Origin of the sequence: Paludibaculum fermentans (genome assembly GCF_015277775.1) — a bacterium.
In the GTDB taxonomy this organism is placed as follows: domain Bacteria; phylum Acidobacteriota; class Terriglobia; order Bryobacterales; family Bryobacteraceae; genus Paludibaculum; species Paludibaculum fermentans.
Genome location: NZ_CP063849.1, coordinates 9184736 through 9240998 on the forward strand (window position 1 = coordinate 9184736; position 56263 = coordinate 9240998).

At 62.6% G+C, this 56263-nt stretch carries 56 protein-coding genes and 1 pseudogene (2 of these 57 cut by a window edge); 20 read left to right on the plus strand and 37 right to left on the minus strand.

Features of this window, described 5'->3' with window-relative positions; genetic code table 11:
• On the minus strand, positions 1–2169 hold the 5' portion of the coding sequence (locus tag IRI77_RS36385; RefSeq protein ID WP_194449820.1) for an SBBP repeat-containing protein. 888 nt of this gene lie to the left of the window's left edge; only the first 2169 of its 3057 coding nucleotides appear in the window; it begins with the start codon at positions 2167–2169; the stop codon falls past the left edge of the window.
• A 438-nt stretch (positions 2170–2607) separates the two neighbouring features.
• Here IRI77_RS36385 and IRI77_RS36390 point away from each other — a divergent pair, with 438 nt between their 5' ends.
• Complete coding sequence (locus IRI77_RS36390; protein WP_194449821.1) at positions 2608–4080, plus strand: SDR family oxidoreductase; 1473 nt, start codon at positions 2608–2610, stop codon at positions 4078–4080.
• A 15-nt stretch (positions 4081–4095) separates the two neighbouring features.
• Here IRI77_RS36390 and IRI77_RS36395 read toward each other — a convergent pair whose 3' ends face one another.
• Positions 4096–5280, minus strand: coding sequence for an RCC1 domain-containing protein (locus IRI77_RS36395; RefSeq protein ID WP_194449822.1), 1185 nt, complete (start codon positions 5278–5280; stop codon positions 4096–4098).
• Positions 5281–5428: 148 nt separating this feature from the next.
• Between IRI77_RS36395 and IRI77_RS36400 the strand changes: the two genes are divergently transcribed.
• The 12 genes and pseudogenes from IRI77_RS36400 to IRI77_RS38805 form a co-directional block, all read left to right on the plus strand.
• Positions 5429–6304, plus strand: a complete 876-nt coding sequence (locus IRI77_RS36400; protein WP_228486506.1) for a GNAT family N-acetyltransferase — start codon at positions 5429–5431, stop codon at positions 6302–6304.
• 248 nt (positions 6305–6552) lie between these two features.
• Positions 6553–7971, plus strand: a complete 1419-nt coding sequence (locus IRI77_RS36405) for a hypothetical protein (protein WP_194449824.1) — start codon at positions 6553–6555, stop codon at positions 7969–7971.
• Positions 7972–8327: 356 nt separating this feature from the next.
• Positions 8328–9017, plus strand: coding sequence for a hypothetical protein (locus IRI77_RS36410; protein ID WP_194449825.1), 690 nt, complete (start codon positions 8328–8330; stop codon positions 9015–9017).
• Positions 9014–9421, plus strand: a complete 408-nt coding sequence (locus IRI77_RS36415) for a hypothetical protein (protein WP_194449826.1) — start codon at positions 9014–9016, stop codon at positions 9419–9421. Before IRI77_RS36410 ends, IRI77_RS36415 begins: the two co-directional genes overlap by 4 nt.
• On the plus strand, positions 9402–10124 hold the full coding sequence (locus IRI77_RS36420; protein ID WP_194449827.1) for a hypothetical protein: 723 nt from the start codon (positions 9402–9404) through the stop codon (positions 10122–10124). The genes IRI77_RS36415 and IRI77_RS36420 overlap by 20 nt, the downstream gene beginning before the upstream one ends.
• Positions 10125–10139: 15 nt before the next feature.
• On the plus strand, positions 10140–11042 hold the full coding sequence (locus IRI77_RS36425) for a hypothetical protein (protein WP_194449828.1): 903 nt from the start codon (positions 10140–10142) through the stop codon (positions 11040–11042).
• Positions 11043–11078: 36 nt separating this feature from the next.
• On the plus strand, positions 11079–11801 hold the full coding sequence (locus IRI77_RS36430; protein WP_194449829.1) for a hypothetical protein: 723 nt from the start codon (positions 11079–11081) through the stop codon (positions 11799–11801).
• A 70-nt stretch (positions 11802–11871) separates the two neighbouring features.
• Positions 11872–12342, plus strand: a complete 471-nt coding sequence (locus IRI77_RS36435; protein ID WP_194449830.1) for a hypothetical protein — start codon at positions 11872–11874, stop codon at positions 12340–12342.
• Positions 12343–12358: 16 nt separating this feature from the next.
• Positions 12359–13837: a hypothetical protein gene (locus IRI77_RS36440; RefSeq protein ID WP_194449831.1), complete on the plus strand. Its 1479-nt coding sequence runs from the start codon at positions 12359–12361 to the stop codon at positions 13835–13837.
• 173 nt (positions 13838–14010) lie between these two features.
• Positions 14011–15003, plus strand: coding sequence for an ABC transporter substrate-binding protein (locus tag IRI77_RS36445; protein ID WP_194449832.1), 993 nt, complete (start codon positions 14011–14013; stop codon positions 15001–15003).
• A gap of 32 nt (positions 15004–15035) precedes the next feature.
• Positions 15036–15839, plus strand: a complete 804-nt coding sequence (locus tag IRI77_RS36450) for an ABC transporter permease (protein WP_194449833.1) — start codon at positions 15036–15038, stop codon at positions 15837–15839.
• A pseudogene (locus IRI77_RS38805) lies at positions 15836–16384 on the plus strand (ATP-binding cassette domain-containing protein); the annotation flags it as partial. The gene IRI77_RS36450 and the pseudogene IRI77_RS38805, both read left to right, overlap by 4 nt.
• A 120-nt stretch (positions 16385–16504) precedes the next feature.
• Here the strand turns inward: IRI77_RS38805 and IRI77_RS38455 are convergent.
• A complete protein-coding gene (locus IRI77_RS38455; protein WP_267239362.1) occupies positions 16505–16627 on the minus strand; it encodes a hypothetical protein in 123 nt (40 codons plus the stop codon).
• A 782-nt stretch (positions 16628–17409) separates the two neighbouring features.
• Here IRI77_RS38455 and IRI77_RS36460 point away from each other — a divergent pair.
• A complete protein-coding gene (locus tag IRI77_RS36460) occupies positions 17410–19929 on the plus strand; it encodes a methyltransferase domain-containing protein (RefSeq protein ID WP_194449835.1) in 2520 nt (839 codons plus the stop codon).
• Positions 19919–21217, plus strand: a complete 1299-nt coding sequence (locus IRI77_RS36465) for a hypothetical protein (RefSeq protein WP_194449836.1) — start codon at positions 19919–19921, stop codon at positions 21215–21217. Before IRI77_RS36460 ends, IRI77_RS36465 begins: the two co-directional genes overlap by 11 nt.
• Before the next feature lie 36 nt (positions 21218–21253).
• Here the strand turns inward: IRI77_RS36465 and IRI77_RS38810 are convergent, their stop codons facing one another.
• The 11 genes from IRI77_RS38810 to IRI77_RS36520 all read right to left on the minus strand — a co-directional run bounded on the left by IRI77_RS38810 (position 21254) and on the right by IRI77_RS36520 (position 35193).
• Positions 21254–21658 (minus strand): DUF5131 family protein, encoded by a 405-nt coding sequence (locus IRI77_RS38810; RefSeq protein WP_194453923.1) that lies wholly within the window; start codon positions 21656–21658, stop codon positions 21254–21256.
• A gap of 12 nt (positions 21659–21670) precedes the next feature.
• The gene (locus IRI77_RS36475) at positions 21671–23539 is read right to left on the minus strand and encodes a phage head spike fiber domain-containing protein (protein WP_194449837.1); all 1869 of its coding nucleotides are present in this window, start codon (positions 23537–23539) and stop codon (positions 21671–21673) included.
• Entirely contained in the window at positions 23532–27350 is a 3819-nt protein-coding gene (locus tag IRI77_RS36480) for a non-contractile tail sheath protein (RefSeq protein ID WP_194449838.1), read from the minus strand. The genes IRI77_RS36475 and IRI77_RS36480 overlap by 8 nt, the downstream gene beginning before the upstream one ends.
• Entirely contained in the window at positions 27351–31208 is a 3858-nt protein-coding gene (locus IRI77_RS36485) for a phage tail protein (protein WP_194449839.1), read from the minus strand.
• Positions 31205–31522 carry a hypothetical protein gene (locus IRI77_RS36490; RefSeq protein ID WP_194449840.1) on the minus strand — a complete coding sequence of 106 codons (318 nt, stop codon included), beginning with the start codon at positions 31520–31522 and terminating at the stop codon, positions 31205–31207. The genes IRI77_RS36485 and IRI77_RS36490 overlap by 4 nt, the downstream gene beginning before the upstream one ends.
• Entirely contained in the window at positions 31522–31785 is a 264-nt protein-coding gene (locus tag IRI77_RS36495) for a phage fiber-tail adaptor protein (RefSeq protein WP_194449841.1), read from the minus strand. The genes IRI77_RS36490 and IRI77_RS36495 overlap by 1 nt, the downstream gene beginning before the upstream one ends.
• Positions 31782–32204 (minus strand): hypothetical protein, encoded by a 423-nt coding sequence (locus IRI77_RS36500; protein WP_194449842.1) that lies wholly within the window; start codon positions 32202–32204, stop codon positions 31782–31784. Before IRI77_RS36500 ends, IRI77_RS36495 begins: the two co-directional genes overlap by 4 nt.
• 213 nt (positions 32205–32417) lie before the next feature.
• Complete coding sequence (locus IRI77_RS36505; protein WP_194449843.1) at positions 32418–33962, minus strand: hypothetical protein; 1545 nt, start codon at positions 33960–33962, stop codon at positions 32418–32420.
• Complete coding sequence (locus IRI77_RS36510) at positions 33962–34381, minus strand: hypothetical protein (protein WP_194449844.1); 420 nt, start codon at positions 34379–34381, stop codon at positions 33962–33964. Before IRI77_RS36510 ends, IRI77_RS36505 begins: the two co-directional genes overlap by 1 nt.
• A gap of 1 nt (position 34382) precedes the next feature.
• Positions 34383–34781, minus strand: a complete 399-nt coding sequence (locus tag IRI77_RS36515) for a phage tail fiber protein (protein WP_194449845.1) — start codon at positions 34779–34781, stop codon at positions 34383–34385.
• A gap of 10 nt (positions 34782–34791) precedes the next feature.
• The gene (locus IRI77_RS36520) at positions 34792–35193 is read right to left on the minus strand and encodes a hypothetical protein (RefSeq protein ID WP_194449846.1); all 402 of its coding nucleotides are present in this window, start codon (positions 35191–35193) and stop codon (positions 34792–34794) included.
• A 54-nt stretch (positions 35194–35247) separates the two neighbouring features.
• Between IRI77_RS36520 and IRI77_RS36525 the strand changes: the two genes are divergently transcribed.
• A complete protein-coding gene (locus IRI77_RS36525; protein ID WP_194449847.1) occupies positions 35248–36222 on the plus strand; it encodes a hypothetical protein in 975 nt (324 codons plus the stop codon).
• On the opposite strand, the gene IRI77_RS36530 is transcribed toward IRI77_RS36525, so the two are convergent.
• Positions 36208–39483 carry a hypothetical protein gene (locus IRI77_RS36530; RefSeq protein ID WP_194449848.1) on the minus strand — a complete coding sequence of 1092 codons (3276 nt, stop codon included), beginning with the start codon at positions 39481–39483 and terminating at the stop codon, positions 36208–36210. The two genes, IRI77_RS36525 and IRI77_RS36530, sit on opposite strands and share 15 nt — an antisense overlap.
• Between IRI77_RS36530 and IRI77_RS36535 the strand changes: the two genes are divergently transcribed.
• Entirely contained in the window at positions 39482–39625 is a 144-nt protein-coding gene (locus IRI77_RS36535; RefSeq protein ID WP_194449849.1) for a hypothetical protein, read from the plus strand. The two genes, IRI77_RS36530 and IRI77_RS36535, sit on opposite strands and share 2 nt — an antisense overlap.
• Positions 39626–39801: 176 nt before the next feature.
• Here IRI77_RS36535 and IRI77_RS36540 read toward each other — a convergent pair whose 3' ends face one another.
• Genes IRI77_RS36540 through IRI77_RS36590 form a run of 11 tightly spaced genes read right to left on the minus strand, consistent with a single transcriptional unit; the run spans position 39802 to position 47067 of the window.
• The gene (locus tag IRI77_RS36540) at positions 39802–40422 is read right to left on the minus strand and encodes a hypothetical protein (RefSeq protein ID WP_194449850.1); all 621 of its coding nucleotides are present in this window, start codon (positions 40420–40422) and stop codon (positions 39802–39804) included.
• Between the two features lie 11 nt (positions 40423–40433).
• Positions 40434–41474, minus strand: coding sequence for a hypothetical protein (locus tag IRI77_RS36545; protein WP_194449851.1), 1041 nt, complete (start codon positions 41472–41474; stop codon positions 40434–40436).
• Positions 41461–41622: a hypothetical protein gene (locus IRI77_RS36550; protein WP_194449852.1), complete on the minus strand. Its 162-nt coding sequence runs from the start codon at positions 41620–41622 to the stop codon at positions 41461–41463. Before IRI77_RS36550 ends, IRI77_RS36545 begins: the two co-directional genes overlap by 14 nt.
• Positions 41615–42088, minus strand: a complete 474-nt coding sequence (locus IRI77_RS36555) for a hypothetical protein (protein WP_194449853.1) — start codon at positions 42086–42088, stop codon at positions 41615–41617. Before IRI77_RS36555 ends, IRI77_RS36550 begins: the two co-directional genes overlap by 8 nt.
• A complete protein-coding gene (locus IRI77_RS36560; RefSeq protein WP_194449854.1) occupies positions 42085–42540 on the minus strand; it encodes a hypothetical protein in 456 nt (151 codons plus the stop codon). The genes IRI77_RS36555 and IRI77_RS36560 overlap by 4 nt, the downstream gene beginning before the upstream one ends.
• Positions 42541–42542: 2 nt before the next feature.
• The gene (locus IRI77_RS36565; protein ID WP_194449855.1) at positions 42543–42845 is read right to left on the minus strand and encodes a head-tail joining protein; all 303 of its coding nucleotides are present in this window, start codon (positions 42843–42845) and stop codon (positions 42543–42545) included.
• 3 nt (positions 42846–42848) lie between these two features.
• Entirely contained in the window at positions 42849–43853 is a 1005-nt protein-coding gene (locus IRI77_RS36570; protein ID WP_194453924.1) for a major capsid protein, read from the minus strand.
• A 6-nt stretch (positions 43854–43859) separates the two neighbouring features.
• On the minus strand, positions 43860–44234 hold the full coding sequence (locus IRI77_RS36575) for a head decoration protein (RefSeq protein WP_194449856.1): 375 nt from the start codon (positions 44232–44234) through the stop codon (positions 43860–43862).
• A gap of 1 nt (position 44235) precedes the next feature.
• Positions 44236–45444 (minus strand): S49 family peptidase, encoded by a 1209-nt coding sequence (locus tag IRI77_RS36580; protein ID WP_194449857.1) that lies wholly within the window; start codon positions 45442–45444, stop codon positions 44236–44238.
• Positions 45407–46828: a phage portal protein gene (locus IRI77_RS36585; protein WP_194449858.1), complete on the minus strand. Its 1422-nt coding sequence runs from the start codon at positions 46826–46828 to the stop codon at positions 45407–45409. The genes IRI77_RS36580 and IRI77_RS36585 overlap by 38 nt, the downstream gene beginning before the upstream one ends.
• Positions 46829–46863: 35 nt before the next feature.
• Positions 46864–47067, minus strand: coding sequence for a phage head-tail joining protein (locus IRI77_RS36590; protein ID WP_194449859.1), 204 nt, complete (start codon positions 47065–47067; stop codon positions 46864–46866).
• A gap of 76 nt (positions 47068–47143) precedes the next feature.
• Between IRI77_RS36590 and IRI77_RS36595 the strand changes: the two genes are divergently transcribed.
• The 3 genes from IRI77_RS36595 to IRI77_RS36605 are packed head-to-tail and all read left to right on the plus strand — an operon-like array spanning position 47144 to position 48219.
• Positions 47144–47398 carry a hypothetical protein gene (locus IRI77_RS36595; protein WP_194449860.1) on the plus strand — a complete coding sequence of 85 codons (255 nt, stop codon included), beginning with the start codon at positions 47144–47146 and terminating at the stop codon, positions 47396–47398.
• Between the two features lie 2 nt (positions 47399–47400).
• On the plus strand, positions 47401–47628 hold the full coding sequence (locus tag IRI77_RS36600; protein WP_194449861.1) for a hypothetical protein: 228 nt from the start codon (positions 47401–47403) through the stop codon (positions 47626–47628).
• Positions 47629–47643: 15 nt separating this feature from the next.
• Entirely contained in the window at positions 47644–48219 is a 576-nt protein-coding gene (locus IRI77_RS36605) for a DUF3489 domain-containing protein (protein ID WP_194449862.1), read from the plus strand.
• Between the two features lie 28 nt (positions 48220–48247).
• Here the strand turns inward: IRI77_RS36605 and IRI77_RS36610 are convergent, their stop codons facing one another.
• The 11 genes from IRI77_RS36610 to IRI77_RS36660 all read right to left on the minus strand — a co-directional run.
• A complete protein-coding gene (locus IRI77_RS36610) occupies positions 48248–48511 on the minus strand; it encodes a hypothetical protein (RefSeq protein ID WP_194449863.1) in 264 nt (87 codons plus the stop codon).
• 128 nt (positions 48512–48639) lie between these two features.
• Positions 48640–49896, minus strand: coding sequence for a site-specific DNA-methyltransferase (locus IRI77_RS36615; protein WP_194449864.1), 1257 nt, complete (start codon positions 49894–49896; stop codon positions 48640–48642).
• Positions 49893–50159 (minus strand): hypothetical protein, encoded by a 267-nt coding sequence (locus IRI77_RS36620; protein WP_194449865.1) that lies wholly within the window; start codon positions 50157–50159, stop codon positions 49893–49895. The genes IRI77_RS36615 and IRI77_RS36620 overlap by 4 nt, the downstream gene beginning before the upstream one ends.
• Before the next feature lie 81 nt (positions 50160–50240).
• Entirely contained in the window at positions 50241–50798 is a 558-nt protein-coding gene (locus IRI77_RS36625) for a hypothetical protein (RefSeq protein ID WP_194449866.1), read from the minus strand.
• A 44-nt stretch (positions 50799–50842) separates the two neighbouring features.
• The gene (locus IRI77_RS36630; RefSeq protein WP_194449867.1) at positions 50843–52348 is read right to left on the minus strand and encodes a site-specific DNA-methyltransferase; all 1506 of its coding nucleotides are present in this window, start codon (positions 52346–52348) and stop codon (positions 50843–50845) included.
• 16 nt (positions 52349–52364) lie between these two features.
• Entirely contained in the window at positions 52365–52724 is a 360-nt protein-coding gene (locus IRI77_RS36635) for a hypothetical protein (protein ID WP_194449868.1), read from the minus strand.
• A 13-nt stretch (positions 52725–52737) separates the two neighbouring features.
• The gene (locus IRI77_RS36640; RefSeq protein WP_194449869.1) at positions 52738–54495 is read right to left on the minus strand and encodes a phage terminase large subunit family protein; all 1758 of its coding nucleotides are present in this window, start codon (positions 54493–54495) and stop codon (positions 52738–52740) included.
• Positions 54496–54577: 82 nt separating this feature from the next.
• Positions 54578–55084 carry a hypothetical protein gene (locus IRI77_RS36645; protein ID WP_194449870.1) on the minus strand — a complete coding sequence of 169 codons (507 nt, stop codon included), beginning with the start codon at positions 55082–55084 and terminating at the stop codon, positions 54578–54580.
• Positions 55085–55216: 132 nt separating this feature from the next.
• On the minus strand, positions 55217–55492 hold the full coding sequence (locus IRI77_RS36650; protein ID WP_194449871.1) for a hypothetical protein: 276 nt from the start codon (positions 55490–55492) through the stop codon (positions 55217–55219).
• A gap of 172 nt (positions 55493–55664) precedes the next feature.
• Positions 55665–55919: a hypothetical protein gene (locus tag IRI77_RS36655; RefSeq protein ID WP_194449872.1), complete on the minus strand. Its 255-nt coding sequence runs from the start codon at positions 55917–55919 to the stop codon at positions 55665–55667.
• Positions 55920–56155: 236 nt separating this feature from the next.
• On the minus strand, positions 56156–56263 hold the end of the coding sequence (locus IRI77_RS36660) for a hypothetical protein (protein WP_194449873.1). 576 nt of this gene lie beyond the right edge of the window; the window shows 108 of its 684 coding nt (coding positions 577–684); its start codon lies off the right edge, out of view; the stop codon is at positions 56156–56158.

Consider the following 56263-nt stretch of genomic DNA (forward strand, 5'->3'; position numbering starts at 1 on the left):
ATCCATCGTGAAGCTGAGCGGATCTCCGGTGCTCTCCACCCGCAGCAGGGCCGAGCCGGCCGGCTGGGCGTCGCTCACCGGGATGGTCACTGCCTGCGGAGTCGTGAACAAACGCGGAATCTGCGCCGCCGCCTCGCCCACCCGGAAGTTCACCGTGAACGTCGCCTGGGCCGGAGCGTACGGCGAGTAGCTGGACCACCGCAACTCAAACGTCACGGTGCGCGTGCCGGGCGAAAGGCCGGCGCCATTTGCCGTAAATGTGATCTCCGTCGGGGTGGTGCCTGTGGTTGTGTTCATGGTGAGCCACGCCGGCATGTCGGTGGTCGGAGTCACCTTGAATTCCATCGGCGCCGTGACCAGGGTGGCGAATATATCGCCTTCCGCCATGCTGCTGATCCGGATGGTGCCGGTGACCGGCGGCGCATCTGGCCGATCCACCGCGAGCTGCACCACTCCGGGCCCGTTGTGGTAAGACTCGGGCTCAAAGACCACCTGAATTGGGCGTTGAATGATCCTCGATGGCAGGAGAGCCAGCCCATCCTGCGCGCCGGGTGCGAACACATACAGGCGGTTCGTCCAGCCCGACTGCTGGATGGCGAGCGCGGTATCGAAGGGCGTTGTGCCCTGGGCGGGCACCGTCTCCACATCCTTGAAGCTCAAGTGCGGGGTCACCCGGATCGGCAGCGTCTTGCTGCCAGTCTCCGCATGCAGGTTGACCGTCACGGGCGGCGTGCTGCCGTCCACTGCCTGATGGGCGCGCAGTTCCATCGCGCCCGCATTGAGTTCCAATTTTGGCGCGTCTGGCACATCGGCATCCATCGCCGCAAACCAGACGTCTCCGGTTCCGCCGGGCCCCAGCGGTGAGAGGTCAGGGCTGGCGGGCGAGTATTCCTGAACCGTGAACGCGAATCGTTCTCCGCTGTGTCCGCACAATGGGCCGTAGCCGACTCCTCCGATGGTCTTGCTTAATAGCGACCCGCCGCCTGGACTCATGCGCAGCAAACCTGTCGTGATGAGCTGCGGAGTGGCATCCCGCCGGTTCTGCGTCGTTAGCACATCAATGCCCGCGCTACCGATGTTCAGGCAGAGGCCATCATCCGAATCCGGCAGGAAGGTGCTGAACACAAGGGCGTCGCCCGCCGGTGCCAGTTTGGCCAGAAATCCGCGAGGGAATCCAGGCAGGCGATCGTATGCCTCCTCGGTGCTGGGAAAGACGGGCTGCGCAAGATTGCCAGTGGAGGTTTGGGCGGATCCGCTAATATAGATGAAACCTTCTCCGTCCACCCCGACGGCCGATCCGTGGTCATCGCCCAGTCCTCCAAACATCGTCGAGAGGAGGATCTGCGTGCCGTCCGGGCTCAACTTCAACAGAAGCACATCCCCTGTGGCAACCCCTCCATCCTCCGATCGCTCCCTCGTCAACGTGTCTACCGTCGGTTTGAAGCTTTTCCCCCAGGCGGAACCCGTCAAATAGGCATGCCCCTGCGCATCCGTGGTGATGGCGTAAATCTGAACCTGGGGCAGGTAGGTTGCATAAACGATTGTGGAACCTTGCGCGTTGATCTTCATCGCAAACGGCCAGGAGCCTTCCGCGTTGGGGCCTTCGACCGTTCTTGGCATGCCTGTGCCCCGCCCTGCGACAAAGGCGTTGCCGTCCGTATCTACCGTCAGCCCGCGTTGCGGGATCGTGCCGGTGCCGCCTAATTTGGTCGAGTACACCAGCGTTGAGCCGCTGGGATCCAACTTGAAAAGGAAACAGTTTCCCGTTGTCGAGGCGGCTCCGGGCGTCGTGGGGAGATCCGCATTGGCTCCCGCGCCGGCCACATAGACGCTGCTGTCCGCGCCGGCCACAATGGCGGAAGGAGTCCCTGGGCCGAGCAGGACACTGTAGAGAATGTTCGCGCCCGACGGATCAATCTTGGCGACGAACAGGTCCTGGTATTGATAGTCGGGTGAGGCCGGCCGGGGCGCCAGACGCTTCGCATTGGGGAAATCCGCCGAGGCCGTCGTGCCCGTGATGTAGACATTCCCGGCAAAGTCCGTGGTGATGGCCGTCGCTGAATCGAGAGCCGACCCGCCCAGCACGTTGGCGTACCGGATCACCGGACGCGCTGTCTGCGCGTAAGCCGCGCTCAAGCCCAGCAGGAGAACGGAAATAGCCCGAAACAATGACCGCCGACCAAATGAGGTCGATTTCGATTTTGTGAACATGCGTCATGGTCATATTAGCGCGAAGGAAATGTACTGTGCGCATTTTGGCGGTTTTCGTCCTAAATGAGAATTCCCGGTCTTCGGAAGAGCAGCGACTTGTGGCAGAAGCGCTGTCGCTGTTCGCGGGAAAAGGAATTAGGGGAGGCTGAAGTCGCCCGGTGAAAAGATCTCCATTTGAAAGGCCTCATATGAGGGCCGCTGACGCTCAACTCCACGCCAGGCGCACGAACGCACAACCCTCCGATCAGCACAATTCCCGCTGTTCCTGGAATGACCTCCGGTTCGGATATTCCTCCCGATCTGTCCTGCTCGCCAGGCACCACCCGCGATCGCCAGGGACTGAGCGACCCGTGAGTTCACACCCGTAACACGCTACACTCAGCCAGCAGCCAAGATATGCAGCGCATCGCCATCACGGGAGTTACCGGCTACATCGGCGGCAGATTGGCGCCCATGCTCCTGGAGTCCGGCTACTCCCTGCGCTGCCTCGTTCGGACGCCCAGGAAACTCGAAGGCCGCAAGTGGACGGAAGACGCCCGGGTGGAGATCCGGAAGACGGAGTTGGCGGATGCCGACGCTCTGACGCGAGAGCTTTCCGGCTGCTCCGCCGCGTACTATCTCGTGCATTCGATGATGTCCGCCGGCGGCGAATACGCACAGCTCGACCTGCAACTGGCCGGGGCATTTGCGAAAGCAGCGGCGGCGGCCGGCGTGACCCGTATCATCTATCTGGGCGGGCTCGGTGAAACCGGCCCGAACCTGAGCCAGCATCTGGCGTCGAGGCGCGATGTCGAATCCGCCCTGGCTTCCACCGGTGTGCCGGTGACGGTGCTGCGCGCGGCCATGATCGTCGGTTCCGGCTCCGCCTCGTTTGAAATCCTTCGCTATCTGGTGCAGCGCCTGCCGGTGATGATCACTCCGAAGTGGGTCAGCACGCGGTGCCAGCCCATCGCGGTGGAGAACGTGCTTGGGTATCTGGTGGGTGTCCTGTCCGTCCCCGAATGCGCCGGTGGGACGTTCGACATCGGCGGCTCCGAGATCCTCCCTTACAGCGAGATCATGCGGACCATGGCGGAAGAGTTGAAACTGCCCCGCCGCTGGATCATCCCTGTGCCGGTGCTGACGCCGCGCCTGAGCTCCTATTGGATTCATCTGGTGACGCCCTTGAGCAGCAGCATCGCGCGGCCCCTGGCCGAAGGGTTGAAGAACGAAGTTGTCTGCCGCGAGGACCGGATTACCCATCTCGTTCCTCAAAAACTGATGAATGTGCGCGAGGCCATCCGGGCGGCCCTCAGCCAGGTGGAGTCCCGCCTGGTGGAGACGAACTGGTCGATGGCCGGACCCATGCTGGGCGATCCCGACTGGTCGGGCGGCACCGTCTTCCGGGATGAGCGTTCGGTCTCCATGGAAGTGCCTGCCTGGGCCGCATTCCGTGCCGTGTGCCGGCTGGGCGGCGAGCACGGCTGGTATGCGGATTGGCTGTGGAAGATTCGCGGGGCGCTGGACCGGTTGGCCGGAGGTCCGGGACTACGCCGCGGACGGCGCGATCCCGACTCCCTGCGGTACGGCGACGCCTTGGATTTCTGGCGGGTCGTTGGAGTGGATCGCGATCAGTCGCTCTCCTTGCGGGCGGAAATGCGGCTGCCCGGCGAGGCACTGCTCGGCTTCCGGATCCAGGACAAGGGCGCCCATGAATGTACGCTGCGGCAAACAGCGCTGTTCCAGCCGCGCGGGCTGTTCGGCCTTCTTTACTGGTATTCCGTGCTCCCCTTCCACGGCCTGATTTTCCGAGGCATGCTGGCCGCGATCCAGGGTGATGCCTTGCGGATCGCGGCTGCCGAGGGAACCCGCCGGGCAGACGCCGGCTGATACCGGACCAGGCTGCTAGCGTGCCGGAAAGTTCAATGCAACCGGCAAAGGCGCGTTGTTGCTCAAGGGCCATTCGCGCCGGTCGCCGGATCCCCAGACCCACACAGATCCATCCTGCTTGACGGCGAACGACTGGTTGCCCCCGGCGAATACCGCTTTGACCCCGCTGATCTTCGCCGCTGCCGGAGTAGCCTGTTCCTGGCCGGTTAGCCCGTTGCCGGCCTGGCCCCAATCCGAGTTGCCCCAGCTTCTGACTGTGCCGTCTTTGAGCAGCGCCAGAAAATGCCGGCCGATCAATCCATTCGCCAGGGCCTTCGCATTCTGGACACCCGGCACCCTTACCGGTTTCCAGGTCCGCTCGTTGTCCTCCCTTTGGCCGTTGCCGAACTCGGCCTGCTGATTGGAGCCCCAGACCCAGACCGTCCCGTCCTTCTTGAGCGCCCCCGAGGCCACGGACGTTGCCGCTACCGAGGCGACGTTATCCAGGCCAGGGATCTCCTCCGGCAACGCTACACGTACACCTTCCGCCAGGGTCCGCCCCAGCCTGGCGCCGGCGCTGCCCCAGGAGAGGACCTTCCCGGTCGAAGTCAGGGCCAGCACGTGCGAACTGGACGCGCTGAGCTGCACTATGCCGGAGACGTTGGGAATGCGCACGGGAACTTGGGCCGCGGGCGTGGATTCGCCCATACGGTTGTTATACACGCCATCGGCCACCATTCCAGAGCCGCGGGAGCCCCAGGCGCTGACTGTTCCATCCTTGTGAATCGCGTACGCGGTCATCCCGGCGGCGGTGATCTGCGCCACCTCCGCCAGACCGTTGACCTCCAGGGGCACTTCCGATCCCGCCAAACCCTGTTCGCCGCGGCCCAGTTCTCCATTCATGCCAAACCCGAACGCCAGCACTTTGCCGTTCTCCAGCAGCACGTAGGATGTTCGGCTGCCCGCCGCGATGTCGATCGCTTTGCCGGGCAGCGCGATGGGCGCAAAGGCGGTCATGTGCCCGCGGTAGTTGGGCAGTGTGGCGCGCGGTCCCAACTGTCCGTCCCGCATGTCTCCCCAGCCGCCCACCGTGCCATCGGCGAAGAGCACCAGCTTGTGCAGTTCACCGGTGATCTTGATGACTGCTCGCGGCGCCTGTGCGCGCGCGAGGCCGGTTGCCAGGAGCAATTGTACGGCCAGGCAGGAGGCGATCCGTTTCATGGTCACAGCCTGCATTATCGCCCAGATCCACAGGGAGGCCCGACGTCCGTACAGTGCGAATCGTTCCAGTCACAGGGCGCTCGGGCAGCGGCCGGCGCGCACTCGGCCAGATGTTATACTTTTTCGGACAGAAAGCGAGGCATCGGATTTGTCCAACATTTCCAGTCAGGACGTAACGATCCGTTTAGCGGCGCGCGAGGATGCCCCGGCTTGTGGCGCCATCTGTTTCGAGGCGTTCGCGAAGATCAATGCGGCTCACGGTTTTCCGTGCGACTTCCCGAGTCCGGAAGTCCCAAAGGGTCTGCTGTCCGCCCTGTTCTCCAGTCCGGACTTCTACTGTGTCGTGGCCGAGGTGGAGGGCCGGCTCGTAGGCAGCAACTGTATGGACGAGCGTGCCGTCATCGCAGGCATCGGCCCCATCACGGTGGATCCGGGCGTACAGAACCTGGGCGTCGGAGGGAAGCTGATGCAGGCCGCGTTGGAGCGGGCGAGTGGCCGCGGGGCCGCCGGAGTGCGCCTGGTGCAGGCTGCGTTTCACAACCGGTCGTTCTCGCTGTACACTCGCCTCGGCTTCGACATCCAGGAGCCCCTGGCGTGTCTGCAGGGCCGTCCGGTGGAAAGGCACGTGCCTGGTTGCGAGGTCCGGCCCGCGCAAACGGCCGATTTGGATGCCTGCAATGAGCTATCGCGGCGTGTCCACGGCTTTGACCGGGGCCGGGACCTGGCGCAGGCGATCCGGGAGCAAACCGCCCTGGTGGTGGAGCGCGCGGGCCGCATCACGGGCTACGCGTCGAGCCTGGCGTTTTTCGGCCACACAACAGCGGAGACCAATGTGGACCTGCAGGCGCTGATCGCTTCAAAGGACTCGTTTGGAGGCCCCGGTTTGTTGGTGCCGACGCGGAACAGCGCGCTGTTGCGCTGGTGCCTCAACAACGGCCTGCGGGTCGTGCAGCCGATGAACCTGATGAGCCTCGGCCTGTACAATGAACCGGCCGGAGCCTGGTTGCCGTCGATCATGTACTAGGGCTGTGGCAGCCCTGCCGATCAATAGGCTTGTGCAAAAAAGGTGGGTTTTGGCCAGGAAAACGGCCGGAGTAGAATTTGGCTCCCCGAGAGGAACCCTGCTACGTAAAGCAGATGGAGAAATGGGCTAGTTGCCGGTGACGACGGTGACGATGGTGACGCAAATAGCGATGCCACGATCAGCATAGCTGTCAGGCGAATTCAGTTGACGCGGCGCCTCGCCGGCAATACTGGCGGCAGGAGGTGCCGATGTCGGAGACTCAACTCCTCATCGACCTGGCTGCACCGGCTGAGTTGTTCTCGACCAATGACGACGAGGCGTACGCCGTTCTGCCGATCAACGGCCACAAAGAGAACTGGCCGGTGCGGTCGAGCCAATTCCATCGGTGGCTACTTGGCCGTTACTTTCAGCAATACCGAAGCGCGCCTCGCGCCCAGGCCCGCCGCGAGGCGATCGATACCATTGAAGCGCGGGCAACCTACGAAGGCACGCCGACGGACGTCTTCACGCGCGTGGCCGTCTCGGACGGTCACATCTATATAGACCTGGGCAGGCCCGATTGGAAATGTGTAGAGATCACGCCGTCCGGCTGGAACGTGATTCAGGAGTCCCCGATCCGGTTTCGGCGAGCTGCAGGGTTGAGTGCACTTCCATGCCCCGTCCATGGCGGCCGCGTCGACGAACTGCGTCCCCTGGTCAACCTCGGCAAGGAAGAATCGAACTGGTACCTATTAATCGGTTGGCTGCTCGGCGCCCTCCGGCCCACTGGACCCTACCCGATTCTCATTTTTCACGCCGAGCAGGGAGCGGGGAAGTCTTTCGCCACTCGGCTGTGCCGGAACCTGGTGGACCCTTCCCAGGCCCCACTGAGAACCGCGCCGGGCGGCGTGCGCGACCTGTTGATCACCGCGCGGAACTCCTGGATCATCTGCGCCGACAACCTCTCAGATCTTTCGCAAGCCACGTCGGACGCGTTGTGCAGAATGGCGACCGGTGGCGGCTACAGTACGCGCAAGCTCTATACGGACCGCGAGGAGGTCATCTTCGATGCCATGCGGCCGATTATCCTCAACGGCATTCCCGATCTGGCGACGCGCCAGGATCTGGCCGACCGGTCCGTTATTCTGCACCTTCCACCGATCCCGGATACTTCGCGGAAGAGCGAGGCTGAGTTATGGCAGCAGGTGGAAATGGTGGGACCGCGTGTAACCGGCGCACTCTACGACGCCTTGAGCGGCGCACTCCGGGATCTGCCGAACGTCCATGTCTCGGGAAAGCCGCGAATGGCAGACTTCGCACTTTGGGTTACGGCGGCCTCGAAGACTCTGGGGTGGCCAGCAAACGCGTTCCTGGACGCATACGAAACCAATCGGCGCGAGGTGGCCGAGACGGCCATTGAATACGACCCAGTGGCCGCCGCGGTGCGGTCCATGATCGACCGCCACAAGAGGTGGTCGGGAACCGCCACCGAGCTTATTGGCGTCCTTGAGGCGTTCGTCCCGGAAAGAACAAGAAGCTCAAGCCTCTGGCCCCGCACTGCCCGCTCGCTGTCGGTAGCTCTCAAGCGCGCCTCGGCCTTCCTTCGCGCCGCTCGAATCGAGATCGAGTCGACACGAGAAGCCCATTCGGGACGACGTCTGACACACCTCCGTAGAATTCCTAAGTGAAGCACGTTTAACAGCAACTACGTAGGGTCTTTCGGTTTCCGGCGTCTCCAACCAGATTCCAGATTACGCTTCGTCCAGGCCGTGTCGCGGCGCTCAGGTACTGATGTCGACGCCGCCTCTAAGTGCGGAGCGCAATCTGCTTCGGACGTGTGCAAGCCCTGGAATATGTGGGCGCCTCACTTAGCGCGTCTATTTATTCCGTACATTCACCTATTTCCTGTCAGCGAATTTCAGTAGGTCACTGGAGTCTCATGCGAGGATCGAACAGCAGATAACACGATGAACTCCGAGAGGAACAGCAACGCGTCGCCCACGAAAGCGGGCAAGGAGTTCAACGTCGAGAGAGGAGTAAACAGATGAGCATTGTGTACCTGAACGCAGACCGTATTGGCAGCACGTTGTGCCTTGCCCTGCTCTGCTTGGCCATCGCCGGTACCGGAATGGCCCAATCAATCGAATTGCCTGGCCAGCAGCAATCCAGTCCGGCGTCGGTCCAGGCGGTGCCGGCCGACTCAGGCCAAACCGGTTTGGCGTACTTCCTGGGCCAGCAGGATGCGATCCAGGCTGACGTTGCCAGACTGCAGGCGGAACTGGACGACCTTCGGAGGAAATACTCCGCCGATCCGAATGCGGCACTGCGAGAAGAGATCCGCGCGCGCGAGGCGTTCGCGGCCAGACTCCAGATTGAGCGCGCCGAAGCCCGCAAGTTCGTCAGTCCGACGCTAGCGGTGACACTCGATTGGGTGGCCCGCGACGCGCAAGAAGGCGCGAACGCTGTCAAGGCCGACCTCAACGCTCGACTGCGCGTCCCTACCCCCGAGCGGGCCGCGCTAAAAGCGCAGATCGACAAGTTGCAGCAGGAGATCGATCGCAAGGTCAAGCTGGCAAAGGTGCTGGCGGACAAGATCAAGTCCCTCCACGACGACCGCCGGCGCGAAGAGGTGATATCCGAACTGGACGCGCTAGCGAAGACCACCAGTGGCAGTAGCCTTGCCGGGACAGCGGCAGCGACTGTCACGGTCCGGGATAGGGAGAAACACCAATGAATCGTCTCCTCTTCATCATTGCGATCGCTGTCGTCCTGTTCGCATCCGGCTGTGGCAGCGGCGACCAGCAAGCGGGCAAGACCGGCGTGACGCTGACGCCTGCGACGCCGACGCCGGCCGTGGAACAACCGAAGCCCAGCCCGACGGAGCCAGTCAAACCGCAGGCGGCACCAACGGCGCCACCGACACCAACTATTCCGGCGTCGAACAAGCGCAAGCCGGCGAGTGTACACCGGGCCCGCTCTGTGGCGCAAGCCTTGGCACAGGTTGCGCCTGCCGCTGTCGAAGATGGTCGCTCCGTCAAACTCGCCAACGAAATCCTCGACCTGCCGCTTCAGGATCGGCTGGAGTGGAGCAGGCAAGAGTTCGCAAAAAGGGGGATCAATGTTCGCGACGATCGATAGTCCATACCGGCCCTGGCCCACGTTGTGGGGGCTGTGCGTGGTCTCAGGCACCCTGGGGCTGGTGATCTTCTACCAAGGGGTCTGGCCGTTATTGCTGGACATCGAGCCGCCGGTTCCTCGCATCGCGGCGTTCCGGGTCACTCGCCTAGCTCCGGCGCCCACGTTCAAAGTGGTGCGCGCCGGTGGTGGAAGGCGGACCGCTCACGCCGCCGGATCCGCCGTGAAGCACGCCATGCGCTCGACGGCCTCCGTGATCCCCGGGACCGCGCAGTGGCGCGACTATGTCGAACGGGGCCAAGGCCTCGACTTCGCCATCGTAGCGGAACAGTCATTGCCGGTGCTGCGGGCCTACGGCGTACCTCTTGCCATGGCCAGCCAGCGCCCACGCGGGAAGGCATTGCTGTACGACCTCCAGACCGGTCACCTGAGCCCAGGGGTGGTGGCGCAAGGCGTGGTGGTCCGTGAGGTGGTAGGTCTGCCGGCGGAGTTCGACAAAGCCCTCCGGCAGGCCGAATTCGAACTCGGCTTCCGCCCGCGCGTTTGGGCCCTGTATCCGGGCGATCTATTCGCCGTGCTCCGCTCCTTGACGGAGGAGGCGCTGAAGCAGCAGGGCGTATCAGCGGACTCGGTGCAAGAAGCCCGCGTTCGGATGAGTCTCGCTGGAGGACGGGCATTTACCGTGACGTTGGTCGGGCACTCGTAGGGAGGACAAACAACCATGCCGAAGATCGGGATTTTTTTGACCTTGACTGCCGCGCTGTGGGCCCAGCAGTACGACAAGTCCGTGCGGGACCTCGCCGACCAGAGGGATGCCGCCTCCGCCGAACGGTCGGACAAGCTCAAAGTGATCGTCGGTGCGGAGAAGATCCTGCGTGAGAGGCTGGGCTCAGATTTGGGCTCCAAGCTCATCGCGGAAGCGCCATTCATCCATTTGCGATTAATGGCGTGCATGGTGAAGGGTGATTTCAGTCGCCAGGCTTCGAAGATCTACGCGGAAGCCGCGGAAAAAGCAGCGAAGGCGGCGGACGAGTACGAGGCTTCCACCGGCGCCGCGAGGGGGTCATCGCCCCAAGCCACGGAAGCGAGGCGAAGCCTGGAAGATGCGACCCGTCGCGAAGCGGAGCTGAGAGCAAAGCCGGCGTTGAACGGCGTGGAGAAGGCGGAGTTGGAAGGCCTGCCCACCTTCATGCAGCAACTGCGGGACACCATAGCTCTGTACGAGCGGATCGAGCAACCGGGTCCGGCAGCCGCCCGGGCGAAGGACATGGCCCGCCAAATGCGCGAGAAGGAAGCGTTGTTCCTGTGGATGGTCAAGCGGGAAGCCGGCAACACCAAGTTCTACAACGCGCAGTGCATGAATGAGTTTGGCCAGTTGGAATGGATCGACCAGGCCGAGCACGACAACCAGACGATCCGGGAATATGACCGACTTGGTGAAGGGCGGAACGCTCCCAGCGGGGCGGTCAGGCCCAGCGAGCGCGCCACAGCGACGGCAGGCACTCCAGGTCTGGACGACAAGGACAAGCTCAAAGAGGCCGATCGCATTCTGAGCGACCCTGACGAACTGGTGCGGCGTTTCGAGCAGTTGAAGCAACTCAGTGGGCAAGGTAAGTCGAAGTAATGAGATGTGGATTCGCGAGAACAAAGGAGCATGGAAATGATAGGCAAATGTGAGACGTTCATCCGGATGGCCCTCGTGCTGTCCGTTCTGGCTGGCCTGGCTATGGCTCAGTCGACAATCAACGGAGCGGTGACCGACATCACGACGGTCACCGGGTCCCCGCTGTCCATTACGGGAAATAACTCCACCGCCCGTCTGGGCTCGACCACCATCGTGCGTTCCACGATCAACGGGGCGCTCACCGACATCACTACGGCGACCGCGTCGCCAATGACAATTGTCGGGAATGGATCGAACGCACGCATCGGTTCGATCGATGTTGAGAACTCCACCGTGAACGGCGCGATCACCAACATCACGACGGCCACGGCGTCACCGATCTCCATAGTCGGAAATAGCTCGACCGGCTATATCGGCGGCGCCAGCGTCCTCAACTCGACGTTGAATGGCGCCATCACCAGCATCACCACCGCCTCGGAGTCGCCCATCAGCATCGTGGGCAACAATTCGAGCGGATCCATTGGCGGGGTCACGGTTCAAAACGCCCGGATCAACGGCGCGGTAACGGACATCACCACCGCAACTGCGTCTCCGATCAGCATCGTTGGGAACGGATCTTCGGCGTCGGTTGGCGGAACAGCGGTAACCGGCTCCACGGTTAACGGCGCGCTGACGAACATCACGACCGTGACGGGCTCCCCCGTGACTATCCTGGGCAACCGTTCTGTCGGCGTGATTGGGGGCATCATCGCCAAATAGCCAAGCGGCCGCGGTGGCTCAAGGTGCACGGTCACCGCGGCCCTTTCAGAGTCAGCAAAAGGAACACTTCATGAGGAACTCTATTCTGCGTCTCGTCTTGGCAATTGCGATTCTTGGCGGGGCGATGCTGCGGGGGCAGCACACCACCAAGGTTCTAGGCGCCGTCGTGGCAAAACCGGTGGCGACAACGGCCCTGCCTGTAACTATCGCCGGAACACTGACGATGGTGGTGAATCGTTCTCGCGTTCTCGGGGAGAAGGTCGACGGCTCCGGAACACGCTATTTTTCGGTGAGAGATTCGGACCTTGTGGGTAAGACACCCGCTCAAGTCGCTCAACGGCTCGCGCCTGCCGTGGTGACGCCTAAGGAGAATGTGAGGACGTTGGAGATCGTTGTCGACCTCGAACGTCCGCTCTTCGTGACGACGACCGGCAAGGCGCCCTTCGCCATCGGGACGGCGATCCTCGACGGCAAGTTGAACAACCTCCAGGTGAACACCAATATCACCCTCGGGGAGGTCAAGATCACAAGGAAGGAATAGAGGAACCGATATGATCATGCAGCAGCGTTTCATCGGCATCATGATGCTGGTCGTGGCCGTCACAGGCAAAACGCCAGCGTGGGCGGGCGACAAGGGGCTGGAGAAAGCGTTACGCCAGACGTCCCCGCTGCCGCGCCCGATCGAGGTGCGCCGCCCGGTAGACGTCACGCTCGATCAGTTCCGCCAGCTTGTACTCGCTTATGGAATCCCCATGGGCTATGGACCGATCGTCATTGAGATCGACTACCTCGGGAATATCTCCATGAACGACAAGTACCCGAACGACATCGGTCAATACGCCCGCGACGTCCTGGCCAAGATCGGCGTGTTTCGCACCTTCCGCACCCTGCCGCAAGCCGCGGCTTCGACTGGTTCATCGGGGTTCGTACTGCCACAACTGCTGCGGGAGCGCGGGACGCCGCCGAAGCCAAACTTCCGTCTGGTGGGCTCAATCGTGGGCGCAGAACAGGTGGTGGTGAAGGGGCGTAACGGGCGTCTGGACGGTCAAGGGGGCGGCGGCCAGACCGCGACGAACGGCGGCGCTAGCTTCGATCGAGGCAGCACCGTGACTGCAATTACCATCGCGCTGACGCTAGAGACTTGGGATTCTCTGGACGTAGAGGGCGCGAGCGCTCGGTACCGCATCTTCGTCGAACAAACAGAGAGCAACCGGGGCGTGGATTTGTATGTGGGCGGGAACGGTTTCGGGTTGGGCTCCCGGTTGCGGATTACTCAAGACTCTTCAGACGCGATTTATGACTCGATGGCCGTGAATCTAATCCAAATCCTCGGTGCAGCCTTGAAACTCCCGGTCCATCGTATCGATTCGCAGTTCCGGCGCGATGCGGCTCTTGAGCAGCGTGTGCGGCAGGAGTTCGGCGGACTGACGGATCTGGAATTGGAGGACGAACTTCGTCGATTCATGCTGGTGGATGGGTTCAAGATTGGCAGGCAACCGGGACCCCTCCCTCCCGCTGACAAGGCCATGTTGATGCTGGAGATGCAGCACCGGGGCCTGCGCGTGGAGCGAGCCGGCATGATGGAGATGACGATGCAGTTCTGGCGGGGCCTCAATTATCAGGAGGCCGCAAACCGTGTGGCGGAAATACGCGTGGAGAATAACCTGAAAGCCCGTCAGAATCGGGAACAGGAGGCGATTCAACAGGCTGCGCTCAGGGTTGATCCACGCGAGTTCGGGTTCACTCCGGGATCACGCATTATCGTCGTCGATCTGTCCCGGATTGGCCGCCCGGACCTGCTGCAGCGGATCAGCGCAACGCTGCAGCGGTGTTCCATTTGCGGCGAGGTGCGCTGGCATCCGCAGAAGCCGCTGATTGGGTTGAACACGGCCATGAAGGAATCGGATGTCCAGTATCTGATGAACAGCACCCGTCTCCCGCTCGAGTTTGTCTGGTCGCACGTCGATTCGCCTCGGCTGCTGGTTGTTCCAGCGTCCGGAACTCCACAGCAGGGTGTATCAGCAGCGGCGAAGTAGCCGCGCCTGCGGCTGCTTCTCCTTGAGGCAAGGGCAGCGGCCTGATCCACAACCACATAACCTGTTTCACCTCTGATACTTGCGATGGCTTCAGCGCAATTCAGCGATCGATGGGCAGCCCTTGTTACGCTAGGCTAGTGTCGCTCAAACCAGACGTCGGCCCCGGAGGTCTCATGCAGAACAAGCGCAGAAGGCGTGTCGTGGTCTCGATTCTCACCTTCGCCGCCATCTTGGCGTTGGACGGATGTCAGAAGCCGGGCCCGCCCTCGGCTGCTTCAGCCCCGCTGGAATTGACAGTCAACTCGTGGGTAGGATGGGGACCCCTGTTCATAGCACAGGAGAAGGGCTTCTTCGATGGGCTGAACGTCGGGATCGCGTTCACTGAGGATGCCGGTGCCAGACGGTCTGCCATGTTGGCCGGCCAAGTGGACGGGTACGCGAGCAGCGTCGACAACCTCGCGATCGACGCGACCTTCGGGGTGACAGGCAAGACTGTGATGTGCTTCGATGAATCCGCCGGCGCAGATGGTATAGTCGCGCGGCAGAACATAACTTGGGCAAACCTAAAAGGACATAAAGTTGCGGTACAGAAAGGTCTCCCCGGACACTTCCTGCTCTTGACTGCACTCGCGAAGCATGGACTCAAACCAGACGAAGTAGCGATCCTGGACCTGGACGCCGACAAGGCGGGGAGCGGGTTCGTGTCTGGAACCCTAGATGTCGCGGTAACTTGGGAGCCGTGGATTTCCAAAGCTGCCGGAATGACAGGCGGGAAAAAACTCCTAACAACCGCTGAAATGCCGGGGACGATCGTCGACACGCTTGTAATGAGGGACGAAGTCCTGTTATCTCGAAGGGCCGACGTTAAGAAGGTTATTGATGGGTGGTTTAAGGCGTTGGAATGGTACAAGACGCAACCTGACGAAGGCAATCGCATCATCGGAGCCGCGTACAAACTTAAGCCGGAAGAGGTAAAGGACATTGTCGCCGGAATCCGCTTTTACGACCTTGCCAAGAACCGGGAATACATGGTTGGTTCGCCTGCGGGCACAGCTCCGATCTTCAAGGTATTCGATCAGGCCTCCTCACTTTGGAAGGAGGCGGGTGTCACGAGCACCACGGTCCCTGCGCAGCGTTACATCGACTCATCCCTGATAGTGCCTTGAGCTAATCTTCCAATCCAAAGAGGTCTTGGTTTATGCGCTCTTCACGTTGGGTCATCGGTTTCGCTGGGCTTCTCTTCATTTGGTGGGTTGGTGCTGAGTGGGTGTCGAAGGCTAGACAGCACGATCTGCCCAAGACCACCATCACCCGCCTTTACCCGCGTCCCGCTCAAGTAGCTGCGGCTGCGTTGGAATTGCCATTCTCAGACGTGCTTCATAACATCACTGTCAGTAGCTTCCGCGTGCTGGCCGGGTTCCTGCTGGCCGCGGTTGTCGCTGTGCCGTTAGGTTTTATCTTTGGCAGGCTCAGGACGGTCGCAGGCGCTTTTGAGCCGGTGAACGACTTCATTCGGTACCTGCCTGTAGCAGGCTTCAGCACCCTCGCCATTTTCTTGCTCGGTACTGGAGACGCCAGCGCTGTACTGGTCGTGTTCCTAGGTACAGCGTTTCATCTCGTTGTTGCTAACACCGACGCCGTTAGGCGCGTGCCGACGGTGTACTTCGATCTCGGCCGCACAAAGGGCCTTAGCCGGTCGCAGTTGATACGGCGCATCCTCATTCCAGCCGCAGCACCCGCTATATGGGACAATCTGCGGATTTCGGTCGGATGGGCGTGGAGCTACGTAACCCTTGCCGAAATCATGGGTAGCGAAGGCGGCCTTGGCCACGCGATCGAGGTGTCCCGAAGGTATATACGCACGGATCAAGTTCTCGTTTGGATTACAATTGTCGGGCTGCTGGGCGTACTGTCCGATGTGGTGATGCGGTTTGCTGGTCACAGGATGTTCGGCTGGGCGTATGCTCTGTCGGCTATCGACCAGAAGGCGAGGAGAACATGAGCAGTCACTGGCTGGCTGGCGGAAGTCCTTCACGCCGAAAAGGAACGGCTATTTCTCTCTCTGGGGTCTCTAAACAGTACCCCTTGCCTGGTGGCGGCAATTTGGTCGTCTTCTCGAAGCTGGACCTTCGCATTGATGCCGGTAGTTTCACTGCGTTCCTCGGGCCGTCGGGTTGTGGGAAGTCCACGCTACTAAGACTGATTTCTGGGCTTGAACTGCCCGATAGCGGAACCATCAGTGTGGAGACTGCTAGCGATGGAGTCGGACGGCGAGCCGGCCTCATGCACCAAAGGTTTCCAACGTTGCCGTGGCTGACGGTGGCGGAAAACGTAGGACTCGGAATGAATCCCGAGAACAACAATATCGCTCAGGGCATACGTACTGCGGCGCCGATCGCGCAAGAGAGGGCCAACTACTATCTAGGGCGCGTCGGCTTGTTCGGCTGGCAGGACGCTCGCCCGCCAGAACTGGATCTAAGCGGCGGGATGCTGCAGAGGCTCGCGTTGGCCAGCACCCTTGCTATGGACCCTGATCCGGTACTACTCGACGAACCGCTGGGAGCGCTGGACGCGCTCACACGAAGAGAACTCCAGTCGCTTATCCGTGAGCTCCATGAGACTGAGGGTGGAACGTATCTCATTGTCACCCATGATGTCGACGAGGCCCTAGCCGTTGCGGATCGTGTTGTTGTACTCGGGCCAGCTGGGATTGGTGTGCTCTACGACAGTCAGACTGCCAGCCGACCGCTTGACCGAGAGAGTCTCGTCCGACTCCTCCGCAGCACCCATTTGACGTTTGCTGCGGGCACGTGGAGCGGCTATGTGCCCGTTCAAAAGACATCGATGCGTCAGGGCACCAAGGCCTACGAGTTCTGGCCCGGGTTAAGCGACGAAGACCGGCTCACCGCACTTCGATCAGGCCGCGCTCACGGAGCATTCTTAACCATTCAAGCGCTCGCAACGCTAGAACACCGGCTGCAAGACCTTGACCTCAAAGTCGTTCACGCATTCTCTCGACCGACGACGTCGGCGATCTGCGAGCACGTGCTTTTGCACCCGCGGGCCCGATCTAGGTCAAGTTTACAGTGGTTGCTTCCTGGCGATGGATTGGAGGCGGCAATTGTAAGAAGGTTGGATCCAACGGCCTTCCCGTCTCGCGTTGCCATGAAGGACAGTCGCTCTGCGTGTATCGCGGCAGTCGCCGACGGGGAAGCAGACGCATGTATCGCCGACTTGGGATTCGCGCGCCGCCTGCTTAGCATGTGGCAATGGTTTCGCCTCGAGAGGCGCCCCCTGCCTGCCACGATCTGGCAGGATCTGTGGACACTCCTCGTCATACCGCAAGCACAGATCGAGATACTTGGAGACGCTGTGGGACGGACCGTTCGGCGGCTTGCGCGAGATGCCGCTGCGGTTCCTGCCGTAGCTGCTGCGAAAGTGCACTATCCGAGCTTTGAAGAGAGCCAGCGCCTTCTTCGAGACGGAGTCCTCCACGAGGCATTTCGTAACTGGAATGGCCGTTGCTTTCCAGCCGTACAAGATGGCGATTCCCTGGGTGAGATAAGAGCGAAATGACAATTCAGCCAAAACAGAAGCCTTCACCGGTCGCGTTGCACGATGGAACAAGCGCACGCGCTGCCAAGGCAGCGATAGACGCCGTGCGCATAGAACGCCCAGATGAGTTTCGACGAGTATTCCTGAATGAACACGGTAACTCCATTGAAGCTTGGGACAAGCAGGACGGGAACGTAAAAACCCTGGTCGATATTGGGTTGCTGGAACAACTACCAGATGGGAAGTGGCGGTGCCCCTTTCTGCTCACAACATGGGAGGATCACTACTACCTAAGCGACTGGCCCGGCGGAGAGCAGGACTTCGATGAGTTCGAAGTGTTCTGTCCTCACGTCGAAACTCGATTCTTCAGCAACCTTTGCCAGGCGCGCCCCGGGGATTACGTCCTGGATCTTGGGACTGGCAGCGGAATCCTGCTGATTGAAGCAGCTAGGCGCGGTGCTCGAGGACTTGGCATCGACATCTCCTTGCGCGCATTGGATTTCGCCCGAGCGAACGCACAACTAAATGGTCTTGCTGATCGTGTGAGGTTTGATCGCGGAGACATTACCGACCCGGCTCAGTACCAATCGTGGGGGTCTCCCAATCTCGTTATCTGCAATCCTCCTTTCGAGCCTGTACCTGACGATCTCGGCTTCCCTCGCCGTCCGCTCCACTCGGCGGCAGGACCGACCGGGGACGGCCCGACGCGAGCCATACTCGCTGCTCTTCGCTCGTGGTCGCACCGCCCAGATCTCTTTCAGTTCGTGCTGTTTTCACTGGGATCCGCCCCGGAAGCGGAGAACGAGCCAGACCATATCTTCTTGACGGAACCGTTGCGACGAGCCGCCGGAGATCTAGGCTGCATGCTGGAACTGCGGGAACTGCTGCGACCACTGAAGATCGATGATTACTTGGTGTTGAACTTCCGTCGCGGTACAAATGACGCTGAAGCGTGGCGGAAGCGTATGTCATCTGCAGGACTTGGGACATTGCATCTTCTCTTTGCGAATCTGTATGCCTGCCCTGGCTCGTCGAGAGGGGGGGTGCCAACGACGCGCTGGACACGACACCGCAATACCTTCCCGGAAGACGTGTGTTTCGTTTGGCCCCTTGGTGTCACGAGTCGAAGTCGTGGGTCCGACGGCGCCGCTGAAGGGGACTTCATTCGGGAGCACCTGAATTCACTAATTGTGGCGAAGGAAAAGTCGATGGAGGGGCAGACTATTGATCTTCGACTTGACGACGTTAGGATTCAATCGTACCTCCGTGACATCATCTCCGACGGCACCCTTTACGGGAGGCTCCGGCCGTTAGTAATCCTGGATATTCCGAAGCCGGCTGCGGGTGACAACGGCTCGGAGGTCGGCCTCCTTACGATCGCGGGCGACGATGTAGTCCGGTTTGAAAAATGTGATGATCGGAAGTTGGAGGAGACACTCGGGACAATTGTTAGCGGCCGAGTGTTCACGATGAGTGCAGACGTGAGGGTGCCCGACGCCACAAGCCCAGACTTTATCCGCACATGCATCGATTCCATGGATGTCAGCAAACTAGCTTCCCTCAGACACTGGTCGGGATCGACCTTTCAGCGCTTTGTTGTGATTAGCTCAGCATTCCAACCGTTGACCCCCCTGCAACAATTGTTCTTTGCCCACTTTCTGTCGGAGCTTGCGGCCGCAGCGATTCGGGAACGGGCACGAACCAAGGAAGTGCTCGCTGATGCGTCTTTTATGCTTGGACACGATCTCAAGAACCGCCTTGGAACCCTTCCGATGCAGGCTCTGATCGATAGCCTCTGGGCAGGGGATACGGCCGGCGCTCGTTCGCAGGCCCTTCGGTTGGATCGAGAAGTTGATTCGCTTTATTGCATCGGCTCTCTATTCTCGGTCCTGGCTAAATCGACTGAAGGTTGCTTACCCCTGGAGTGGCTCGCACCTAAGTTTCGGTCTGGTTGGCCGCGCTCGTTCAGCCAATCTGATCTGAGGGAACTCGGCGCAGCATTCGGACAGCTTGCTGCCGAGGCGATATTAGCTGTGGATCGTGATAACGAACTTGCGATCACCATGATCGACGCTGATGGTCCGCATGTCATCCGTGCGGAACATAGGAATCCCATTTCTCGCTTTTCGCCATTCAACGCCGAGGCCGAGCAGGAAATCCCGGCCGCCGCGTTCTTAGCTGGTTTGGCTGAACTCTGCCGAAATGCCGCGCGCGCGGTACTGAACCCGTCAAAGCGTGAATTCTTTATGCGCGCCCATGGCGGCCTGAAGATTGAATACGAAGTGTCTACGGACAGTGCCAGTAGGTCAGTGACAGTCACAGTGTGGAATCCGTTCGTTGGGAAACTACAGAAGGTTACCTCTCTGGATCGGATTCAGAACGTTTATCGCGAGTTTGGCGATGCCATTCGGCTGGAGGCGCCCGTAATCGTCGACGCGAATCCCCACAGGCCCGGACCAGGGCAGTATGCAATGTCCTCGTGCACATTCTATCCGGCACGCTTGAACTTCAGGAGGAAAACGGCACATGAAGGGTAGACGCTTGAAGCTCTTTGTTATCAATGACGAGTGGGACTTCGCCAAACCTGATTCTGACTTGATCGAGGTTGTCACCTTAGACGAAGGCCTTGTCGGCAAGAAGACTGACTGCCTACAGTCTTGGCACCAACATATGAGATTGTGGGGAACCGGCACGCCGCCGGAGTTTGATGTGCTGCTGATAGACATCAAATTTGAGATCGATGACACGGACCCGGAGTACCATGCTGAGTCGCAGACGAACATTAATCCTTATGGCCTCCTGCACGCGCTGCCGTTCGTGGCGCGTCAGGGTCTTACGCGGTGGCCCTTTGTCTGGTCGCTACATAGTGGCGATCCAGGATCCGTAGCCAATGATCCTGTGGCGATATTCGCCTTCGGGCTGCTGTGCGCAATGGAGCGTAGGTCTGAGATTGTGTGGAATGAGCGCACGCAAGAGGAGGAGACTTGGCGATGGGACGGCTATGAACTCGCAGCGATCCCGGAGTACTTCTCGCGGTGGATCCCGAGTGCTCCGAAGGGGAATCCGAAGGCCGTTTGGCCCCAGTTGGTTGACAGATATCGCAGTAAGCTTATTGAGAGCGTCGCATGTGGAGACATCCGAATTGCTACTCGGGAACTTGACCGGCTGTTGGCTGCCGCCCAGTCGAAGCAGGCGGCTGAGATTCGATTGTTGGACGAAGGTTCATTGTCGTTGAAGCGGGGGTATCGCGAAGATTCCATCGCATTACCCTCGCTATTCGCAGATGTTTTGCAGCCAAAAGGTGTTCGGTGGAGCAACGGGGGCGACACCTCCATTGTTGCGAAGTACCTCGCCGACCTAAAAGGGGCGTCAACCGTGGACGACGCCACGTTTCTATATAGCAAGGTGTGTGAGATTCGACAAGCGCTGGGTCCTGCCTTCGAGAAGTTTGATGAGGTAGTAACGGACAACAGTTCAGCTGGGCTCAGCTACACTCGCCTGCTCGGCCAGCGATCGCCGGAGAAGGTCGCGGTGGCATTGTTCTTGTGTTGGTGGCTTGATCTCGATTACTACACCCGCCCGAAGCGAACGGCAGATCTAATCAAGTACTGCGGACTCAGGAAAGACTACAACTCTCTAATCGGTCCCTTGGATAAAGCTGGCTTCGGCCGGAGGCCGCAGGTATTCCTCGATTCCCTGGGAACCGTGCCGCTGGAAGATCCGCTCTACAGAGAGGTCGGCGAACTTCATCAGCGAGAAGTGATGAAAACAGGCCTCCGAACGGAGGAGTGGTGTCCGTCGTGCCTGCTGGTTGAAGAGGAGTAGGAGTTACTGTAGTCCTCCGGAGGAGTGTGGCTATCTTCAATCCAGAACTGGCAGTTCTGTGCCCGGCGGATCAACTTCGATCGGGGGCAGAAGCCGTCCAGGCGTTGGTTGCCATGTCCAGCAGGACCCATTGTCTTCGACCAAATAGGGCCGAGTTCCGGCGCGCCTGGCCGCAGTCTGTTTGAAGAAGAAGGCGATGCTTTGCGAGACGCATGAATCGCGGATCTGCCGACCCCACGCGTCGTCGCACGCCCGGAATCCCCTCCCGGACTCACCGCCGACAATCACCTGATCAGTGCCCGTCAGATCGAGAAACCCCAGGGGGCCGAGGAGAGGCCCCGCGCTAACAAAGGCTAAGCTAGGGTTATCTCCTGGGCCAGAATAGGGCGAACACGAGTAGGGTGACTGAAAACCGCTGACGAGTGGATGGGAGTTGGTCAGTCAATCGTCGTGTCAAGGGCTAGAGTACAGGAGGATATACCCCAAAGTGACGCCGGCGCTATTCTTCACCTTGATCACGCCTGACCAGCCAGTTGGGTTGGAAGCCTCCATAAGTTCGGCGAAACGGTAGCCGTTGCCGGAGCCGCCAGCAAGGATTAGTTCGCCGTTGGCGGTGAGTTCAAGGAGGGTGCTGTCGGCGAGGTTGGAGCCGGGGCCAGTGACCTTGATGGGAGAGGTTGTGTTGTCCGAGGCGGCGATGACGATCGGGCCGACGGCGACGCCGGAGGCCATGTGCGGCGTTTGGGAGGTCCAAGTACGAGCGTAGGCTTTCTGCGCGTCGGCCCCTTGCTGGAGGCATGCGCCCCAAAGGTTGATGTCGCCCGTGGTCCAGTCGTCGCCATTGCCGGCGAACTGGCGGGCGACGATCCACAGGCCGGTCTGGCCGCTCGCCAGCGTGCCGGTGACATTGAAGCGCTGCCAGGAGGTCGTCAGGGTCACCTGTGTGGGACCGGCGAGGTAGGCCGCATAGGCGTTGTTGACGATGGCCAGTGAGATCTTGCGCGTGCCGGAGAGGACGCGGGCCCAGATGTAGAAGGTGTAGGTTCCGCCGTCTGTGAGGCCTGCGACCTGCTGCTGGATGACGGGCGTCGTCGTGACGGCGATAACCGCATCCGCAGTGTGGTTGCCGTCCGGCGCGATGATGGCGCTCGAGGTGACGGAGCACGAGCCGCCGTTCTTGTCCCACGCGGCTGCGGCGAAGTTCTCAGAGTGCTTCGCCATGTTCTCCAGCGGGCCGCCGATCGTTTGGTGTGGACCGCAGTCGACGGGCCCGGTGAAGTGGTCACCGGCGCGGTCGGCGGGGACGTAGCCGAGGGCATTCGTGATTTCTCCCGCGACGGGCGGCGCCGCGTTCACGATGACACTAACGCGGTCGTTGGTCGGATCGTCGGCCGCGCTTATCGTAACGCGCGTGCCTTCGACCAGATTGATGGCGCGGCGCGTGCCGATATCGGTCCCGTCCTTCTGGACCTTCACTGGTAACTCGCCGCTCACGATGTCGCTGGCGGTGTGGGTGTGCTCCGGTAGATCGGCCGCCGCGATGCTTGCTCCTGCGGTCACCCGGCCCTTGGCATCGACTGTTACCTTCGGATACGCGCCCGGCGAGGCACCGGAGGGCGGCAACGAGAGCACACCCGACTCGACAGCGAGGCCGCCGGCTGGATCAACCTGCACGATCCCCTTGCTCGCGTAGCCGGCGTCCGGATAGGAGAAAGCGCCGAACGTCTGCCCGGGCGCGAAATCGACGATGGCGTCCATGGCGAGATGATTCTGCGCGTTCAGAGCCATGCCGAGGTCGCCCGAGTCATCGGCCCGCCGCCATTTCACGCCGCCGGTGTTCGGCAGACGGACGAGGCCGGTGCCGGACTTCGCCCCGGATCCAAATTGAGCGCCATCCTGAAAGGTCTTGTTGCCGGTCACGACCTGGTCGCCGGCTGAGCGGACGTAGTTGCGCGCGGAAACCGCGCCGAGCTCGTTCTCGATGGCCAGAACCGCGGACTGGAGCGCCGTCAAGAAGCCGGAAACCATGTTGGCCCGGACGGTGGAACCGTTCTGGTGCACGGCGGCGGCGGTTCCGAAGGCGCCGCGGATGCAGCCGGTGAACTGATTCGCGGTCTTTGCCGCGTAGATGATGAGCTCGTCGTCGATTGAGAGAATGCCGTAGGTGTCGGCGAAGCCCATAGAGGTGGATGCCACGCTGATCGTCGAGTCGCCGGCACCGATCGCGTTGGTGGCCGTGGTTTCCAGCGGCTTCGATTGGAAGGCGTCCACCGGCGTGAACAGGCTCGAGGCGTCGTCGATCGCGGTCGGGAACTTAGGCATTGAGGCCCCTCTTGTTGCAGGCGAATCGGTTGAGTGCACCGTCAGCCGAGGGCGCGAAAGGCACTGCCAGGATGAGGGGCTCGGCGCGCACCGCCCGCGGCTTGTGGTAGATCGCGCTCTGCGGCGTCCGGCCAGTGAGTGCTGTCAGTGGCACCGGCCTGCTGTTCAGGGCGAACTGGTCAAACGCCCAGAAACACAGCGACCCGATCTCGGTCTGGGTCCACATGGAGTACGCATGCAGGAGCGGCGGATCCGGCACCCCGTAGATTCCAGCCAGGTACATGCACTCGCCGCCTGGGCGGCCCAGTTCCAGTGGGAATCGCATCGTCTGCTTCATCAACGACGTGTTCTTCTGCCAGACGTCGTAATCGAAGCCCTCGCAGCGGAAGTACTTGACGCCGTACCCGGAGTTCTTCCACTGCTCCGGCAGATTGACGTGCATGTTGAGGCGGCGGAAGCCGGGGTCGGGTGCAGGCTTGCCTTGGTTGGCATCGAGCGGCCACAGGCACTCGAAGACGGCGGTCGGATGATAGAGGCGCACGTAGGCGATGACCTCGGCGCAGTATTCCCAAATCCGGTCGCGCAGGAAGTCGGCGGCCTGCCTGTCGTCTTCCGGATTGTCCGTGTTTGCCGCAAAGTGATGGAGCGAGCGCCCGAATTGGGCGAGGAAGTCTGCTTTGGTCCCCTCGTCGTAGAAAGGCATCCCGGTGGAGTTCGGGAAGTACCACCATTGCGTCTCGCCGAATTGCAGGACGATCGGCAGCCCGGCAGCCGCGAGTTGGTCCGCGCACTCCTTGTACATCTGCTTCAAGTACGCCCGGACGCGCGAGCCGAAATGCATCTGCGTGGACGGTACCGGAAGATCGACGGGGGCGCCGTCCCAGTAGCGCGCCGCCATTGCCGCGGGCGGGCGGTAGCACTCCATGGAAAAGGCGAAGCTCGCTGGGATGCCGGCCTGACAGAACTGCGTTGCCAGGTCGCGAATCCAGTTGCGCACGCCCTGCGTCATGACAGGCGAGATTGTGTCGATCATCTCCCAATCGCCCTCGGCCCCAGGCGTGGACAGGCTCGGCGCGCCCTGAAGAACGGTGAGGTTTGCGCTGGTGTCGATGGTGAAGACGTAGCCGGGCGCGCGCGAGCAGATGCTGATCGTGCCGCCGCTGCTAGTGCACCACACGCCGGGGAAAGTCACGTTCAGCATGGCGCGAAGCTGCGCCGCGACGTCGCCGTCTCCAAGCCCGGCGCCCGGCGCGAAGTAGAGAGTCGTACCGGAGACGTTGATCCAGAACGGATCATCAGGGGCCCACGAGCCGACCTGCAGCGTGCAATTCGGGTAGGTCGCCTCGACACGCCGGCGTTTGTTGTTCCAGAAGACGCCCATGTAGACGTCGGCATGGCCGCGGAAACCGAGTTTATCGAGGTGCCACACGTGCCAGGCGGGCGGCTTCTTGTACCCGTGGTCCGTGTCGAAATCAATTGCCAGCGAGACGTTTTCGTATGTCTGCGGTGCCTCCGGCACGTCTTGAGGAATCAACGGCCAGAGGTAGTCGTAGTAGAAGTAATAGCCGGAGCTGCTCGGGTTCTTGTCGAACAGCGCCGTAATCTGGACCGTGTGGGAGCCGGGCGAGATGCCACCGCCGATCTTCTTCATCGCGGCGAGCCCGTTGTAGTCGTTGAGGCAGAGATCGAAGACCTGCGGCGCACCGCCATCGATGACGACCTGGATCTTGCCGGCGCTCGTTCCGAGCCACGTCCCCACATAGAGGTCATGGATGGCGTCGCGCTGATAGGTGACGGTGACGCTGCGGAGATCATCGGCGGCGGACGGCGCACAGCGCCTCGCGTGGCCGCCGCTCCACCAGCCCGCGCCATACGGCGCCTCCTCCCAATACCCGGCGTAGGTCGCGTACTTCGACTCCTCCATCCGGTCGTTTTCGCTGGGACCTCCGACCTGCAACGCGGTGGGCCCGGACAGAGTGATGTTCGAGATCGAGACCTGCCACTCCACATCCGATCGCGTGCCGGTGATGGTTGAGATCCACTGGACCGGTGTGCCTGCCGCCCACGCCTGCGAAATGGAGGAGTCCTCGCCGCGGCGCACCAGGATGCGGTAGTACCAGGAACCTGGCTCCTCGGGATCGGGCTTCACCAAGCCGAAGTTGGCCAGGCACGTGATGCGCTCTTCCGAAGCCGCACTGCCGACGTAGTATTTGGTGCCTCCTGACATCGCGGCGGCCTCGGCGAGTTGCCATTCCTCCTGAGTTCCTGCCAGAGATGCAGCCACGGCCTGAAGCAGAAGCCCTCCGTTCGCCAGGCCATACTCCACATCCTCGAAACGCGGCGCGAACGTCATGTGGATCTTCACGATGTCCGTCGCCGGCACGGCCACCAGCGACTGCCGGTCGCCGTTCTTGAAGCCAGTCAGTGTGCCGAAGGGGAATTGAAAACGGTACGTCCTGTCGCTGCGCGCGCCCTGAATCATGCTGGCTGACGACGATGCCCCGTCTGGGAGACTGACGATGACGTTGTCCCCGTTCACTGACTGCCGAACCGGAATCCCGTTTGCCTCGCGGCCGGACTGCCCAAGTGCTCCAGCAAGCACCGCCGTCATCGTGAATCCGGTCTTCGTGGTGCCGAACGCACCGCCGAGAAGGGTCAGTGCGTTGGGCTGCTCGCCGTAGTCCGGCAATGAACTGTCGATCATGCGTTGTTTCAGAACGCGCCCGAAGTGCCGAGATCGCGGAAGAACGCGGCACGTGATCGGGAACTTCGTGCCGAGATGCATCTGTTTGAAATTGGCTGTGAAAGTACCTTGGCCCACCGAGAGCACCTTCACCACCTCGTCGCGATCAGTGCCGATGTCGATGCCGACGTAGTCACCCGGCATGATCTCTGCCGAAGAATTCACCTTGGCGGTCACGATGCCGGGCTCGCGAAGGGCCACGAGGACGGCTGGCCCGGAACCGTCCGAACTGCTCACTCTGACTGGGCCGACGACGCCGGCTTCAAGCGCCACCGTGATGACGTTGCCGCTGGCCGAGGCGGTCACATCCCAACTGGAGATATCCAGCATCGAGGCCAGGCGCGAGGCGATGTCCGCCGAGTCGGTGGCGCCGCTCTCCTTGATGCCAAAGCCGTAGCCGTTCGCATACAGCCAATGCCAATATTCGGAATCGTCCTGCCACCAGATCGTCTGCTCACACGACGTCAGGTAGGGCTGCCCGATGTCGCTTTTGAGTTGCGTCTCCAGGCCACAGTAGTCGATGGCTTCGACCGAGTTGCAGGACCACCGTGTCCCCATGAAGTAGACATAGGCGGCGTCGGTGAGGCCCGGCGTGGGCCCGCCGATGAGCGCATCCAAATCCTCAGCCTCCTTATCCTCAAGGCCGATCTGGAATGAGCCGGGCGTGAAGCCGCCGGAGAGGACCGTGCAGTGGGCCATCAGCGGGACTTCGTAGATGTCGCCGTTGCCGGTGGTGACCGTCAACTTGTCCCACCCGACCGATGGGTACTTCACGCAGTCCGGCCGGACGTTGCCTTCCTCCCCATTCACCGGCAGCACTTGCATGTCGAACTGCAAGGTGACGCCGGAGACGTCGGTGACCGGCAGCGGCTTCAGACGAAGGTGATTGTAGTAGTCGTAGGCGCTGAAAAATTGGACGTTGGCGAAGTCCTCGGCCGCCTGAAAGATGCCGGAGATCTGGAAGCCAGTCTCGGTAGCGTCATGGATAGTGGTGGTGGCGGCCTTCCCGCTGAAGCCCTGCAGTTGGACAGTCCTGCGGGGATCGAACATGTGGATCGGCTCGGGCATCTACGTTTGAATCACCACGGTCAGATCGGATCCGGGATTGGGGGAGGCCACTGGCCGGATGTCGAAGGAGAGGTTGTAGCCTTCACGCAACACCGGCGTGGGCCAGACCGCCGGACTGAGCTTGGTTCCTGCCGGGTGGTCCTTCCTCACCACGGCAGTGAAGGTCTGGTTCGGCGGATCGAGGCTCTGGATGTAGACGTACTCCTCGTTGGGCCCGCCGAAGTCGAAGAACACGAAGTCGAACTCGACCAGGCCGGTGGTGGTGCCATCGTAGGACGCGGTGGAAATCACCTGCGCGTCGGGGCTGGCCACGATGTCCTGGGTGTTGATGAGCCCGTAGTCGCGGTATGGCAGCCGGCGAGACTCCGGTGGCCCGAAGCCTCCGGCCAGCAGGTGATCATAGGTCGTCTTGAAGGGAGTGCCCACGTTCTGCGCGATTCCCATCTTCTCGAGGGTCAGCCACGTGTCGCCGCCATCGGCTGAATACTTTACGCGCAGCCCGCATGAACCGTCGCTGGTGCCGGTCTGCAAGTAGGCAAAGATGCAGCGGATCGACGCCGGGTCGTGCACGCGCATCGGGATCGGCACATCATCCTGAGCCGCAAGCGCACTGGGCATCTGGAAGGTGTAGGCGCCGCCCGAGCAGGTTCGCTCACCCGGCATCAGGGGTTCGTTGTGGTGCGATAGCGGAATGACCGTGAACGGCCCGTAGCCGAAGTGGTTCGCGACGCTCACAACGGCGGCCACGATGCACGCCGAGGGCAGCTTCGCCTCAATGCGCGCGGGCAGTCCAGGCGTGCGGAAGAAGCCCTTCTTCACGCTGTAAGTGAAGGTCTTCAGGTCGAGCTTGTAGAACTTGACGCCAGCCTGGTGTGCGCAACGCAGAGTGCCGAAGGTCGCCTGGCCATCGGGCACTCCGGGATAGGCCCGCTGGAATTGGAACTCACCCGTAGGGACGACATCGCCCACGTCGCCCGGGCCGACGATTTGGGCGCACTCGTAAGACCGGCGGCCGCTGTGGTCCGGGTCGGTCGCCTCATCGTTGATGATGACGAAATCCCCGACACGGAACGCACGGGCCGTGTTCTGATTGACCGTGCAGTCGACTGTGAGCGGATCGGTTGCGGCGTTCACATCCCCGTCGAACATCGCCCAGAGGTCCGTGGTCAGCTCATCCACGTAGTAGAGGGAAAGCGCAACTTCCTCCGCGCTGACGATGTTCGCGTTGCCGGAGGCGTCCGGTTGCACCTCGATGTTTTCGAGGGCAAACGACCCGTAGTCGCTGAGCATGGGCGTCGCCGTCACCAAGCCGGGCACACCGGTGTCGATCAGAACCTCCTGCGGCACGGGAGACGCAACGACGTCGGCGGGTTTCGGCCCAGCAACCAGGTCGTACATGGAATCCGTGGTCGTCCGACCCTGGATGTCGATCGAGTAATCCTTGTTAAGGCGCCACGAGGTGACGCGAAACTCCCCGGAGCTACCGGGCATGTCCGGATGCGTCATCGAGCAGACCGTCCCCGGCTCGGTGTTGAGGGCCAGCACGGTGGTCCGGAATGACAACTGGCGCGCGGCCTTCCATTCCGCCGGCGACGTGCCGCCCAACTCCTCTCGCAGACGCACGCTGATGATTCGCGCCGCCTGCGACTTGGACGCCGTCCCGGAGAGGTTCACGTTGGACTTCAGGAACAATGGGCCTGCGGCGCCGCCAATCTGCGAAGCGTAGTCAATGTCGTAGACCGTGACCGAGTTGTTGACGAACTGGTAATCCTGGTCGGCGAAGTTGGCGGTGAGGTGGTTGAAGCTCGGCTTCAGCGGCGCCAGCTGCAGCGAGTTGAATAGGATATTGCCGACTGTGAATGCCTCGGCGGCCGACGAGTTCTCGCGGATGCCGAGCTTCAGCTTGCCGAAGGCAAAAGTGTAGTAGCCGAGGCCGTTCATCAACGCTTCCTGCAGCCAGTCGCGCAGGGGCTTCTCCTCCTGCAGCACGCCTCGGAACTTGAACTGCGTCTCGCTCCCCGGTCCGACTAGCGCGGTGACCGACTTGTCGCAAATGGCGGCGGCGTCAATGGCGGCCTGCACATCGAACAGGCTCTCCGCCAGGTCGAGTTGCTGCGTGGTGGCACCCGCGCCCAGGCGTAGGCCGCGCGCACGGAAGAGCATGTTGATGGCGATCCAGACGGGATTGGTCAGAGGCGGGCCGTACACGCGGACGCCGAGTGAGGTCCACACCCAGCCGCTCATGCCTGATTGCACGTTGGCGATCATGGCGTGGTCGCCGGGCTTCGACAGTTGCAGGCCCTTGGCGTCGCTACGCCGGATTACGACGAACGCGGTCCCGGCGGCGAAGCTGTCCTTGTAGGTGGAGTTGCCGGAGAAGACCTTGCGCCAGTCGCCGCCGGTGGTGTTGCCGGATTGATCCAACGAGAAGAAGTCCGTGGCGCCGGCGGGATCGGCGCCGAGGCACTGGCGCAGGCCATAGTTGTTCGTCGGATAGCCGTGGTGTGCCTGACCGTCAAGCGTACTTCCGACGAACGTCTCAGCGGTGCCGTCGTTGTCGAGATCCTCGTAGTGCGCTGGCGTGAACGCACCGAGCGGCCCCTCGCCGACGATTCCCATGGCTTCATAGAAGTCGCTCTCATCCCGACCTGCCGCCACTTTGCAGTTCACCGGCATCTCGCCGTCGGTGTAGATCTCGGGCACGACCTGGTCGTAGATCGAATCCGCAATGAGAGAAACGCTGGTGAGGCTGGACCGCCCGAACCCCCAGACGCCTGTGGAGTTGTCCTTGATCCGAACGCCTTGCGGCTCGGCGATGAGCCCGCCGTAGTAGCGCTTCATGCCGTGGGCGAGGCAGCCGTTGTCGGTCTCGTAGCCTTTGTCGCATTTCGCCGCGTCGGAAGTCGGGAAGTGAACCAGGTCCAGCGCTCCCGCTGACGCGTAAGGGCAGGCCTGCGAGTTGAAGGGCTTCCAGCAGGTGCGGGAGATCTTCCGCGTCGGATAGGGCAGATTCAGTTCATAGAGGCCATCGGCCGCCGTGACTTTGAATTCCGGACCGGCGTCGAGCGACCAGTTGACGATGTCGCCCCTCCAGAGATCGAGCTTGATCCCAGCGCCGACGTGGTAAAGCGAGAACTCAATGGACGCGCGGAACAGGTCGACGTCATTCGCGAGATCCCGCATAACGCGATCAGCGTTGCCGAAGGTGAAGGCGGCATCGTCGGCCTCGTTGCCCATCGCCTGGGAGATACCGTCGAAGTCGACCAGCCGCGGCAGGTACAATTGCGAGCCGATGGTGCAGCGCCGATCAGAGACATAGATGGCGGGATAGCCACTCTGCAGAGGCTGGATCCTGATGAGCGGGATGACCTGCTGGACTTGAGAGAGCAGCGCATCTTGCAGTGCCTGGGGTGGGAACCGGGTGACGGTCGAGCTGAGCGGATACGTCGGATTGGACGCGGGGATCTCGACAAGGGTCACGCCGACCGTGCAGGCCCAATCGGCGACCATCTCCCAGGAGAGCGGCTCGTTAGCGAACCGGCAGGTGCACGCAGTCGTGCCGGTTCCGTCATCGTGCGGCGCGTTGTAGGTGAACGCCCCGTAAGGCCCGTACTTCGACTCCCAGAAGTTGCGCAACGCCAGTCTGTCGGAATCCCGCAGCCATGCCCGCCGCACGATGAAACTCCGGGCGCCGGCGCCGAGCAGGAAGCGTTGCTCGATCTTGGCATTCCCGGTGCCGAACTGATGCACCACGACCTGCCGCCGCTGAGCGCGGCCATGCGGGAGGTCCGACACGATGGGGAAGACGCCGGATGGCGCGATTTCCGGAACCGCAATGCTGCCGATGAAGTCGCTCATGCGGTGAGAGGCTGCTTGGGTTGAAATTCGAGATGCAGGTGATCCGCCTCGAGGACGACGTCGAAATCGCCGCCAAGCGCGGCGCGGATCTTCGCGACCAGTGCCTGGAGTTTCTCCGCGGGGACATTGTTGGTGCGGAGGTCCGCCGCAGAGCCCGCGTAGTGGAATGAACCGACCGAATGCTTGCCTTCGATGCAGGACGTGACCATCAGTTCGCAGCCGGCTTCTGCGTAGGCGCGTTCTGCCGCAAGGATGGCGAGCAGAATTTCCGGCCGCACGCCAGTGATGCGGACTCCTGGTTTCAGCGACAACATTAGCGTTCCTCCACTCGAATCGTCATCGTGCGGTCCTCGGTGCGGCCACCGGTCGTTGTGATCCGGTTCGTTACCGCGTAGTTCTGGCCCGCCGCCCCGCCTGAGAGCCATACCGTTGCCTTGGTCGTCGTGTTGGTATTGTTCGCCTTCGCCAATCCAACCGGTACGATCCACTCACTGGTCGCGATCTCGTCGCCGGCGAGCCACCGGGACCAGTCCACCGAGTAGTCGAGGATGGCACTTGGGTCTTTCGCGAATGTCATGCGTCGATGCTCCTGGTCTCCGCCGGCACCGCAACGGTCCGGTCCTCTGCGGCTGGCACCAGCGCGCGATCCTCGTGACGCGCAAAGAGGGTGCGAACCTCGGCCCCTAAAACCAGAGTCCGGGGCTCTCGACGGATGGAGAGGATCCGGTTCGCCGGCGTCACGTACGCGGACAGTAGGGCGCCAACGATCTCCGACCAACCCGCAGCGACGCCAGACAGCCCGCGCCGGCCAACCAGCCGCCCTAACAGGATTGCCGTACCAGTCGCCTGTGCCGCCAGCGGTTGCACACGGGCGAACCGTGCGCCAAGGGTGGCCAACCCTGCGACGGTCCCATGGAACCCGCGGATTGCAGCCAAGCGGGCGGACGTCTGGGCGAACGCCGCCGCCATTGCCGTCAGGGCACGAACTGCCCCCATCGAACCGGCAGTGTTTCCCTGGCCGCCCGCTGTCCCGGCCAAGGCCAAGAGTCGCGCGAGCCTGCCACTGGCCTCCCCCGACCCACTCGCCGGTCCGGCCATGAACCTCACGACCGCGAGGCGGCCATCACCCGTGGACTGGCCGATTACCGTTCCAACCAGAGGGTTGACCCGCGCCCCACGGCGAAGCAGCAACAGGAGCGACATGAAGCCCTACTTCTGGACGGCCATCTCGAAAACCTCCGCGCCGCCCATGCGTTGGAGCAGGATGAACACGAGCTTCGTCGCACCGTCAACGAACATCGCCGTCGCCATGCGCTGCCCCACCGCTGCGGTCCCTTGTGGGTATCGCACGTAGAAGGCAGGACTGAGGACCCGGTTCTTCACGTCGAACTTCAGGCAGCGTTGACCGCCGTTGTAATTGATGAAGGCGAAGCGCCCATTGCCGGTGTAGGGATCGGGCGTGATCGTGCATCCTGTCGTGAACAAGACGCCACCGGAACCCCCATAGGCGACCGCTCCAGTCCACAAGCCATTGGCACCGCCCGCGATATCGAACAGGTCCAGGGTTGCCACGTTGCCGCCACGGAAGCTGAAGATATAGCTGTGACGCGCCTGCTTTGCCGCATCCGGTCGCATGAAGAACGACGGGCAGGACACGCAGCCGGCGCCCATCGCGGCAGGGCGTACACCGAACGTCGTCGTGTCCCACGTGTTCGCCGTGATGTTGTAGGTGAACGTGCTGGTGCTTGCGGAAGACCACAGCAGGATCCTGTCGCCGTTGTTCTCGATGACGAACTTCGCGTTCGCCGACGGCGTCACCGTCCAGGCCGAAACCGTGTAAACCGGCGACGCGCCCGCCGTGTGGGACGTGATGTTTCTGCGCTGTCCGACAGCGGTTGGATTTACGGTGTCCTCCACGATGCGGATTTGGAAGTTGCGGTACTCGTTCGCCAGCACGGCCGCGTCACCGCTGGCAGCCTGTCCCGTGATGGTGCTCGCCGTGGCAGCCGTCGCCGTCAACTGGCCGAAGTAGCCGTCACCGGGATTAGCGTCGAAGGGAAGGTAGGACTCGTCCAGCCCGACGAAGCTGGAGTCGGTGTTGATGGTGGCTGGCAGGCTCGCTGTCGCGAGGTTGCCGGAGAACGAGTTCGTGGCGAGGTCGTAGTACTTCCAGACGCCCGCCGCCAGAGTGCCAGCCCCCAGCAGGTACAGGCGTCCAGAGAGGATCTCGTAGGCGTCGCCGGCGGCAGGGGCGAACGACAGTGGCGAGTCCAGATAGAGCGTCGGCGTGGTCCCGCCTGTGTTGCCGACGATGTACCGCTCCTCCGCCTTGCCTGATCCGCCCGCGCTATTGCCGATGATCCGGATCTTGTGGCCGTTGCTGTTCCCCTTGTTTGCGAGCTGGTTCGGCGCAACGGCAGCGGGAAGTGCAGTGCTGAGAACGACGCTCGAGGTGGTTGCTCCGCCGGCGAGCGTTCCGCGGGGGCCCTGCGACGGCATCATCACCGCTCCCGCGCCCGCGCCAAACGTGCCGGCCAACCCGGGGGAAGCCAACGAAAACCAGTCGTCATCTTCCACGTCGTAGGCGTGCAGGCCGGTGTTGCTCGCCAGCAGAAACACATAGGCGCCGCGGTCGCTGTTGTTGCGAAGCCCGGCCACCAGTTGAGTGCCCGCACCAGAAACGACCGGAGCGTTGGCAATCGGCCGCCACTCGGGGAGATCCACAAGCGGCTTGAAAGCGAGAGTTGTGGGCATTAGCTGATCCTCTGGCGCACGGAGTTGTTCCACAGATTGCGGTCGGTGGGTTTGAGAAGCACATCCAAGATAGGAAATCCTCCCATCTGGGTCTGGTTCGTCACTGTGCTCACCGTCGTGACGGTAGAGACAGTGGCGAGCGTAAGACTCGCGGTGACCGCGTCGAGGAGAACGCGCAGGCGCCCCGTTCCGGGATCCTGCGAGATCGGTCGGGTAATGGCCTCCAGGATCGCGTACAGCGCAGCGTTGAGGTCAGCGAGGCTCACTTCCTGCGTGCCGTCGGCACGGACGCTGGCGTGGTTTTCCGATCCCTCTGCCCCATCCGTGAGTTTGAACCTCTGGTAGTGGCGACCGGCGGCGACTTGGTCGGTGGCGACGGTTGCACCAGAGCCGGGCGAGATGTCGATGTTGTCCGCCATGTCAGTCCTCTTTCACGACCAGCGATCCCGGCGCGAACTGCCCGTAGTCATCCTGTTCCACGGTTTTCGGCGTCGGGAGCACGTCCCAGTACAGGAGCGCCCCGCTCGTTTCCGCGTCGAAGATCCCGAATGCAACTGCCTGGAGCCAAGCTGAACTTGATGGCCCGAAGGAGATGTTGCTGGTGTTCGAGATCTTCCGAACGTTGCCCGTATCAGTTGCGGGCGCACCAAACGTGGCCGCCTGGCGTTGGTAGCCGTTGCCGGCGAGTTCCGTGCCTGCGCCGGCGTCGTTGGCGGGCGCCGCCGAAAAGAGACCGACGAAGGGCGAAATGCCATTCACGGTCGTGCCGCGCAGCAGGTTCAAGACCGCGTCGGTGTGTGTTTGCGATTTGCCCGGCATGCTGAATCCTTCAGGCCAACTCGATCAGTTCGAGGGAGACATCGGCGCGACCGAGTCCAACCGACTGGCTCCACTCGCTGTCAAAACGCACTGTGTACCTGCCCGCCGTCGCCTGGCCGGTCGGGTCATGCGAGAACTTCGGGCTCGTCTCATAGGGGTCATAGAAGTAGAACGGCTCGGTAGCGCCTCTTCGGGCGTCATAGAAATCACGCAACGCCTCGAGCGCTGTGGGCGATAGCCGTTTTGCCAGCCGCCAACGCTTCCGGCTTGTCGTCGACTGCACGGACCGCTGGGATTCGCCGTTCCGGTATTCGTTCTCAATGATCGGGTATTCCTGCAACCGCGCAAACGCGCGGCACATGGATTGCGGAAGCACCGTGGCGGGTGCGGCGTTCTGGACGGAACCTGGCATGTTCGATTGGCGATGCCTCCTCCGGATGTGCGGCAATGCTGTGATAATCGCTGTGTGAGTTTCGATCTCTATTTCTGCCGGTGCGTTGGCGATGATGTGGATCGCACTCGCATGCTTGCGGAGCTTCGGGCGCTGGAACATGCAGCCGAATCAACGTCCGATGATGGTTCGCTTACGCAATTCGACTACGATCACCCTGTTACGGGCGTGTATTGCTTGTTTGACCTCTGCGCGGAAGTCGCGACCGGCACGGACGGGCTTCAACTACCCGATGGCTTCGCTGAAGCAGGCCTCTCTGTTTCGGTGAACTTCCTGCGTCCAAGCTTCTTTGCCCACGAAGTAATGCCAATCATCACAGAGATCGCCGCCAGGTCGTTGCTCTGGCTCTATGACGCTCAAGCGGACACAATGCACGCGCCTGGGACTGCCGCGAGTGTTCTCATCGATAGCTGGGTCAAGCACAACGAGAAGGTTACTCACGGCGTGGCGAGGGACAAGGAGCCCATTCGCAAGCCATACCTTCCACCCGCGCGGTCTTTCTACTGGTGGCAGTACACCAAGAAGAGGGAGGACCTGCAGGCAAGACTTGGCGACAACATCTTCGTACCTTCAATTCTCCTCACCTCCGATCCAGGAGACCGCGTGAGGCTGACGGTGGTGTGGTCAGCAGAAGTGCGATCAACGGCATTGTCCCGCAAACAGACCATCCCCCTCGCTCAGGTGTTTCCGGAATGTGATTACTTGATGCTCGCCTGGGGTAGCGAAGGCGACCAGAAGTTGAAGACTCGATATGTCTCATTCGACGATGCGATGGCTCGACTTGCGCAGTTCCTCGATCCGCTGGAGGGTCCCGTGCCTTCGCTCATGGTGTTGCCTCCGGAGCGGCAAGTGCAGGCAACCGCGACGTTCGAGTCGATCCCTTCACTCCAGATCGGCCAGCTGACGCGCATCGCTCCCGACGCTTTTGTCGATGTTCATCCTGACGAAGACAACCATCCTTCGGCTCTCCGAGACTCACGCGGTGAGTAGTCCGGGGCTCAGTTGCAGGCTGGTCAACTCTCTGCGCCCGGCGTTGGACTTCGTTGCCGTCATAGTCGCCGTCTGCACCACGCGCGGGTTATCAACGATTGCCTGGACCGCTTCACCGCGGAGCAACGCGGTCGTTGCCGGGCCATCCAGTTGGATGACCACCTGCCCAGATCCGGAGGGCGTGCGGCCTCCGATGCGGTCGAGCGACAGTGGACCGCCCAGTCCCAGAAGCGGGCTGCCGTTACTGAAGGACGGTGCCTGGAAGAGCGACCCGCCACTCTCCACCACTGACAGCGGTGTCACGCTACCGGGCATGCCAGTCGGCTTCTGGCCGGTGCTCATCGCGTACAACTGGATCAGATCGCGGACCTGCTGAGACCGGATGGCCAGATCCAGGTTGCCGCCGAAGCCGGATTTCGCGGTGTCGACGATCTGCTTCAGGATGCCCTTATCGCTGATGTCCACACCGTAGGTCGCCTTGATCTTCTCCCGCGCCTTCTCCTGCGCGCCCTTGATGAACAGGCGCACGATCCCGGCAGCGAACCCGATTCCCGCACCGATCGCCGCACCCAACGGGCCGCCGAACTTCGCGCCGATGAGCGCGCCGCCCGCGGTGGTCTCTCCGACGCCGAGCCACCCGCCGCGCCGCAGGCCGTCCATCGCGAGCATCGCACCACCCGCCAGCATCGCGCCGCCCTTCATGCCGCCGACACCGCGCGCGCCGGAGAGCTTCGTCATGTTGCCCAACTCATCCATGCGCCAGCGTTCCGGACGGAAGCCGATGTTGCCAAGGTTCGTCAGCCAGTCCTTGTACCCTGAGGCCATCGCTCCCCAGCCCCCGAAGCGGCCGCCAGCACCGGACGCGCCCGGAGCAGCCCCGCCGGGGACAAACGGGGGCGTGCCCCATCCGCCCGCCGCACCGCCAGGTATTGGCCCACCACCGCCGCTGAACACCGGGACCGCGCCGACGCCCAGCATCCCGCCGATGCCGCCAAGCACCCCACTGCCGCCCGACCCTCCGGACGCGAAGGACACCTTCTGGCCGGTGAACAACTGCATCAGCATCGCCGCGACGCGGGAGGTGACGACATCCTTGATAGCGGTGAGCAGCGCCGTCTTGAGCGAATTGCCGATGGCGGACCAGATGGACTGCGACTTCGTGAGCAGCGCGTCGAATACGCCTTCGGCTTGGCGCTTGAATGTGTCAAAAAGTTGCCGATTATGGTCGCGCACCATCGCCGCCGTGCGGTTCGCGGCGTTCTGGCGCGCAGCATCGACGGCGGCATCGGTGGCTTCCTGGTTCACCTGCCGGATCTCATCACGCTGCTGAGCGAGTTCCGCGATGCGAGCCTTGATTTCGTCAGCACGGTACCCGAGGCGGTTCATGTTCGCCTCTTCCTCCAGCACCATCCGGGAGGTTTCGAGGTCGAACAGGCGCATCTTCACTTCCTGGACGCGCCCCAGGTAGTCCACCTCGATCTGCGCTTTCTGCTGTTCCACCCAGATCTTCTGCTTGAGCGTCTGGGCGTCAGCGGCCTCGACGACCCGCAACCGGGAATCCCTGTCGATGCCGGCGCGCTGTTCTTCCGCGCCCAGCATGCGCGCACTCTGGTCGAGGTTCCGCCGCGCAATATCCTCGTTGTACTGCAGGCGGCGCTGATACGCTTCGGCCTCGAATTCCATGCGCCTGCGGGCGGCTTCTTCCTCGCCCTTCAGATACTCGGCCAACTGCTCGCGGTTGTCCTTTTGGAACTTCTCCTTGAATGCCGACCAACGGTTACCCAGTTCGTCGAGTACGTTCTGCCACGCCTGGCGGGTCAGGTTGATCCGCTGGGAGACGCCCTTGTCATCCGTGAACGTGGTCCACTTCTCAATGCGCGTGTTCATCTCGGCGATCTCTCGGGCAAAGCCCGGTTGCCCCTTGGCGCCGGCCTCGATCGCGGCCTGGCGAGAATCCCGCTCCACTTCCGCCTGCCGCCTGCGGATCTCAGCAGCGCGCTTCAGCGCTTCGAGGTTTGGTTCGTTGCCGGTCTTAATGGTGATCTTCGGGCCGCCAAACTCGAATGGCTGCTCACCGGGCAGTAGCCGCTTGCCGGTCACCAGTTCCCGGATCTGGTCGTCGGTCATGCCCTGTTTGCGCAGAGCATCGACGTTGGTCTTACCGCTAAAGAGATCGTCGCGGAGCGCCTGCCGCTGCATGTCGTCAAAGCGCGCCTGCAACTGCGCCTGGGTGTCCTTCCACTGCGAGTAGATCGCAAGGCCCGCACCGACCACACCAACGGCGAGCAGGGCGTACGGATTTAGGCTGGCCAGATTCAACGCGGCGATGGACTTCGCCAACGCCATGATCTTGTCGGCGAGCGCGTAGGAGGCCAGGACGCCGGCCACCCACAGGGCTACCTCCCCGAACTTGGTCAGCAGGTCCGTGTTCTCCTTGAGCCAGCCGACCAAGCCGCGCAGGTTGCTGACGAGTCCCTTGAGGTCATCCTGGAACTTGGCCCCGATGTCCTCCCGCAGGTTGTTGAACTCGCGCCGGAGTGCACCGAGTTGACCCTCCACCGTCTGCGATGCGGCCGCATGGGCGCCCTGGATCTTGGCCCCTTCCCGCATCACGGCGTTGTAGCGGAGCTGCTTCTCTTCGGTCTCAGTGAGCGAACGGCCCAATTGAAGCTGGGCGATCTGGGCATCCTTCTGGAAGTCGACGAACAGCCCCAACGTGCGCAATCCACGCGAGGCACCCGACTCAATGGCGAGGACGATGGCATCCATCGCCTCTCCCGCCGACACGTTTTGCACAGCCGCCGCGTCTTTGGCCAGCTTGGCCAGACCCTGGGCCTTGCCCAAGTCCATGTCGGCAACGATCAGACGCTGAACGGCATGCGCTGCCTCTGTGAACTCGAAGCCGATCTCTTCGATAGCCGCAACTTGCCTCGTTGCCGCCGCCGCGCCCACGCCGTGCGCGGTGGCCAGCGCCTTGAGGGATGCCTCAGCCTTGGCGTTCTCTGCTGCCATCATGACCGAGCCGACAGTAAACTCCTTCGCCCAGGCAATCGCACTCTGGATGGCGTCGGCGAACAGGTTTCCCGCTGTCGCGCCCTTCGCCATTGCAGCCGTCATCCCGTCAATTCCCTGCGCCGCGCCCTTGGCGCTCTTGGCCGCGGCGGACTCCATGCTCGACAGGCTCGCGTTGACGCTCTTGATAGACGCATTGGCCCTGTTGGTATCGACTTCGACGACCAGTTCGAGCTTGTTATCGGCCATGCGGATTCATCTGCTCACGGTCCAGCCGGTCTCGTTCTTCTTCCAGCACCACCAGCGCCCGAAACTCATCCGCCCGGATATCATCGAGGCCGATCGGGATGCCCAGCTTCAAGGCGGTCCGGATATCGATGGCCTGTCGTAACAGCAGTCCGGTTTCGGAAGACTGCGCCGCTTCCAACCTGTCGAGCGGGCAGCGGTCACAGCGACCACCGTCGTCAGGTGCGTCCGGGCACAGCCCCGGGTCACACAACTCGTCGCGGCGAAGGGCCCAGTGAATCAGGAACCGCAGGGAGGGCTGCTCGGGCCACCCCCCGGCTGTCAGTTTGGGTCGGCGGTCTCCTGGAATGCGGCGTCGAGGGCATCAATCGCTGCTTTCACCGCCACAGCCTGGTGAATGACTGGGACCTCCCCCGCGTACCCTTCTGCCGTCTGAGCCAACCGCTTGAAGAGCGCGCCCGCAGGCGCCAGGTTGATGATCAACTCCTGACGGTTGTAGGGAAGATCCAGCACGCGGGCGAAGCCGCGCCGGTATTCGAACACGTCCTTCGCCGACGGCATCTTCAGCAGATGCGTCACCGTGCCGCCGAGAACCCGGAGCGTCACCCGGAACGCGTCGCCTACCTGGACCACGTCGTCTACCTCTGCTTGGCTCAACTGCTCGATGACCCGGCTCGCTTCGAAGGCGTCCACTTCGGGCGCGTTCTCCTCGGGCACACGGATCTTCGTCAGCAGTGCGGCGTCGGCATCCTCGGAGTTCGGGATGGTCGTTTCGGACACGCCTCGCCCCAACTGCTTCACAATGACCTTGCGCTTCCGCTGGCGCTCGATCCATTCCTCATCGTTGGGGAACCGGACGCGAACAGTTTTCAAGCCTGTGGGCGTGCGCAGCTGCAGCGCGATCGGGCGCGCGGCGTCAAACACTACAGGAGTCGTTTCCATCAGAGTCCTTTCTACTGGCAGATGCTGTCAACGCCGCATTTGGCGACGGCGGAGATGATGCCGTTGGTGGAGTCGTACATCGGTAGGCACTCGACCGCCACTGTGACGATGCCGTCCGTCTCACCCACCTCGGCGGTCGCGAAGGAGACCTTTTCCCAAGTGATTTGCAGAGAGTTGTTCGCGTCATAGGTGAGGGTGATAACCGCCGTGCCCGTCGTTTGGCTCTTGAGCTTCGTCAGCTCGGTCGAGCCGTTTTCGAATCGGGCGGTGAAGCGCAATGTGCCCTGCCGCTTGCCAAACTCGAGGCGGCCGCGGATGGCTCCGCTCGTGGCATCGCCCGGCGTCTGGAAGCCCGACCCGGGAAAGAACCCCGCATCCATGAGGATGTTGTTCTTCCAACTGGTCTCCAGCGAAACGATGTTCTTGTTCGAGACATAGTTGACGCCGTTGATTGCCAGGGCCAGGGAGGCAGACGGCAACAGCTTTTCGAGAGTCGCCGCCGGGACGACGATGCCGGAAGGCTCGGTCAGCTTGCCCGAGCCAACGAATTCGACGTTGATCTTCGAGTTGGCGCGACCGGGCCCGCTGCCGATGGAGATAGTCCAACCCTCGATCGCGCAGCCCACCGCCATGCGATCCACAACAACGCCGGCGCCTGGGCGGATCTGCTCGACGAAGGAGAAGTACGGCAACTCGGCCGCGTCGCCGGCGGCCGGAAACAGTGGCGTGCACGTGTACGTGAAGTTGGGGTTGGTGCCCGACTTCACCACCTTGCCGAGCGAAAACGCCATGGCCCATGCCGCGATCTCCGCACTCAGGTACTTTTCGATGGTGCTCCCCGCATCCCAGGACGTCTGGAAGGACTGCGTGGGGAATTCGTGACCCTTTCCGAATTCGTCGGCGTCATTCTCCGTGTTGAGTTTCGGGTTGGCGAGGGCGGCGTTCAGCTTGCGCAGTTGCCACATCTGCACCGCCGAGTTCGCCGTGGCGATGTCGGTCTGCTTCTGCTTGCCGAAGCAGATCAGAACTTCCTGCAACCTACTCGTCGACATCGGGTTTCACCTCCTCTTTCGTGTTCGGCGGCGGGCACTGCGACCACCCCGTGATCATCAGAGGCACAAGCGTCTCGGGCTTTGCCTCGACCTCCTTCGGCTCGCCCTGCCCGTGGGGAGGCCGCAGCCACACGCGTTCGTCAGTCATCGCCAATCTCCGTGAAGGACATGTTCACCTCGAAGTAGTCCAAACCCTCCGCGTCCGTGGATCGCTGAATGGACGGGATGTCCATCGGGTAGCAGGAGGGGTGGACGGTGGAATTGAGCATCGGGACGCCAGCCGATCCCGGAGCGCCCTTGGTAATCAGCCGGAACAGCCGGTAGTACGCCGTTGGCGGATCGCCGTCGAAAGTCTCCCGTGCGCGCAAGAACAGCGACACCTGGTGTTTCCACACGTCGCTCCCGCCGAAGCTGCCGGGCGAAGTCCCCTGCCAAGCGGCCATGATCGACGGCGCCGGCATCTGGTGGATGGCGTAGGCAAGGCTCGACCGCTTCGGGTATTGATCGTGATAGGCATAAATCCGGTCCGGATCGCCGCCCATCTCGCTGACCAACTCCGGGATGTCCCGGAGCATCGCCACCAGGGCATCCACGAGTTCCGACGTGTCGATCATCGTTGCTTCCCGCCCAGCACGCGTTCCAGGGTGAGTCGCTTCACGCTCTCTGCAAACACCCGCCGCGCCGCTTCCGTCACCGCTGCCTTATTGCGCGCCGAGAAGACCATCCATGCTTCGATCTTCTGGTTGGCCCATGCCTTGATCCGGTCCTTGCGCGTCGAAAGACCCGAGCGCGCTTTGTTCTCGCTGACTGTGCGCACCTGGAAGTTACGCAGCATGTCGCCTGTGAACGTGAGAGTGCGGCGATTGCCCCGGCCCCGCTTGGTCTTCCAGATGGCGTACCGCTTGGTGAGGGGCTTGGCCGCGGAGTCCGTTGGACCCTGCGCGGCCGCGAGACGGTTCTTCACCACCGCCACGCCGACGTTCGCGATCTTGAACATCTGGTGCTGCGGGAAAGTGAGGCGGTCGAGGCGAATCTGCTTCTTCTGCCAGATGCGTACTGAGGGCATCGTTACACCTGCCGAAGCCGGAGCACGACCGCGCCGCTCGTGTCCGCCTCGACATCAAAGACCTTGTAAGTCACGCCATCCACCAGGACTTCATCCCCTCGCGCCGGCTGCTGCGCGAAATCCGCCAGCCGCACAAACAGCACCGCGTAGACGCCGGGCACGTTCTCCTGCGCCTCACGAGTGTTTTCGAAGATGCCCCTGATAGCCGCCTGGCTGCCCGTCTGCGGCAGATACGCAACCTCCCTGCCGAACGATCCGAGCACGGTGCCGTTCAGCCCATTCAGCAGGGAGGTCCAGTCCGCCATGGCTCAGGCCTTCGTGCCTTTGACCAGAACTTCCGGCCGCAGACAAATGGGCAGCGGGTTCTGCTGCGTATGCAGGTCGGTGCCGCGCCCAAACTTCCGCGGCTCCTGCTTCGCGTACAGCGGCAGACCCAGCGTATTCGCCGTCTCGTTGAAGTCCGCTGGCGCGAAGTACGTCCGGAAGGTGTTCGCCGTGCCAATAGGGAGGAAGTGCGCCTCGTCGTCGGCGATGAACTTCCGCACCGTGCCGTTGGCGTCGGTCGCCTGGCCGCGATATTCCTCGAACGTCACGCCGCCGAACGTGAAGCCCGAGCGGTAGTCGTTGCCGAGTTGCTGGTTGCGCTGATAGTACTGGAATGCCTCCTTCACCTTCGCGTGCGTGGTGAAGGCGTCGTAGAAGCCCTGCGAGCAAAGGCACTGGATGCCCGTCATGAACTCGCCCTTGAGGTTGTCCTCAATGTGGCGCTTCACCTCGAGCACCTTCAGCAGCACTTCGGTGCCTGCCGTCGCGAGGGCGAAGCTCACGGTCTTCGCCGTGATGCCGAACTCACTGTACAGGTCGTAGAGCGTCGAGCCGTCAGCGTCGAGGATCACGCCTTTGAGAGCGCCCATCCGCAGGTACTCGAGCGTGATGGCGTGCTTGTTGCGCATGTTCTGCAGTTTCAGCGCCAGCAAGTTCGCCAGGGCGTCGGTCTCCGTTTCGGAGCCGAAGGCCCGGATGCCCTGAACTTCCTCGGGCAGCACGGCATCGTCGTGTGGGATGTGCGGGATCACGAACGAGCGCACTTTGCGCTTGCCGATCGTGCCCACGGTACCGGGCGCGCCGACCGGTTGCGTCGGCAACAGGTTCAGCACGCCGCTCATCTCTTCGATGATGATGGTGCGCGTACGCACGCCCTGCGGCGCCATGAGGTTCAACTGCTCAATGCGACCGTAGGTGTTCGGGATCTTGTTGATGGCGGCGGTGAGCGCCGTCATGTTGAAGGCGTCCGTCGAAAAGGGATTCAGCATCATGGGTTAGGCTCCTTCCCGGACGAGAACGCCCAGGGTCTTCAGTTGGCCGATGGCGGTGCTCTTCTGCGGAGCAGTGATGCCGCCAGGCCAGACCAGCTTCTTGTCCGAGCAGATGGCATGCCGCGCGATGATGACGCCGCCCTTGTCGGCGGCGGAGGCATCGACACCCAGCAGCAGCACGCCGGCGGCGTTCTGCGATCCGTCGCTGGCAGCCGGCGCGAGCACCGTCACCTTCCCGCTTGCGGTGATGATCCCGACCACCGTGCCGGTGGCCAGGTTCTGGCCGGAGACGACCACCACTTCGTCGCGACTGTAAAGGCTCTCCGCCTCGTGCTTCAGCCAGTCGCCAAGATAGTTCTGTTCCGATTGAACGGGCATTTCAGTTCACTCCTTTCCCGGCGAGACGCTCGACGGCCTTCATCACCGGACTGTTCTCTGGATTGGCCTTCACGCTGGTGCCGGTGTCCGGCATGACGTGGGACCGGATCTCGGGTGCATCCTCCGCGGCGCGTGCCTCCATGAGGTGTTGCCGGGCCTCGGCGGGGCCGACGTCCCTCGCCAGAAGCGCGGCCGCGCGGGTAGGCATGCCGGCGAGCGCGCAGAGTTCCACGATTTCCCGCGCTTCGGCGTAACCCTGCCTGCGTGCCTCCGCGCGGATGGCGTCAAGATCGACGGCAGAGTCCTGTCTCTCCGCCGCGAGCGGTTCTTCGTGCATACTGGTTCTCCCTTGGTTTTGAGTTGAAAGTGCTGCTGGGCCGATCGCCGCGCGCAGGTCGGCCAATGCATCCTGGCGAGTGCCCACCCGGTCGGCAAACTTCACATTGAGGGCGTCGCTGCCGAAGAAGAGGCCGGCCTCGGTCCCTCGGATGGCGGCCTCCGGCAATCCCCGGTTTCGGGCGACCGTGTTCACGAGCAACCCGTAGGTACGGGCGATCTCACCTTCGAGGATGCCCTTCGCCTCGTCGCTGAGCGGCGCGTGTGGATTGAAGTCGGCCTTGCGGGCACCGGCGCTGACGATCGTGTAGCGGTAGCCCATCTTCTCGTCGCTGACGCTCATGTCGAGGTGGCTCACGATGACGCCCACGCTGCCGACACCGGAGGTACGACTGACGTAGAGGCGCTGTGCCCCTGACGCCAGCAAATACGCGGCGCTGAAGGCATCGTTGTTGGCAACAGCGAAGAGAGGCTTCGTCGCGCGTGCCGAATACACCGCGTCGGCCACATCAAAGGCGCCGGCCACCTCGCCACCGGGCGAGTCGATTTCAAGCAGGATCCCTTCGATTGCCGGGTCCGTTGCGGCGTCTTCAATCTCCTGCTGGATGTCCACGTAGGACCGTAGCCCAGACAAGGCGTCCAACCCGCGAGTCTTATGGACCAGCGTCCCTTCGACCGGGATGATGGCGATGCCGTCCGTCGTCACTTCGTATGGCTTTCGCGAAGCTCGCTCGGTGGCGGCGGCGGCCGACACCGGCGGCACTTCAATCCCGAGCCGAGGTGCGAGCGCCGCAAGGATCACCTCGAGTTTCTGCGGCGCGATCAGCAACGGGGTATCAAAGATTCGCGTCGCCAGATGCGGTAGCGGGTGCATTCGGTTCCTTTCGTGGATCGGAGTCATATTCGAGGCCGAGTGAATCGGCGCGCGCATTGTCGGCGGCGATCTCGCGGTCGATCCCTTCCGCGTCGTAGCCCTGTTCGGAGACGACCTCGGCGCGGCTCTTGAAGCCTGCGCGCACGGCCATGATCTGGGCCTTGATGTCCTTCAGCGGATCGACCCAGGCGAAGCCGGGCGGAATCCACTTCACGTTGTAGTAGGGCGCCAGCTCCCGCGCCTTCGGCAGCGCGCCGCTCAGCACTGCCGCGTCGATCCAGGCCTGCCAGATCGGGCGGCACATCTGGAACACGATCACCTGGTGCTGAAACTGTTCGCATCGCCTGCGAAACTCCAACAAACCCGCCCGGATCGAGGAGTAGTTCACACCCGTGAGATCGCCGGTCAGTTGCTCATAAGTGATCCCCATGCCCGCCGCGATGCTCCGCAACTGCACGCGCATGAAGGTTTCGTAGGTGGCACCCACATCAGCGGGAGAGGAGAACTTCACGTCCTCGCCAGGCAGCAACACCTGAAGCGTTCCCGGCTCGAGGCCCGCCAAGGCTGCGCCCGTCGAGTCCGGATTCGCCTCACCCAGCAGCGAATCCTGCGGAGCGTTCTTTGTGACGAAGCCCGCAAACATCGCTGCCGTCTTCTTCCGCACGAGCTCGGCGTCGTCGTATTGGTCGAGCTCATAGAGCTTGACGAGCACCTGCGTCAGCCAAGGCTGACCCCGTAATTGGCCAGGCCGCAGTGGCCGGAACAAATGCAGGACGAATTCCGCGGGCACCCGCACCAGCTCGGTTGAGGCCATCGGATTCAGAGCGTCGCCAGGATGTTCACGATAGAGGCGATAAGCGACTCGCTTCCCAATCCCGTTGAACTCGATGCCGGCACGAACGTAGTTCCCGTTCTCCAGCTTCCGCGTCTCATTGGTCGGCAGATGCTCAGCTTCGAGGACCTGAAGCTGCAGCGGCACGGACAACCCATCCTTTGGCAAACGCGGGCGCAGACGGACGAAGCACTCGCCCGCTTCCATCACCGACCGGCAAGCAAGTGACTGCAGCCCGTAGAAATCCGTCAGGCCGGAGGCATCGGCTTCGTCTGTCCACCGCAGCCACAACGCCTGGATCTGCTCCTTGATCGCCGCGTCCGCGTGCTGCGACTGCGGCTTGATGCCCGTGCCGATGCAGTTTCCGATGAACGCATCAAGGGCGTTCGTGGCCCAGGGATTCCGGCGCACCATATCCCGCGAGCGCGACCGTAACGTGTCCCCGCTCTGAAAGACGAGCGTGTTGATGTCGCCCGTGGACGGCGCCCAGCCGGTGGTGCGCCGAGTCGCAGCAGCCGCCTCGTAATCGGATGCGGCGCGCAGCCTCGGCAATGCCGCCCGGAGTCGATTCCAGAATCCCACTGTCTTCAGAAGCCCTTTTGCGTCTGCACGCGGATCTGCCGGATCACAGGCACGCCGCTGTTTTTCGTCACGTCCGCCTCGGCGGCTGCGATCGCTTCCTTCAGTTCCTCGACGGTCCGGTACTCGATCTCCCGGTCACCGAAGCGAACTCGGCGCACCCCGTTGGCCAGAGCATCGCGCAGCGCCTGCAATTGTTGGTCCGTATACATCGGGTCCTTCGCCTGCCAATCGCCTCGAAGATTCTTCTGAGGATTCCCTTGCTATTGCGCCGCACCGAAGCGATTCATGTGTTCGATGCAACGCACCACCAAGACCACCAAGCAGACCGCCGCAGAAACCTACGCCGCGCGCCACGCCGAATGCGCCGACCTGCTCAAGCGCATCGCCAGCCGCCTGGAGCAGCACAAAGCGAGCCAGGCGCAGGAGCCCGCCAACTGGGGGTACGCCGGCGACCTCGGCCGCGTGACCGAGGAACTCGCCTACGTCCTGGCCAGCCTCGGCGACCGCAGCGCCGTCGACGCCAAGGGGCTGGAGTACTGACCATGACCCGCGACGAACTCACTGCCTGGGCCACGCGGAACGGCTGGGCGCTCGACCGCTGGGGCCACCTCAAGAAGGAGTTCGACAACGGCACGCACCGGCTGAAGTTGAGCCGCATCGCCGCCCGCCACGAAATTTCGACGCCGTTTGGCTGGGCACGCCTGGCCAGCGGCTATCTCAAGAACTTGCACCTAACCGCCGACGGCAAGCTCGCCGGCATGAATCGATAGACCAGGAGAACAAACATGACCACTTTCACGATCGACACCGAGAACAACATCACGGCGTTTGCCGAGTACGAGGATGCGCTGAACCACCGCATCGGAAGCACCGAAGGTACCTTTGCCAGCGAGAAGGAACTGGCCAAGCTGACCAGCCAGTGGCCGATCGGCCGCTTCGTCGACGTTTGGAACAACTTCGCCGGCGTGGTGCCCTTCGACACGCTGAAGCCGGTCAAGAAGTTCACGGACCGCAAGACGGCGGCCACCCGCATCTGGAAGGCGGTCCAAGCACTGACGCCCGCCCCCGCGCAACACGCGGCCCCCGCCGCGCCGAAGAAGGCCAAGGCGACCAAGGAGGCCACGCCCAAAGAGGACGCCACGGGGCCCAAAGCCGCGCGCGAGGGCAGCAAGAAAGCCATCGTACTCGACATGCTCCGCCGCCCGGCTGGCGCGACTCTCGCCGACATCATGTCCGCCACCGGCTGGCAGGCGCACAGCGTCCGCGGCTTCATCTCTGGCGGCCTCTCCAAGAAAATGGGCATCAAAGTCGAATCCTTCAAGACCGAGAGTGGCGCGCGCGCCTACCGCGTGAGCCAGTAACAACTCCCTCGCGCTACCGCCGCCGGCCTTACAAACCGGCGGCGTTTCTGTTCTTCACCTCGTCGGCGATTGCCGCGAGCCTTTCGTGAACGAGCTCCTCGCGGAGCTCACATTCGCTCCGCCTCACGTACGTTCCGTTAATGCGCGTGATGATGCGGTTCTCCAACTCAGCAAGCTCGCGGCGCACCTCCGCCAGCAGCGCACGATTCTGCAGGCTGACATACGCGCCGATCAGACCGGACACCAGACCGATGGCGGCGATCAGGACTTGAAGTAGAACGTGGTTTTCCATGGGAGGTTCTTAAGGATGCGTAACTCGGCGGACCAGTCCGACAGTGCCAGGCAGAGGCCCTGGATGTCGGGATTGCCGGCGCGGATCTCGGCTTCGATCTGGGCCAACTCCCGGTGGCAGCGTTCGATTCATGCGGCCACCCCCAAGCGCTCCGCCGCAACATCGGCAAATGCCCGGCCATCGGTTTCCAGCGTCGCCGTCTTGCCGGCATACTCCTGGAAGCGCCGGACGATGACGTCGCAGTACTTCGGTTCGAGCTCGATGAGCCGCGCCTGGCGTCCGGTCCGCTCGCAGGCGATCAGCGTCGATCCCGATCCGCCGAACGGATCAAGCACCGTATCCCGGTTTTTGCTGCTGTTCCGGACCGCGCGCTCCACCAATTCGACGGGCTTCATCGTCGGATGCAGGTCGTTCGAGACCGGCTTCTTCACAAGCCAGACGTCGCCTTGGTCGCGGGCGCCGCACCAGAAGTGGTCGGTGCCTTCTTTCCAGCCGTACAGGATCGGCTCGTACTGGCGCTGGTAATCCGACCGCCCCATCGTGAAGGTGTTCTTCGCCCAGATGACGAACGTAGACCAGTGCCCGCCACTCCCGGTGAAGGCCTGATGCAAGGTGTGCAGCTGCGAAGACGACATGCAGACGTAGATCGCGCCCTTGGTCACCGCCAGCAGGTTGGCGCAGGTATCCCGGAGGAACTGGTCGAAGCCGTCACCGAGATTGTCATTGGCGATCTTGCGCTTCTTACCGCGCAGCTTGTCTTTCATCGTCGCGCCGTAGTTCACGTTGTAGGGCGGATCCGTGAAGACCATGTCGGCCAGGCCGCCGGCGAGCACCTTCTCCACCGCTTCTATCTGGATCGAGTCCCCACACAGCAGCCGGTGGTCCCCCAAGAGCCAGACATCGCCGGGGACCGTCACCGCGGATTCCGGCGTCTCCGGAACCGCATCCTCATCGGTGCCGCCGGGTGGAACCGGCTCAGCATCGCGCAGCAGATCCTCCAGTTCGCCATCAGTGAATCCGACCAAGTCGAGGTTGAAGCCTTCCTCCTCGAGCGTGGTCAACTCGACGCGCAGCATCTCCTCATCCCATCCGGCGTTCAGAGCCAGCCGGTTGTCAGCAAGAACAAGAGCGCGCCGTTGTGTTTCGGTCAAGTGGTCGAGGACAATGACCGGCACTTCGGTCATGCCCAGTTTCCGAGCCGCCTGCAGGCGGGCGTGGCCGGCGATGACAATTCCATCGGACCCGGCGATGATGGGGTTGGTCCACCCGAACTCAGCGATCGACGCCGCGATCTGGGCGACCTGTTCGTCACTATGCGTGCGCGCATTCCGGGCGTAAGGGATCAGCCTTTCGACCGGCCACGTCACCACCTGCAGCTCGGTCATGCCTTTTCCGGTTTCTGAAACAGCCCGAGCTCGTTGTGCAGACCCACGATCTTGTTGATCATCGGGACTACTACGGTCACGAGCTTCTCCCAACTGAACTCGCGCGCGACATCCATACTGCCGTCATAGGCGGTCCGGAGAATGTCCAGCACGAGGTCGAGCTTCTTCTTGCCCTGGCCGGGCAGGGGAATGGCGTCTTCGACGGCCCGGACCGCCGTCAGGACGAGCGGCAGCATCTTGAGAATGATCAGTAGTGTATTCATCGGTTTCGTGTCCCCTTGGAAAAATCCGGGGCGGCTCGCACCGTGAAGGAAACGAGACGCGCCCCGGTTCGGAGGAGGAAGTTACGCAGTCGTCTTGGGCTGCGCCTGGTTGACGACGTTGCCGATCGCCGTGGTGGCGGTGGCAAGTGCCTGGACGATCTGCTGGAGTGTAGCGAGCACCGGCGTGATGGTCGCGTCCACCTGCTTGGCGACGGCGGCGGCCACGGCCTGAGCATCGACACCCACACCGGCCGCGCTCACGTCCGTGGCGCGGTTGGCGGGAACGGCGCCCGCAGTCAGGTTCATGCCGGCGCCGCTGGCGACCGGATTCCAGAACGAGTCGTGCGCCAGGTTGTTCAGCTCGATGCTGCGCTTGCTGACCATGTTGGCGGTCTCCACGGCGTTCTGCAGCGCCTGGGAGGCGATCTGATTCAGCCGCGTCTGCTCGATCTGAGCCTGGCGCGCGGCCTGAATGTCCAGGTCCTGGTAGACGTCGTACGTCCGCTTGATGTTGGCGTAGGTCACCCGCTGGTTCTCGTTGTGGGTGGCGGTGCCGGTGGCGTTGGCGTTCTTGAAGGTCTCGTCCGTCCCGGTCTCGAACTCGCGTTCGGCCTGGTTGGGCGTGGCTACTTCGGGCATGCTGGTTTCTCCTTATCGATCGAATGAAGTGCAACGGTTGTTGGTTAGGAAGCCTGACGGCCCCCGTAGAAGGGCGCCGGACCGTGATGTTGAATCCGACGTGAATCACGAAGCCTGGGATTGTCGACCTGCTGCGGCGGCACTCCGCGCGCGGCCGCGACCTCCGAAATGGACAGCCCGGTTTCCGCGAGCACGGCTTCCTCGCCGGTGAGGTTCGCCATCCGCTGCAGGATGACGTCGCAGTACGCCGGGCTGATCTCGACGCCGATGCCGCTGCGGCCAAGCACCTGCGCGGCGGCCATCGTGGTGCCGCTCCCGAGAAACGGATCGAAGACGCGGTCACCGGGATCGGAGAACGCCTTCACGAAGAACTCGACCAGCGCCCGAGGGAAGGGAGCCGAGTGCGAACCCTGACTACTCTCCGACTTCACCTCGACGACGTTGCTCGGGCGCGCAATCCCGGTGAAGCGGCCATCTTCGTCTTCCGCTCCTGGCTGTGCGGCCGCGGATCCGCGCGCGCCCGTGCCGAGGAGCCCACTGCCGGAGGTCGACTTTGGATTGTTTGGCGAGTAGTCGAAGCAATCCTTCGAAACATGGCCGACCGCCTTGGGCCGGAACTTGATCTCCGCTCGCCGGCAAAAGTGAAACACCGGCTCCCAGGCGTTCTTGAAGCGATTGCCCCAGCCACCCGGCACACCGTTGTCGGTCTTGCGCCAGCAGAACTCATCCACGAACCGCCAGCCCCACTGCCGCTTGTGGGCGATGATCAGATCCTTCACGTACAGGTGGCGTTCGCCGTCGGCAGCGTGCTCCTTGATGTTCAGGAGGTAGGAGCCATCCGGCGCAAGCACGGCGGCGATGGTCGCGGCCACCGCGCGGTACCACTCCACGTAATCCTCCGGCGCCACGGGTTTGAACCCACTCGACGGGTCGTACTCCCGCTGCGTCGCATACGGTGGTGAGGTGATCACCAGGTTCGCCTTGGCCCCGTCCAGCAGCCGCGCCACCGTCGAGAGTTCCCTGCAGTCGCCGCAGATGAGTCGGTGCCGCCCGATGACCCAGATGTCGCCGGGCCGCGTGACGGGCTCGGCAGGCGCCTCTGGCACCGCGTCTTCGCCGGCGTCTCTGGCCTCCTGTTCCGGCGCGGCTTCACCGATCAGCGCCTCGATCTCCCGGTCACTGAAGCCTAGTAGGTCAAGGTCAAACTCGGCGCCCTGCAGATCCTTCAGTTCCAGGCTCAGCGCCTCCGCATCCCAGCCGCCCAACTCCGTGAGCTTGTTGTCCGCGATGATGTACGCCCGCTTCTGGGTTTCGCTCAGATGATCCAGGACGATGACCGGGACCTCCGGCAAACCCAACTTGCGCGCCGCCATCAGCCGCCCGTGGCCGGCGATGATGCCAGCATTCGAATCAACCAGGATGGGGGCGTTGAAACCGAACTCCACAATGCTCGCCGCAATCTGCGCAACCTGCGTCTCGGAGTGCGTCCGCGCGTTCCGTTCGTAAGGGACCAGCCGCTCCACGGGCCACAACTCGATACGGTTCACCATCGAAAGCGCCACGGGATTAGCTGTTGAAGGAAGGGACCCAAATCCAGTAGGCAACGATCAAACCCTCGCCCGCCGTGTTGGCGTCGATGTAATAGTCGGCGGGCCTCAGCTCGCCAGCGGGCGAGTCGATGACCAACTCGTCCGCAACGCCGCCGCCTGCGCCGGTTGGCCAGAACTCCTTGATAACGCCGGTACCGTTGGCCCTGTTCATGCCGGCCACGCCCACGAAGACGCGCCCGACTTCGCCAATCAGTGGAGCGAATCGCAGGCGGCTCACCCGCAACGCCTGGTCCGACGTCAACCGCACCGGCGTGCCGGGAGTTGGCACGGCGATCTTTCCAAACGACCGCGCCTGCAACGATGCTGAATCAGCCACAAAGAACCTCCGCTCACAACCCCGGGCGCCCTGAATCGAGCCACCGGCTTCTTAAGACTGTCCGGCCGGATCCGCGATTGCCGCCTTCGGCGCGGACGCCGGCGTCGCTTGTCGGGCGCAGTGCCGCGACCCGCTCCGCCTCCATGTCCACCCGCAGCCCCATCGAGACCAACCCGCAGAGCGCGGCGTAGGAATACACCCGCGCGTCCAGCACCTCCGTCCGCACGCCCTTCTTCGGCCGCCACTCACGCACTGGCACGCCGCGCGAGTAAGACGTCACGAGCGTCTCCGACAGCAGTTGCTCAAACCACTCGCGCGTGCGCTCCGCCGGGAAGTGGCAATAGCCCGTCGACGGCTGCTCGATCTTCAGGCGCCCGTAGATGACGCTCTTGGCGCTATCGACGCCGACGATCCACATGGGCGTCCGGTTGATCGTGTTCCGCGTCGGCTTCTTCGGCCAGACCGGCAAGTGTCCTGCCTTGCCTTTCAGCGCGAAGATCCGCCGGTGATACCGGACTCGGCAGAAGTCGTAAACCTGCTGGGTGTGAAAACCCGAATCGATCCCGACCGCGGCGATTGGAAGCGAGATGCCGTATTCGTGCAGCCACTGCCGGCCCAGATACTCGTCCAGCGCCCGCCACAACTCCGGCGCGCTTGGGTCGCCCGGAAACACCCGGTACTCAACCGACCACGACTCCTCACCCTTGCCCCAGCCAACCAATTCCACCTCGGCGCGATCGACCTGCACGTCCACACCAGCGGTCAGCAGGCAAACGCCCGCGGGGAGCCGCGGCCCGTAATCCTCTCGCCGCGCTAGGAGCGTCGCGATGTCGACGCTCGTCTCCGCCTCGTCGTCCCAAAGCTCGCCGAGCGCGGTGTTGATGAACGCGCGCCAGGTCTCCGGACCACCGTGCCGCGCCTCCACTCCCTCGATCGCGGTCTCCGGCCACTCCTTCCACGCTGAGTACAACTGGTTGATCCAGAAGCCGGCGATCTTCGACTTCGGATTCGCGGAACGCCATTCGCCGTGCGCCAGCATCCACGGCTTGCGATACGACTCAAACAGCCGCTCGCAATGCACGCATCGGTACTTCGCCTCTTCCGGATGGTCCTTAGGCCAGATCAGATTCGGCCAGACCAGCACCTGGAAGCCATGGCACTCCGGGCACGGAACCCAGTAACTCGACTGGTTGCTGCGCAGCCACCAGGACTCGATGCGGCTGGCGCCCTTGACGGTCGGCGTCGAGACCAGCAGAATCTTCCGATTCCACCAGGTCGTCGAACGCTTGACCGCCAGGCTGATCGGATCGCCCTCGGTTCCCGCTGACGGCGGGTACCGATCCACCTCGTCGAGCAGCACGTACCGGATCGGCCGCATCGCCAATCCTGCCGGGCTGTTCGCTCCAGCGATCGTGATGCTGCCGCCCTGAAACCGCTTGTGCAGAATCCGGTTGTTCGAATCGCGGCTGCGTACGTCCGCCACCTTTCCACGCAGGCACGGCGTGTCCCGCAGCATCGGCGCCAGGCGGTCCTTGCTCCAGGACTCGCCATCTTCCACGCGGGGCTGCACCACCAGCACGGGCCCCGGATCCTGATCGATCACGTAGCCGACGAACGAGTTGAGGCACTCCGTCTTACCGACCTGGCTCGACGACATGAACACGACTCGCTCGTACGGGCTGTTCGGAGTCAGCGCGTCGAGGAGCGCCTTCTGGTAGGGCGCCCGGTCTGTCCGCCACTCCCCGGCCTCGGCCGAGGCCTCCGGCGACAAGCGGCGGTTCCGATCTGCCCACTCGGAGACGGTCTGCCGAGGAGGAGGCTCGAACGCGGCGACCAGTTGATCGACGCATTCTTCAAGAACGCTGATAACGGATCTCCTCTTGGAGGGACTTCAAAATCGCAACGATCTCAGCATCGAGCAGATCGCGAATCTCCCGCGCCTCACTCAGCGCCGCCAACTGCGGAGCCAACTTCGCCGGTAACGCCAGAAGCTTGTCCCGGATCTGCCGCGCCAGCGTGTACCACTTGACCTTGACGTCATCGGACGGCAGGAACTTCCCGCTCTTGGTCTCGAACTCCAGCTTCCGCAGCCGCGCCCGGAACACCATGTCGGCGGTGCGTGCCTGAGCGAAGTTGCCGGGTTGCGGCGCGCCGCCAGCAATGTCGGAGGCAACTCGCGGCGATTGCGCCGCTCCATGCGCCTCAGGCAACACCTGGTCAACAGGCTTGTCGTCCAGCACCGCGTCGCTGGCGGCAACGTCCACCAGCTTGCCGCGCATCACAAGGATGCCGCGCTTCGCTAACCGGCTAATATGCGAACGGTTTACCTTGCGGTGCCGCGCGTAGTCGGCCTGGCTCATCAGGCCCGATGCCGATTTCACGGTGTTGCCTTGTGTTGACCGCTGTTGACCACTCTTTTAGCGCTTTCAGTAGCCAAAGCGTGCCATCCTTCTACCCGCGGCAAACCATAGCAATTCCAGGTCCCAAGACCGCTATGACCGCACCTCGACGTACCGCTTTCGGATGCGGGCAGCGATGGTCAGCGCTGTCTGCTGCGCTGCTGTTGACCCGACGCTGCGGGAGCGTTCCGCTTCGTCCTCGGCGATCTCGAGGCAGGCGGTCTTCGACGCGCCGATGGCCCGATCACGAGTCTCGGTCAACGCGGTCCGTAGCATCTCCGTGATGCCCTCGGCGTTGTCCTTGGCAGGGACATCCAGCGTCCTGCATACCCGCTCCGCCAGTCGCTCGGGCGTGATCATGCCTCGCATGGGTTCTGCTCCTTCACGGGAGGAGGTGCAGACGGTGTTGGCCGTCGGCGGGCACCGAAACACAGCGACGCCAACTCCCGCAACTCACGGCGAAACGGCCAACCGCTGCCACTCGGTCTGAGACCACGCTCCATCGCGACGTGCTTCCCGCCTTTGCCGCGCTTCCGTGCCCTCATGGATTCACCAGGCAGTCGGTCACGACTGGCAGGAAGAACGAGCGCAACTCGTCACCGTGGCCGATTTGCTTCAGTGACCAGGTGATGTGCCCGCCTTCCAGGCGTTCGCGAAAGCTGTACCGCGTACCGAGGTAATCCGCAGGCTTCATCGGCTTGGACTCGTCCGGACGTCGATGCAGGATGCAACGAGCCACTCGCCCCTTCTTGTGGCGCACGATGCGAATCAGCCCGAGTCGGTCGAGTCGCGTCATGCGCTGCTCAGAGAGCCAGTCGCAGATCTCACCATCGGAAGTGTAAAGAGGAACCCCTTTGGGCATCGGAACACACGGGTAGCTTTGAAGTTTGCGGGATGGAGTTTCACGAGAGTCCCGGCGCTCGCAGATTGTTGGGTGGGGAACCTTCGGAGGGTGCGCTTTGCGCTTGCCTGTCGAACCGCGCCTTCACCGTAAATATACGCAAAACGCTGCCGACTTGTACACACCCGGCTTCACTTTTTCGTCGGGTCCACCCGGACAATCCACGGCTGATCGACGTCCGGGTTGTAGAAGCGGGTGCGCACCTCAGTCGGCGGAGGCCCGATGATCTCGATCCACTG

Excerpts from the sequence above, each read along its gene's own strand:
- IRI77_RS36515 (WP_194449845.1), bottom strand. The coding sequence starts at position 34,781 with ATGCCGGGCAAATCGCAAACACACACCGACGCGGTCTTGAACCTGCTG.
- IRI77_RS36415 (WP_194449826.1), top strand. The coding sequence starts at position 9,014 with ATGAATCGTCTCCTCTTCATCATTGCGATCGCTGTCGTCCTGTTCGCA.
- IRI77_RS36430 (WP_194449829.1), top strand. The coding sequence starts at position 11,079 with ATGATAGGCAAATGTGAGACGTTCATCCGGATGGCCCTCGTGCTGTCC.
- IRI77_RS36560 (WP_194449854.1), bottom strand. The coding sequence starts at position 42,540 with ATGCCCTCAGTACGCATCTGGCAGAAGAAGCAGATTCGCCTCGACCGC.
- IRI77_RS36615 (WP_194449864.1), bottom strand. The coding sequence starts at position 49,896 with ATGACCGAGCTGCAGGTGGTGACGTGGCCGGTCGAAAGGCTGATCCCT.
- IRI77_RS36390 (WP_194449821.1), top strand. The coding sequence starts at position 2,608 with ATGCAGCGCATCGCCATCACGGGAGTTACCGGCTACATCGGCGGCAGA.
- IRI77_RS36460 (WP_194449835.1), top strand. The coding sequence starts at position 17,410 with ATGACAATTCAGCCAAAACAGAAGCCTTCACCGGTCGCGTTGCACGAT.
- IRI77_RS36620 (WP_194449865.1), bottom strand. The coding sequence starts at position 50,159 with ATGAATACACTACTGATCATTCTCAAGATGCTGCCGCTCGTCCTGACG.
- IRI77_RS36630 (WP_194449867.1), bottom strand. The coding sequence starts at position 52,348 with ATGGTGAACCGTATCGAGTTGTGGCCCGTGGAGCGGCTGGTCCCTTAC.
- IRI77_RS36410 (WP_194449825.1), top strand. The coding sequence starts at position 8,328 with ATGAGCATTGTGTACCTGAACGCAGACCGTATTGGCAGCACGTTGTGC.
- IRI77_RS36530 (WP_194449848.1), bottom strand. The coding sequence starts at position 39,483 with ATGGCCGATAACAAGCTCGAACTGGTCGTCGAAGTCGATACCAACAGG.
- IRI77_RS36490 (WP_194449840.1), bottom strand. The coding sequence starts at position 31,522 with ATGTTGTCGCTGAAACCAGGAGTCCGCATCACTGGCGTGCGGCCGGAA.
- IRI77_RS36485 (WP_194449839.1), bottom strand. The coding sequence starts at position 31,208 with ATGAGCGACTTCATCGGCAGCATTGCGGTTCCGGAAATCGCGCCATCC.
- IRI77_RS36405 (WP_194449824.1), top strand. The coding sequence starts at position 6,553 with ATGTCGGAGACTCAACTCCTCATCGACCTGGCTGCACCGGCTGAGTTG.
- IRI77_RS36610 (WP_194449863.1), bottom strand. The coding sequence starts at position 48,511 with ATGGAAAACCACGTTCTACTTCAAGTCCTGATCGCCGCCATCGGTCTG.
- IRI77_RS36500 (WP_194449842.1), bottom strand. The coding sequence starts at position 32,204 with ATGGGGGCAGTTCGTGCCCTGACGGCAATGGCGGCGGCGTTCGCCCAG.
- IRI77_RS36655 (WP_194449872.1), bottom strand. The coding sequence starts at position 55,919 with ATGACGCGACTCGACCGACTCGGGCTGATTCGCATCGTGCGCCACAAG.
- IRI77_RS36540 (WP_194449850.1), bottom strand. The coding sequence starts at position 40,422 with ATGGAAACGACTCCTGTAGTGTTTGACGCCGCGCGCCCGATCGCGCTG.
- IRI77_RS36480 (WP_194449838.1), bottom strand. The coding sequence starts at position 27,350 with ATGCCCGAGCCGATCCACATGTTCGATCCCCGCAGGACTGTCCAACTG.
- IRI77_RS36465 (WP_194449836.1), top strand. The coding sequence starts at position 19,919 with ATGAAGGGTAGACGCTTGAAGCTCTTTGTTATCAATGACGAGTGGGAC.
- IRI77_RS36395 (WP_194449822.1), bottom strand. The coding sequence starts at position 5,280 with ATGAAACGGATCGCCTCCTGCCTGGCCGTACAATTGCTCCTGGCAACC.
- IRI77_RS36565 (WP_194449855.1), bottom strand. The coding sequence starts at position 42,845 with ATGGCGGACTGGACCTCCCTGCTGAATGGGCTGAACGGCACCGTGCTC.
- IRI77_RS36535 (WP_194449849.1), top strand. The coding sequence starts at position 39,482 with ATGCGGATTCATCTGCTCACGGTCCAGCCGGTCTCGTTCTTCTTCCAG.
- IRI77_RS36650 (WP_194449871.1), bottom strand. The coding sequence starts at position 55,492 with ATGCGAGGCATGATCACGCCCGAGCGACTGGCGGAGCGGGTATGCAGG.
- IRI77_RS36495 (WP_194449841.1), bottom strand. The coding sequence starts at position 31,785 with ATGACATTCGCGAAAGACCCAAGTGCCATCCTCGACTACTCGGTGGAC.
- IRI77_RS36510 (WP_194449844.1), bottom strand. The coding sequence starts at position 34,381 with ATGGCGGACAACATCGACATCTCGCCCGGCTCTGGTGCAACCGTCGCC.
- IRI77_RS36555 (WP_194449853.1), bottom strand. The coding sequence starts at position 42,088 with ATGATCGACACGTCGGAACTCGTGGATGCCCTGGTGGCGATGCTCCGG.
- IRI77_RS36625 (WP_194449866.1), bottom strand. The coding sequence starts at position 50,798 with ATGCCCGAAGTAGCCACGCCCAACCAGGCCGAACGCGAGTTCGAGACC.
- IRI77_RS36570 (WP_194453924.1), bottom strand. The coding sequence starts at position 43,853 with ATGCTGAATCCCTTTTCGACGGACGCCTTCAACATGACGGCGCTCACC.
- IRI77_RS36440 (WP_194449831.1), top strand. The coding sequence starts at position 12,359 with ATGCAGCAGCGTTTCATCGGCATCATGATGCTGGTCGTGGCCGTCACA.
- IRI77_RS36590 (WP_194449859.1), bottom strand. The coding sequence starts at position 47,067 with ATGTATACGGACCAACAATTGCAGGCGCTGCGCGATGCTCTGGCCAAC.
- IRI77_RS36605 (WP_194449862.1), top strand. The coding sequence starts at position 47,644 with ATGACCACTTTCACGATCGACACCGAGAACAACATCACGGCGTTTGCC.
- IRI77_RS36520 (WP_194449846.1), bottom strand. The coding sequence starts at position 35,193 with ATGCCAGGTTCCGTCCAGAACGCCGCACCCGCCACGGTGCTTCCGCAA.
- IRI77_RS38455 (WP_267239362.1), bottom strand. The coding sequence starts at position 16,627 with ATGGGTGCTGCGGAGGAGTCGGACGAGACTCTCTCGGTCAAGCGGTCG.
- IRI77_RS36600 (WP_194449861.1), top strand. The coding sequence starts at position 47,401 with ATGACCCGCGACGAACTCACTGCCTGGGCCACGCGGAACGGCTGGGCG.
- IRI77_RS36580 (WP_194449857.1), bottom strand. The coding sequence starts at position 45,444 with ATGCACCCGCTACCGCATCTGGCGACGCGAATCTTTGATACCCCGTTG.
- IRI77_RS36550 (WP_194449852.1), bottom strand. The coding sequence starts at position 41,622 with ATGACTGACGAACGCGTGTGGCTGCGGCCTCCCCACGGGCAGGGCGAG.
- IRI77_RS36645 (WP_194449870.1), bottom strand. The coding sequence starts at position 55,084 with ATGAGCCAGGCCGACTACGCGCGGCACCGCAAGGTAAACCGTTCGCAT.
- IRI77_RS36420 (WP_194449827.1), top strand. The coding sequence starts at position 9,402 with ATGTTCGCGACGATCGATAGTCCATACCGGCCCTGGCCCACGTTGTGG.
- IRI77_RS36545 (WP_194449851.1), bottom strand. The coding sequence starts at position 41,474 with ATGTCGACGAGTAGGTTGCAGGAAGTTCTGATCTGCTTCGGCAAGCAG.
- IRI77_RS36595 (WP_194449860.1), top strand. The coding sequence starts at position 47,144 with ATGTGTTCGATGCAACGCACCACCAAGACCACCAAGCAGACCGCCGCA.
- IRI77_RS36450 (WP_194449833.1), top strand. The coding sequence starts at position 15,036 with ATGCGCTCTTCACGTTGGGTCATCGGTTTCGCTGGGCTTCTCTTCATT.
- IRI77_RS36445 (WP_194449832.1), top strand. The coding sequence starts at position 14,011 with ATGCAGAACAAGCGCAGAAGGCGTGTCGTGGTCTCGATTCTCACCTTC.
- IRI77_RS36575 (WP_194449856.1), bottom strand. The coding sequence starts at position 44,234 with ATGCCCGTTCAATCGGAACAGAACTATCTTGGCGACTGGCTGAAGCAC.
- IRI77_RS36425 (WP_194449828.1), top strand. The coding sequence starts at position 10,140 with ATGCCGAAGATCGGGATTTTTTTGACCTTGACTGCCGCGCTGTGGGCC.
- IRI77_RS36505 (WP_194449843.1), bottom strand. The coding sequence starts at position 33,962 with ATGCCCACAACTCTCGCTTTCAAGCCGCTTGTGGATCTCCCCGAGTGG.
- IRI77_RS36475 (WP_194449837.1), bottom strand. The coding sequence starts at position 23,539 with ATGCCTAAGTTCCCGACCGCGATCGACGACGCCTCGAGCCTGTTCACG.
- IRI77_RS36435 (WP_194449830.1), top strand. The coding sequence starts at position 11,872 with ATGAGGAACTCTATTCTGCGTCTCGTCTTGGCAATTGCGATTCTTGGC.